The organism is Pseudarthrobacter sp. HLT1-7 (assembly GCF_059383435.1).
On record NZ_JBWZCH010000001.1, the window covers coordinates 282,349 to 338,378 of the forward strand.

The 56,030-nt window shown below is 67.3% G+C and carries 53 protein-coding genes, 1 tRNA gene and 1 other RNA gene (2 of these 55 only partly in view); 22 read left to right on the forward strand and 33 right to left on the reverse strand.

Annotated elements, in window-relative coordinates:
• A protein-coding gene (locus AC50X6_RS01360) for an aspartate kinase (protein WP_494964527.1) crosses the window boundary here: on the reverse strand, positions 1-955 show its 5' portion. The gene continues 404 nt to the left of window position 1, outside the view; 955 of the gene's 1,359 nt are visible here — the first part of the coding sequence; the start codon lies at positions 953-955; the stop codon falls past the left edge of the window.
• 215 nt (positions 956-1,170) lie between these two features.
• Between AC50X6_RS01360 and AC50X6_RS01365 the strand changes: the two genes are divergently transcribed.
• On the forward strand, positions 1,171-2,307 hold the full coding sequence (locus tag AC50X6_RS01365; protein ID WP_494964528.1) for a hypothetical protein: 1,137 nt from the start codon (positions 1,171-1,173) through the stop codon (positions 2,305-2,307).
• Positions 2,308-2,519: 212 nt separating this feature from the next.
• Here the strand turns inward: AC50X6_RS01365 and recR are convergent, their stop codons facing one another.
• The 3 genes from recR to ffs all read right to left on the reverse strand — a co-directional run bounded on the left by recR (position 2,520) and on the right by ffs (position 6,274).
• On the reverse strand, positions 2,520-3,119 hold the full coding sequence (gene recR, locus AC50X6_RS01370) for a recombination mediator RecR (protein WP_494964529.1): 600 nt from the start codon (positions 3,117-3,119) through the stop codon (positions 2,520-2,522).
• Positions 3,120-3,170: 51 nt separating this feature from the next.
• Positions 3,171-6,179, reverse strand: coding sequence for a DNA polymerase III subunit gamma and tau (locus AC50X6_RS01375; protein ID WP_494964530.1), 3,009 nt, complete (start codon positions 6,177-6,179; stop codon positions 3,171-3,173).
• Positions 6,178-6,274: signal recognition particle sRNA small type (gene ffs / locus AC50X6_RS01380), an RNA gene on the reverse strand. The genes AC50X6_RS01375 and ffs overlap by 2 nt, the downstream gene beginning before the upstream one ends.
• Before the next feature lie 223 nt (positions 6,275-6,497).
• On the opposite strand from ffs, the gene AC50X6_RS01385 reads away from it, so the two are divergent.
• Positions 6,498-6,582: transfer RNA gene (locus AC50X6_RS01385), tRNA-Ser, on the forward strand.
• A 79-nt stretch (positions 6,583-6,661) separates the two neighbouring features.
• On the opposite strand, the gene AC50X6_RS01390 is transcribed toward AC50X6_RS01385, so the two are convergent.
• A complete protein-coding gene (locus tag AC50X6_RS01390) occupies positions 6,662-7,573 on the reverse strand; it encodes an oxygenase MpaB family protein (RefSeq protein ID WP_494964531.1) in 912 nt (303 codons plus the stop codon).
• Positions 7,574-7,849: 276 nt separating this feature from the next.
• On the opposite strand from AC50X6_RS01390, the gene AC50X6_RS01395 reads away from it, so the two are divergent.
• The 4 genes from AC50X6_RS01395 to AC50X6_RS01410 all read left to right on the forward strand — a co-directional run bounded on the left by AC50X6_RS01395 (position 7,850) and on the right by AC50X6_RS01410 (position 12,427).
• Positions 7,850-9,205, forward strand: coding sequence for a M23 family metallopeptidase (locus AC50X6_RS01395; RefSeq protein ID WP_494964532.1), 1,356 nt, complete (start codon positions 7,850-7,852; stop codon positions 9,203-9,205).
• A gap of 161 nt (positions 9,206-9,366) precedes the next feature.
• Positions 9,367-9,852 (forward strand): glutathione peroxidase, encoded by a 486-nt coding sequence (locus tag AC50X6_RS01400; protein ID WP_494964533.1) that lies wholly within the window; start codon positions 9,367-9,369, stop codon positions 9,850-9,852.
• Positions 9,853-10,077: 225 nt separating this feature from the next.
• The gene (gene fdhA, locus AC50X6_RS01405; protein WP_494964534.1) at positions 10,078-11,289 is read left to right on the forward strand and encodes a formaldehyde dehydrogenase, glutathione-independent; all 1,212 of its coding nucleotides are present in this window, start codon (positions 10,078-10,080) and stop codon (positions 11,287-11,289) included.
• A 196-nt stretch (positions 11,290-11,485) separates the two neighbouring features.
• Positions 11,486-12,427: a phosphodiesterase gene (locus AC50X6_RS01410; protein WP_494964535.1), complete on the forward strand. Its 942-nt coding sequence runs from the start codon at positions 11,486-11,488 to the stop codon at positions 12,425-12,427.
• Positions 12,428-12,477: 50 nt separating this feature from the next.
• Here AC50X6_RS01410 and AC50X6_RS01415 read toward each other — a convergent pair whose 3' ends face one another.
• Both AC50X6_RS01415 and AC50X6_RS01420 read right to left on the reverse strand, forming a co-directional pair.
• Positions 12,478-14,112, reverse strand: coding sequence for a stealth family protein (locus tag AC50X6_RS01415; RefSeq protein ID WP_494964536.1), 1,635 nt, complete (start codon positions 14,110-14,112; stop codon positions 12,478-12,480).
• Between the two features lie 73 nt (positions 14,113-14,185).
• Positions 14,186-15,100 (reverse strand): hypothetical protein, encoded by a 915-nt coding sequence (locus AC50X6_RS01420; RefSeq protein WP_494964537.1) that lies wholly within the window; start codon positions 15,098-15,100, stop codon positions 14,186-14,188.
• Between the two features lie 179 nt (positions 15,101-15,279).
• Between AC50X6_RS01420 and AC50X6_RS01425 the strand changes: the two genes are divergently transcribed.
• Both AC50X6_RS01425 and AC50X6_RS01430 read left to right on the forward strand, forming a co-directional pair.
• Positions 15,280-15,579 (forward strand): type II toxin-antitoxin system VapB family antitoxin, encoded by a 300-nt coding sequence (locus AC50X6_RS01425; RefSeq protein ID WP_494964538.1) that lies wholly within the window; start codon positions 15,280-15,282, stop codon positions 15,577-15,579.
• Positions 15,572-16,258, forward strand: coding sequence for a LytR C-terminal domain-containing protein (locus AC50X6_RS01430; protein WP_494964539.1), 687 nt, complete (start codon positions 15,572-15,574; stop codon positions 16,256-16,258). The genes AC50X6_RS01425 and AC50X6_RS01430 overlap by 8 nt, the downstream gene beginning before the upstream one ends.
• Here AC50X6_RS01430 and AC50X6_RS01435 read toward each other — a convergent pair.
• The 5 genes from AC50X6_RS01435 to aceA form a co-directional block, all read right to left on the reverse strand.
• A complete protein-coding gene (locus AC50X6_RS01435; RefSeq protein ID WP_494964540.1) occupies positions 16,255-16,917 on the reverse strand; it encodes a TetR/AcrR family transcriptional regulator in 663 nt (220 codons plus the stop codon). The genes AC50X6_RS01430 and AC50X6_RS01435 overlap by 4 nt on opposite strands.
• Positions 16,918-16,996: 79 nt before the next feature.
• Entirely contained in the window at positions 16,997-17,710 is a 714-nt protein-coding gene (locus AC50X6_RS01440; protein WP_494964541.1) for a DsbA family oxidoreductase, read from the reverse strand.
• Positions 17,711-17,779: 69 nt separating this feature from the next.
• On the reverse strand, positions 17,780-18,316 hold the full coding sequence (locus AC50X6_RS01445; protein WP_494964542.1) for a GNAT family N-acetyltransferase: 537 nt from the start codon (positions 18,314-18,316) through the stop codon (positions 17,780-17,782).
• Positions 18,317-18,689: 373 nt separating this feature from the next.
• A complete protein-coding gene (gene aceB / locus AC50X6_RS01450; protein ID WP_494964543.1) occupies positions 18,690-20,354 on the reverse strand; it encodes a malate synthase A in 1,665 nt (554 codons plus the stop codon).
• Positions 20,355-20,459: 105 nt separating this feature from the next.
• The gene (gene aceA, locus AC50X6_RS01455; RefSeq protein ID WP_494964544.1) at positions 20,460-21,791 is read right to left on the reverse strand and encodes an isocitrate lyase; all 1,332 of its coding nucleotides are present in this window, start codon (positions 21,789-21,791) and stop codon (positions 20,460-20,462) included.
• Between the two features lie 134 nt (positions 21,792-21,925).
• Here aceA and AC50X6_RS01460 point away from each other — a divergent pair, with 134 nt between their 5' ends.
• The 3 genes from AC50X6_RS01460 (at position 21,926) to AC50X6_RS01470 (ending at position 25,797) form a co-directional block, all read left to right on the forward strand.
• The gene (locus tag AC50X6_RS01460; RefSeq protein ID WP_494964545.1) at positions 21,926-23,437 is read left to right on the forward strand and encodes a helix-turn-helix domain-containing protein; all 1,512 of its coding nucleotides are present in this window, start codon (positions 21,926-21,928) and stop codon (positions 23,435-23,437) included.
• 87 nt (positions 23,438-23,524) lie between these two features.
• Entirely contained in the window at positions 23,525-25,273 is a 1,749-nt protein-coding gene (locus AC50X6_RS01465) for a pyruvate dehydrogenase (RefSeq protein WP_494964546.1), read from the forward strand.
• 281 nt (positions 25,274-25,554) lie between these two features.
• Complete coding sequence (locus AC50X6_RS01470) at positions 25,555-25,797, forward strand: serpin family protein (protein WP_494964547.1); 243 nt, start codon at positions 25,555-25,557, stop codon at positions 25,795-25,797.
• Positions 25,798-25,900: 103 nt separating this feature from the next.
• Here the strand turns inward: AC50X6_RS01470 and AC50X6_RS01475 are convergent, their stop codons facing one another.
• Entirely contained in the window at positions 25,901-26,779 is an 879-nt protein-coding gene (locus AC50X6_RS01475; RefSeq protein WP_494964548.1) for a hydroxymethylpyrimidine/phosphomethylpyrimidine kinase, read from the reverse strand.
• Positions 26,780-26,921: 142 nt separating this feature from the next.
• On the opposite strand from AC50X6_RS01475, the gene AC50X6_RS01480 reads away from it, so the two are divergent.
• On the forward strand, positions 26,922-28,367 hold the full coding sequence (locus AC50X6_RS01480) for an MFS transporter (protein WP_494964549.1): 1,446 nt from the start codon (positions 26,922-26,924) through the stop codon (positions 28,365-28,367).
• A 655-nt stretch (positions 28,368-29,022) separates the two neighbouring features.
• Positions 29,023-29,718 (forward strand): queuosine precursor transporter, encoded by a 696-nt coding sequence (locus tag AC50X6_RS01485; protein WP_494964550.1) that lies wholly within the window; start codon positions 29,023-29,025, stop codon positions 29,716-29,718.
• Positions 29,719-29,776: 58 nt separating this feature from the next.
• Here AC50X6_RS01485 and AC50X6_RS01490 read toward each other — a convergent pair whose 3' ends face one another.
• The 7 genes from AC50X6_RS01490 to AC50X6_RS01520 form a co-directional block, all read right to left on the reverse strand.
• The gene (locus AC50X6_RS01490) at positions 29,777-30,739 is read right to left on the reverse strand and encodes a type IV toxin-antitoxin system AbiEi family antitoxin domain-containing protein (protein WP_494964551.1); all 963 of its coding nucleotides are present in this window, start codon (positions 30,737-30,739) and stop codon (positions 29,777-29,779) included.
• 155 nt (positions 30,740-30,894) lie between these two features.
• Positions 30,895-32,193 (reverse strand): tRNA guanosine(34) transglycosylase Tgt, encoded by a 1,299-nt coding sequence (gene tgt / locus AC50X6_RS01495; protein ID WP_494964552.1) that lies wholly within the window; start codon positions 32,191-32,193, stop codon positions 30,895-30,897.
• Between the two features lie 33 nt (positions 32,194-32,226).
• On the reverse strand, positions 32,227-32,952 hold the full coding sequence (locus AC50X6_RS01500) for an SRPBCC family protein (protein ID WP_494964553.1): 726 nt from the start codon (positions 32,950-32,952) through the stop codon (positions 32,227-32,229).
• Between the two features lie 49 nt (positions 32,953-33,001).
• The gene (locus AC50X6_RS01505) at positions 33,002-34,069 is read right to left on the reverse strand and encodes a DUF6707 family protein (RefSeq protein WP_494964554.1); all 1,068 of its coding nucleotides are present in this window, start codon (positions 34,067-34,069) and stop codon (positions 33,002-33,004) included.
• A gap of 120 nt (positions 34,070-34,189) precedes the next feature.
• The gene (locus AC50X6_RS01510; protein ID WP_326968618.1) at positions 34,190-34,729 is read right to left on the reverse strand and encodes an NUDIX hydrolase family protein; all 540 of its coding nucleotides are present in this window, start codon (positions 34,727-34,729) and stop codon (positions 34,190-34,192) included.
• A 92-nt stretch (positions 34,730-34,821) separates the two neighbouring features.
• On the reverse strand, positions 34,822-35,064 hold the full coding sequence (locus AC50X6_RS01515; RefSeq protein ID WP_494964555.1) for a hypothetical protein: 243 nt from the start codon (positions 35,062-35,064) through the stop codon (positions 34,822-34,824).
• A 31-nt stretch (positions 35,065-35,095) separates the two neighbouring features.
• Positions 35,096-35,500, reverse strand: a complete 405-nt coding sequence (locus tag AC50X6_RS01520; RefSeq protein WP_494964556.1) for a hypothetical protein — start codon at positions 35,498-35,500, stop codon at positions 35,096-35,098.
• 89 nt (positions 35,501-35,589) lie between these two features.
• On the opposite strand from AC50X6_RS01520, the gene AC50X6_RS01525 reads away from it, so the two are divergent.
• Positions 35,590-36,189 carry a YdeI/OmpD-associated family protein gene (locus AC50X6_RS01525; protein WP_494964557.1) on the forward strand — a complete coding sequence of 200 codons (600 nt, stop codon included), beginning with the start codon at positions 35,590-35,592 and terminating at the stop codon, positions 36,187-36,189.
• A gap of 11 nt (positions 36,190-36,200) precedes the next feature.
• Here the strand turns inward: AC50X6_RS01525 and AC50X6_RS01530 are convergent, their stop codons facing one another.
• The 4 genes from AC50X6_RS01530 to AC50X6_RS01545 form a co-directional block, all read right to left on the reverse strand.
• On the reverse strand, positions 36,201-37,376 hold the full coding sequence (locus AC50X6_RS01530; RefSeq protein WP_494964558.1) for an ABC transporter ATP-binding protein: 1,176 nt from the start codon (positions 37,374-37,376) through the stop codon (positions 36,201-36,203).
• Entirely contained in the window at positions 37,373-38,962 is a 1,590-nt protein-coding gene (locus AC50X6_RS01535; RefSeq protein WP_494964559.1) for an ABC transporter permease, read from the reverse strand. Before AC50X6_RS01535 ends, AC50X6_RS01530 begins: the two co-directional genes overlap by 4 nt.
• A gap of 5 nt (positions 38,963-38,967) precedes the next feature.
• Entirely contained in the window at positions 38,968-40,023 is a 1,056-nt protein-coding gene (locus tag AC50X6_RS01540) for an iron ABC transporter substrate-binding protein (protein ID WP_494964560.1), read from the reverse strand.
• 165 nt (positions 40,024-40,188) lie between these two features.
• On the reverse strand, positions 40,189-41,427 hold the full coding sequence (locus AC50X6_RS01545; RefSeq protein ID WP_494964561.1) for a glycoside hydrolase family 76 protein: 1,239 nt from the start codon (positions 41,425-41,427) through the stop codon (positions 40,189-40,191).
• Between the two features lie 232 nt (positions 41,428-41,659).
• On the opposite strand from AC50X6_RS01545, the gene AC50X6_RS01550 reads away from it, so the two are divergent.
• Together AC50X6_RS01550 and AC50X6_RS01555 are read left to right on the forward strand one after the other, a co-directional pair.
• The gene (locus tag AC50X6_RS01550; protein WP_494964562.1) at positions 41,660-42,502 is read left to right on the forward strand and encodes an SDR family NAD(P)-dependent oxidoreductase; all 843 of its coding nucleotides are present in this window, start codon (positions 41,660-41,662) and stop codon (positions 42,500-42,502) included.
• 89 nt (positions 42,503-42,591) lie between these two features.
• Entirely contained in the window at positions 42,592-43,731 is a 1,140-nt protein-coding gene (locus tag AC50X6_RS01555; RefSeq protein ID WP_494964674.1) for an acyl-CoA dehydrogenase family protein, read from the forward strand.
• 72 nt (positions 43,732-43,803) lie between these two features.
• Here AC50X6_RS01555 and AC50X6_RS01560 read toward each other — a convergent pair whose 3' ends face one another.
• From AC50X6_RS01560 to AC50X6_RS01585, 6 genes are all read right to left on the reverse strand, one after another.
• Positions 43,804-44,664, reverse strand: coding sequence for a DUF1684 domain-containing protein (locus AC50X6_RS01560; protein ID WP_494964563.1), 861 nt, complete (start codon positions 44,662-44,664; stop codon positions 43,804-43,806).
• An 87-nt stretch (positions 44,665-44,751) separates the two neighbouring features.
• Positions 44,752-45,978, reverse strand: coding sequence for an endonuclease (locus AC50X6_RS01565; RefSeq protein ID WP_494964564.1), 1,227 nt, complete (start codon positions 45,976-45,978; stop codon positions 44,752-44,754).
• 244 nt (positions 45,979-46,222) lie between these two features.
• A complete protein-coding gene (locus tag AC50X6_RS01570; RefSeq protein WP_494964565.1) occupies positions 46,223-46,846 on the reverse strand; it encodes a TetR/AcrR family transcriptional regulator in 624 nt (207 codons plus the stop codon).
• A 27-nt stretch (positions 46,847-46,873) separates the two neighbouring features.
• Positions 46,874-47,038: a hypothetical protein gene (locus AC50X6_RS01575; protein WP_494964566.1), complete on the reverse strand. Its 165-nt coding sequence runs from the start codon at positions 47,036-47,038 to the stop codon at positions 46,874-46,876.
• Positions 47,035-47,322, reverse strand: a complete 288-nt coding sequence (locus AC50X6_RS01580; protein WP_494964675.1) for an aldo/keto reductase — start codon at positions 47,320-47,322, stop codon at positions 47,035-47,037. Before AC50X6_RS01580 ends, AC50X6_RS01575 begins: the two co-directional genes overlap by 4 nt.
• Positions 47,283-47,681, reverse strand: coding sequence for an aldo/keto reductase (locus AC50X6_RS01585; RefSeq protein WP_494964567.1), 399 nt, complete (start codon positions 47,679-47,681; stop codon positions 47,283-47,285). The genes AC50X6_RS01580 and AC50X6_RS01585 overlap by 40 nt, the downstream gene beginning before the upstream one ends.
• Positions 47,682-47,928: 247 nt before the next feature.
• Between AC50X6_RS01585 and AC50X6_RS01590 the strand changes: the two genes are divergently transcribed.
• The 4 genes from AC50X6_RS01590 (at position 47,929) to AC50X6_RS01605 (ending at position 52,359) form a co-directional block, all read left to right on the forward strand.
• Positions 47,929-48,609 (forward strand): NADPH-dependent F420 reductase, encoded by a 681-nt coding sequence (locus tag AC50X6_RS01590; RefSeq protein ID WP_494964568.1) that lies wholly within the window; start codon positions 47,929-47,931, stop codon positions 48,607-48,609.
• Positions 48,610-48,649: 40 nt separating this feature from the next.
• Positions 48,650-49,024 (forward strand): hypothetical protein, encoded by a 375-nt coding sequence (locus tag AC50X6_RS01595; RefSeq protein ID WP_494964569.1) that lies wholly within the window; start codon positions 48,650-48,652, stop codon positions 49,022-49,024.
• A 114-nt stretch (positions 49,025-49,138) separates the two neighbouring features.
• Positions 49,139-51,952, forward strand: a complete 2,814-nt coding sequence (gene ppc, locus AC50X6_RS01600) for a phosphoenolpyruvate carboxylase (protein WP_494964570.1) — start codon at positions 49,139-49,141, stop codon at positions 51,950-51,952.
• Positions 51,953-52,053: 101 nt separating this feature from the next.
• A complete protein-coding gene (locus AC50X6_RS01605) occupies positions 52,054-52,359 on the forward strand; it encodes a hypothetical protein (RefSeq protein ID WP_326967848.1) in 306 nt (101 codons plus the stop codon).
• A 22-nt stretch (positions 52,360-52,381) separates the two neighbouring features.
• Here AC50X6_RS01605 and AC50X6_RS01610 read toward each other — a convergent pair whose 3' ends face one another.
• Entirely contained in the window at positions 52,382-53,005 is a 624-nt protein-coding gene (locus tag AC50X6_RS01610) for a DedA family protein (protein ID WP_494964571.1), read from the reverse strand.
• Positions 53,006-53,093: 88 nt separating this feature from the next.
• Positions 53,094-54,086, reverse strand: a complete 993-nt coding sequence (locus AC50X6_RS01615) for an RluA family pseudouridine synthase (RefSeq protein ID WP_494964676.1) — start codon at positions 54,084-54,086, stop codon at positions 53,094-53,096.
• Between the two features lie 197 nt (positions 54,087-54,283).
• Between AC50X6_RS01615 and AC50X6_RS01620 the strand changes: the two genes are divergently transcribed.
• Both AC50X6_RS01620 and AC50X6_RS01625 read left to right on the forward strand, forming a co-directional pair.
• Positions 54,284-54,973 carry an ArsR/SmtB family transcription factor gene (locus AC50X6_RS01620; RefSeq protein WP_494964572.1) on the forward strand — a complete coding sequence of 230 codons (690 nt, stop codon included), beginning with the start codon at positions 54,284-54,286 and terminating at the stop codon, positions 54,971-54,973.
• Positions 54,966-55,658 carry an SRPBCC family protein gene (locus AC50X6_RS01625; protein WP_494964573.1) on the forward strand — a complete coding sequence of 231 codons (693 nt, stop codon included), beginning with the start codon at positions 54,966-54,968 and terminating at the stop codon, positions 55,656-55,658. Before AC50X6_RS01620 ends, AC50X6_RS01625 begins: the two co-directional genes overlap by 8 nt.
• Before the next feature lie 231 nt (positions 55,659-55,889).
• Here AC50X6_RS01625 and yczR read toward each other — a convergent pair whose 3' ends face one another.
• Positions 55,890-56,030: the end of a MocR-like transcription factor YczR gene (yczR, locus tag AC50X6_RS01630; RefSeq protein WP_494964574.1), read on the reverse strand. The gene runs 1,365 nt beyond the window's last position; the window shows 141 of its 1,506 coding nt (coding positions 1,366-1,506); its start codon lies off the right edge, out of view; its stop codon occupies positions 55,890-55,892.

A 56,030-nucleotide genomic window follows, 5' to 3' on the forward strand; every position in this document is an offset into this window, starting at 1 on the left:
CCGCTATGACCTGGAAGATCGCTGCAGCCTTGCCGGGGATATCCGGAACTCCGACGACCGTGACCTTGGCCTCGGAACGGTCGTGTGCAACGCCGGAGATGATTGGCTGCTCCAAGGCAACTCCCTCTTGGGTGGTGATCTTGTCGTCGGCGCCGGGCAGGACCCAGGTGCCTTCGTTGTGGCTGAATGAGGAACGGACGTGCAGCGGCATCCCAAAGCGGCGCGCGTACTCGACGCAGCGCAGGTGCAGGATCTTGGCTCCGGACGCCGCGAGTTCCAGCATCTCCTCGCTGGAGATGCGATCGATTTTGCGGGCAGACGGGACGACGCGCGGATCGGCGGTGTAGATGCCGTCCACGTCGGTGAAAATCTCGCAGACGTCGGCGTCGAGGGCGGCGGCCAGCGCCACCGCCGTCGTGTCCGAGCCGCCGCGGCCCAGCGTGGTGACCTCGTGGGTGTTGCGGCTCATGCCCTGGAACCCGGCGACGATTGCGATGTGGCCTTTGTCGAGGGCGGTGCGGATGCGGTGCGGGTCGACGTCGATGATCCGGGCCTTGCCGTGGATCCCGTCGGTGATCATGCCGGCCTGGGAGCCGGTGAAGGACTGGGCCGAGGCGCCGAACTTGTTGATGGCCATGGCCAGCAGCGCCATCGAGATCCGCTCGCCGGCGGAAAGGAGCATGTCCATTTCCCGGGCCGGCGCCGAGTCGGTCACCTGCGCGGCGAGGTCGAGGAGTTCGTCGGTGGTGTCACCCATGGCCGAGACGACCACCACCACTTCGTCGCCGGCGTTCTGGGCATCCACGACGCGCCTGGCGACGCGCTTGATGCCCTCCGCGTCCGCGACCGAGGAACCGCCGAACTTCTTCACCACCAGGTGCTTGGTGGCGGTCGAGGCGACGGGCAGCTCCTGCGGCTGCGGTCCGGGCTGGACTTCGGTAGTGGGCAGACTCATGCGCGCACCCTCACTGGATCATCGGGGTTCTGGGCCAAGCAACCAAACGGCGCGACGGCGTAACTTCTCAGCCCAGTTTATCGCCGGGACCGCCCCGCCGCTGAATTGTGACCGAATGGCAGACAGCCCGCCCATCACCCCTGGACATGCCCGCCCCCGCGGATCAGGATTGGTCATATGGCCGGTACGTCCATCCGCGGGCGCCGGTGCTGGGCATGTCCACGGGGTTGGAGGCTCAAACGGTGGACGAGGACGAGGACGAGCTTGGATATGAGCTGATCGGCGCCGGGACCGCCCGTGACGGTTTGCACGGTGCAGGCGAATGGCAGAGCGGCGACGACCAGGACGGCGGGCCACGCCTGGCCGCCGGTCGCGCGTCCCTCGCGTTCCGGGCGGCCGTTCTGGACTGCCTGCGGGCCGTGCTCACGCTGAGGTTCTGGCTGATGATGGTAGCGGTATTGCTGTTGTCTTGGGGTGCGGGCATGCTGCTGGTCTTCGGGCAGGTCACAGGCGGCGATTTGCAGGGCGACTTTCACCGGTGGGCGTACATTCTGACCGCGGCAACGTTGACCTTGGTGGCCGCCTTGGTGGGGGTGCGGTGGGGTCTCGGTTTGCGCGGCGGGGCTACTGGCCTCCCGGATTCGGAGCCGGGGTCCGAGCCGGTCAGGGGCGGTGGCCCTTTACGCAACTGGTTCGCGGCTGCGTCACGGGGCGTCGTGTTCTCCGTGGCGGCCTTCGTATTTCTGCTGGTCCTGGCCCTCGCATCCGGTGGGCCGGTGGAAGTAGCGGCTGTTGCCGGGGCCGTCATGGTGATGGGGTTCGCGGTATTCGGCGGCATCGGTGCCGGCGCCGCTGCCTGGTTCCGGCCCGGCGTCGCGCGAACTGCCGCCTGTGCCGTTGTGGCGTTCCTTTTGCTGGGAAACGTGGTGGCGGTGGTCGCGCTGCTCCCGGCGGTGCGGGCGTACGAGCCGGCCCTGGTGGTCATCAATATCGAGCGCAATGACTTGGGGCGGGTGGTGTACTTTGAATGTTCGCCCGAGTTCTCGGGGATGACCGAGGTGTTCCACACCGAGCGGATAGTCTGGCTGGCGGGTTCGAACCCGGCGATTATCTTTGCGCTGCTGGCCGGCGAGGCATCTTCTCAGCCGGACTTCCTCGGCTGGTTGCCAGGTGAACTCCAGGCCGCTGCCGAAGGCCGGCATGTCCTATGTCTTGAAGCGAAGCCGTTGGGAGAATCCGGTCTGCAGGTCCCGTTGGCCCTGAGCGGCCTGGTGGTTCAGGGAATGCTGGCGGGGATCTTCCTGATCGGAGGGGACGCGTCAGCCCGACGGCGCGAGGCTGCTCCGAGCTGAGGGCCGGTGGGCCGGGTGGACGCCGGCAAGACCGGTCGATCGCCGTCTTCGGAGAACAGCCAGACGGCTAGTGGTTCGTGGGAGATACCGCGTGGCGTCGGGCGGCCTCGGAAGCGAAGGAACGCGTCGGCGTCGTCGGCCTACAGCTGGCACAACAGCAGCCGGCCGGTGCGGATCGCGGCGCAAGTTTCCATCACCACAGTCCGTGCGGCTCAGCTCAGGGCGTTGCGGCGGCCTTCGAAGGCGCGGCCGAGAGTCACCTCGTCGGCGTATTCGAGGTCTCCGCCCACGGGCAGGCCGGACGCCAGCCGGGTGACGGCGATCCCGATCGACTTGAGCATCCGTGCGAGGTAGGTGGCCGTGGCCTCGCCCTCGAGGTTGGGGTCGGTGGCGAGGATGATTTCCTGGATGGCGCCGTCGTTGAGCCGGGTGAGCAGTTCGCGGATCCGCAGCTGTTCGGGGCCGATGCCGGCGATCGGGTTAATCGCGCCGCCGAGCACGTGGTACCGGCCGCGGAACGAGCGGGTGCGCTCCACCGCGAGGACGTCCTTGGATTCCTCGACGACGCAGATGATCGACGGGTCCCGGCGGGGGTCGCGGCAGATGTTGCACAGTTCCTGCTCGGTGACGTTGCCGCAGGCCGTGCAGAACTTGACCTTTTCCTTCACCGTGGTGATGGCATCTGCGAGCCGTTTCATGTCCTGCGGATCCGCCTCGAGGATGTGGAAAGCCAGCCGCTGGGCGGACTTGGGCCCGACTCCGGGAAGGCGTCCGAGCTCGTCGATCAGCTCTTGAACTGCACCTTCGTACACAATGTCCTCGTTCGGTTGGGATGGTTGCGGGCGTGGTGCCCTGCGGGCTGGCTAGAGGCGAGGCTGCAGCGGGCTTCCGTCCAGGGAGCGCTCTTCCACCAGTTTTCCGCCCAGAATACGCTCGACGGCGGCACGTCCGAAAACTCCCGATTCCTCGATCGTTTGGTCATCCGCGCTGGGGATGTCCTGGACATAGGTGGTGCTTGCGGCACGGGCCGGAGCCTTGGCGCGCCCGGCCTCGGCCTCCGGGCTGTTGGACAGCCGCTGGTACAGGCTTTGACGGTCCGCCGCGATTGACTCAGGGGCAGAAGCGGGCGCCGCAGTTGCCGGCGCGGCGGGCGCGGCCATCGGTGGCGCGCCGGCGGACGCCACAGAGGCGGCGGCGCTGGCGGCACCAACCTGCACCAGTTGCGCGGAGTCTTCCCAACCGTTCGACGGGGAGACTGCAGGCTCATAGACGGCGGAAGCCGACACTGCTGCGGCATATTGCGGGATCTGGGCTGCCGCGGGCTCGTAGTGCGGCGGCTCCGGCTCACGCGAGAGTTCCGGGGCCGCGGTTTCTTTCGGCGGGTGGTGCCCGACGTTCGACTCCGTGCCGATGGTCCAGATTCCGGGAGCCTGTTCGACGGCGCGGGCCCACGGATCGTCGGCGGTGTCGGGCGCCTGCGGGTGGGGAGCCGTGGCCGAGGATGCGGCGGCAGGGGCGGGGGCGGCAGCCTTCTTCCGGGCTGGAGCAGCCGCAGGTTGGGCGGGCCGCGGCGCGACGGGGGCCGAGGGATCCCAGTCCAGGGGCGGTTCCTCGTCCAGCGGCGGGGCGTCCTCATCCCGCGGCGGACCCCAGTCGTCGTCGGGGTAGGCGTGGGCCCCCGCAGGCTCGACGGGCTGAGTTGGCTGCTGCAGGGCTGTGGCGGCCGGAGTCTGTTCGTGGGAAACCGGTTGCCCGGTATCCGGTGCGGGCGGGGCGGGCGCCGGGGAAACCGGCACCGGTGACGGCACTGGCACCTGCGCCGGCGCTGGCATCGGGCTCGAGCCGACCGGTGCGAAGGGTGCCGCCGGTGAAGCCGCGGGTTCCGGGACGGTGCCCGCCTCGGTAGGGTCCTGCCCGGCGGCGGGGCTCAGGCCCCAGTCAGCATCGGTGGACGTAACCGGGACGTCCCGGCTAACGGGTGCTTTTGGGTTTGGTTCAGAGCTCGCTGCGCTGTTGGTGCCGCCGGCGACGGCGTTGATCTGGCACTCGATGCCGATGGCCTGGTGGATGGCCTGACGCAGGTTCTCGGCGTGATCGGCCCGGCCGAACGCGCCGGCCAGACCAGAAGTGGTGAACGCGAGCGTCAGGACATGGTCTTCGAAGTGGCCAACCTGCGCGTTGGGCTCAACGAGCGCCCAGGTGCTCCGCTTGATCTTGGTCAGCGCCTGCAGGATCTCAGGCCAGGCCCGGCGGAGGACCTCGACGTCGGCCCCGGCACCGGCCGAGGGTTGGGCAGGGGCGGACGGCGGGGGACCGGCCGGCGCTGACTGGGCCGGCGTGTAATCCGGAGTTGCCGGAGCGTGGGTTGCCGGCGCCCGGGCTGCTGGAGGTTGGGCTGCCGGCGCATGTCCGGCGGTACCGCGATTGGCTGCAACGGGTTCGTCGACGGGCCAGTCGCCGGTGCTGACACGTGGGGCCGTCAGCGGTTCGCGGGCCTCTTCGACGCGCTCCGTTGACGCCGGCGCCGCCGTGGCCACGGGTGCGGGCTCCGGAGCCGGCGTGGCTGCCGCCGGAGCCGGTCGTGTTGGTGCGGGAACAGCGGGTGCGGAAGGCGCCAAAGCGACAGGTGCCGGTGCGGGGGCAGCGGCGGCGGGATGTCCGACGTCGTTCCCGGCGTAGTTCAGGCGGCGTTCCACCCGGTCGATCCGGGCAGCAATGCCGCGCTCGGTCTGCTCGGAGGAGGGAAGCAGGATGCGGGCACACAGCAGCTCGAGGTGCAGCCTCGGGGAGGTGGCCCCGGTCATCTCGGTGAGGGCGGTGTTCGTGACGTCCGCCGCGCGGGACAGCTCGGCGGCGCCCAGATTATGGGCCTGGTTCTGCAGCCGCGCGATCTGGTCTGCCGGCATGCCGCGGAGGATCGACTGCGCGCTCTCCGGCATGGCCTGGACGATGATCAGGTCGCGGAAACGCTCGAGCAGGTCCTCCACGAAGCGGCGGGGGTCATGGCCGGTCTGGACGACACGGTCCACCGCGCGGAATACAGTCGCGGCGTCGGAGGCCGCGACGGCGTCCACCACGTCGTCAAGCAGCGAGGCGTGGGTGTAGCCCAGAAGAGCGACGGCAAGCTCGTAGTCGAGGCCCGCCGGGCCGGCGCCGGCCATGAGCTGGTCAAGGACGGACAGCGAATCGCGGACGGATCCACCGCCGGCGCGGATGACCAGCGACAGCACGCCGGGCGCCACAGGGACGTTCTCCTGGCTGCTGAGCAGCTCAAGGTAGGCCATGAGCGGTTCCGGCGGGACCAGCCGGAAGGGGTAGTGGTGGGTGCGGGAACGGATGGTGCCGATGACCTTGTCCGGCTCCGTGGTGGCAAAGATGAATTTGATGTGTTCCGGCGGCTCTTCGACGATCTTGAGCAGGGCGTTGAAGCCGGCCGAGGTGACCATGTGCGCTTCGTCAATGATGAAGATCTTGTAGCGGTCGCGGACCGGGGCATAGGTGGCCCGCTCGCGCAGGTCGCGGGCGTCGTCCACACCGCCGTGGCTGGCGGCGTCGATCTCGATGACATCGAGCGAGCCGGATCCGCCGCGGGCGAGTTCGATACAGCTGGGGCACTTGCCGCAGGGGGTGTCTGTCGGGCCTTCGGCGCAGTTCAGGCAGCGGGCCAGTATGCGGGCGGAGGTGGTTTTTCCGCAGCCGCGCGGGCCGGAAAAGAGATAGGCATGATTGACCCGGTTCTTGCGCAGGGCCGTCATCAGCGGCTCGGTGACGTGTTCCTGCCCGATAACGTCCGCGAACGAATCGGGGCGGTATCTTCGGTAGAGAGCGGTAGTAACAGTCACAGATTTAACCCTACCAATCGGCACAGACATAAAAGACCCCCCATGCACCCGCCAGAGCCCATTTACCCTTGCTACCTTCCGGTCCTGGGGGAGTTCAACAGGATGACGCCACATGAGGGGCCGTCAGTAAGTTTACCCGACGTTTGAGCGTGCCCCGAATCGGGCGCCGCGGCCCCGGGGTACCCCATGGGACATGCCCATTCTTCGCGGCGGGGAGTGGGCATGTGGGGCTGTGTCCATCGCCTGGGCTGAGGGCGGGGCATGTCCCATGGCTGCGGAGGTGGGCTCAATTGGGCGATGCCGGTAAGTTCAGATACTCTAGTATCTGCTTTTGATTCAGAAGCTACTGGAGAATTCGCCTAGCGGCCTATGGCGCACGCCTGGAACGCGTGTTGGGTTCACGCCCTCGGGGGTTCAAATCCCCCATTCTCCGCGGTTGGCCCCGATCCCTAGGATCGGGGCCTTTTTGCGTTCCCCGACAGGCGGCACCCGGGTCTCCGGCTTAAGTGGGCTCAGGCCCGATGCCCCAGCCGCCGCAGCCGGTCCCGGGCGGCCTGCTCGCTCGGGCCCACCCGTCCCAGGCCAAGATGGACAATGCCGAGGGCCACCTTGGCGGCCAGCCTCACCGGCAGAGGGAAAGGACCCAGTCGGGGGGTCCGGAGGCCCAGAAGTTCGCGGTACTTGGGCTCGAGGCTGGTCACGGCCGCGGCAAACAGCACCCGGTAGCCCGGCCTGAGCACGGGATGCAACGGCGGGTTCCGGATGAACGCGACCGTCTCGGCGACCCTTTCATCGGAGCGCAGCTCGCCGTTGTTGTACCAGCGATCCAGCTCCCGCCGCATCTCGGCTTCGCTGAGAGGTGCTGCGTCTAAGCCCATCAGCTTCCCGGCCTGGGCCCACTCGCGGACGTAGGCGTCCGGTCCTCCCGGGATGGGCCGTCCCCAGAGTTTGTGGGCGGAGACGAAAGCATCGGTAAAGGCGATGTGGACCCAGCGGAGCAGCTCGGGGTCGTTGGCCGTATAGCTACGGGCGGTGCCGTGGCCGTCCACGTAGCTTCCGCGTACTGATTCGTGCAGCCGCAGCACCCAGTCGGAGGCTGCCTGGGCCGCGGCCGTCGACCCGTACGACACCGTGAAGATCCAGCGGATCGTCCCGGCCAGACGCCCCAAAGGGTCTTCACGGAAGCGGGAGTGGTCATGCACGCCGGCCAGTGCGGCCGGGTGGAGCGCCTGCATCAGCAGTGCCCGGATGCCCGCGACGATGGTGGGCATGTCCCCGTGCACGGCCCAGACGGCAGAACCGGGTAGGTGGTAGCCGGCGTCGTCACCCTCGGCGAGCAGGGGCACCCACTCCGGAACTGCATCCCTGGTCCCGCTGAAGGTTTGTTTGAGTTCGGCCTGCCATTCCCTGAGGACATTGTGCATACTCCATTGTTACCCAGCTCTGCCCCGCCCAACACCTACTTCGGCGACGGCGACTACTGGCCCCGCCACTGGGGTCGGGACGGAAGCCCGCCCGGAACCGGGATTGGCCCCGCAAAGAGTGTTGTTGACGGTTCACAGACCTGGTCTCCTGTGTTCCCATAGGAAGGTGAGTCCGCGAAGATTGGGGTCTGGCGGACAGAACGCAGGAGTCACATCGTGGGAAAACACTGGGGAAACTCATCGAGTGAGCAAACAGTCAGGGTGCGGACTATCGCCGTGCGCTGCCTATCTGGCGGATTTTGCCTGTCCTTGGCGGTCCTGACGTTCGGGGTCCAGGGGATCGCAGGCACCTCGGCCCAGGTGGCGACCAACGCATCGCTGGCGTCCGGCGTGGTGGGTCCCAGCGTGCTGGCCCCGGGGCTGCCGGCCGCGCCGGTCGCGGCGGCGGTTCCGTCCGCCTTCACCGCGGACGCCCTGGCGCTCGTGGCCTTTAACCGGTCCACTGTCGAGACCAGCACCAAAGAGGGCGTCGGCGGCGAGCTCAATGTGGCGTCCGCCGGCCTGAAGCGCCCGGCACTTGGCACTCTCATGGCGCCGCTGGAGAGCCTGCAGGAATCGTCCCCTTTCGGCCTGCGTACCAGCCCGCTGACAGGATCCTCGGGGGAATTCCATTGGGGCCAGGACTATGCTGCGGCCTGCGGAACGCGCGTCTACTCGGCCGACGCAGGAGTGGTGCGGGCGGTCGGCTGGCACCCCTGGGGTGGCGGCAACCGCGTGGAAATCGACCACGGAAGCGGGCTCATCACCACCTACAACCACCTCGAGGCGATCGCCGTGAAGAAGGGCGACTCGGTGCGCGTGGGCGAGGTGATTGCCCGGATAGGAACCACAGGATCATCCACGGGCTGCCACCTGCATTTCGAGACCATCCTGAACGGCTCGCACAAGGACCCGCACAGCTGGAAGCTGCTCCCCATCAGGCAGGTCGACGAGCTCGGCGCCATCTCGATGACCAGCTACGCCCCGGACGCCGACAAGGCCACCAACGCCACCCTCGGCTGGGCCATTCCGGTCTCCGAGAACCTGTATCACGAAGTGACCGGCGGCGTTCAGGAAAAGCCCATTCCCGCAACGCCCGGCACGCCGACGGCGACGAGGACACCCAGCGCCCCGTCAAGTCCCAGCGCCACCCCCACCTCCACCCCGACGCCCAGCGCCACCCCCACCTCCACCCCGACGCCGAGCGCCACCCCTACCCCGACGCCGAGCGTGACGCCGACGCCGACGCCGAGCGTGACGCCGACGCCGACGCCGAGCGTGACGCCGACGCCCAGCGCCACCCCTACCCCTACCCCGACGCCGAGCGTGAGGCCGACGCCGACGCCCAGCGCCACCCCCACTCCTACGCCGACGCCCAGCGCCACCCCGACCCCCACCCCGGCGCGGACGCCAACCCGGATGGCCGCGACCAATCCGGCCGCGACAGCCCCGGCAGGAACGCTTCCCGCTGACACGGCACCACCCGTGGAGACCGTCACGCCGTCGGGGCCGGCAGGGGAGCGCACACCGGATCCTCTCGAATCGGTCGCAACCGTGGCGACCCTTGCCCCCACCGCGAGGCCGCTACCGTAGCGGGGCAATCCAAATGGCCTGACCAGGTCAATGCTTTGCCGCCCGCCGCCCGGGGCACAAACCCATACCCGCGTGCGTTGGTACTGAATGACAGGCGCGACCATTTCCGGGGCAGCGCTCCGGGCACGCCCTTCATCACCACCATCGCGAGGAACCCTCCCATGACTTCTCTGCATTCCATTCCCCTGACCCTCATCGACGGCACGGAAACTGACTTCGGCCGCTTCGAGGGGGAGGTTGTACTGGTGGTGAACGTGGCATCCCAATGCGGGTTCACGTCCCAGTACGCCGGACTTGAGGCCCTTTACAACAAGTTCAGCGAACAGGGCTTCCAGGTGCTCGGGGTTCCGTGCAACCAGTTCGCCGGGCAGGAACCTGGCTCCGACTCCGAGATCGCCGAATTCTGCGAGCGCAACTTCGGCGTGACGTTCCCGCTCACAGCCAAGGCCAATGTCCGAGGCAAGGGCCAACATCCGCTCTACACCGAGCTGACCAAATTCAAGAACAGCGTCCTTCCGGGGCTGGTGAAATGGAACTTCGAGAAGTTCCTGGTCAACGGCGACGGCGAAGTGGTGGCCCGCTTCGCCCCCACCGTGGAGCCGGACTCGCCGGAGGTCATCGAGGCAATCCAGTCCGCCCTCAGCTGAGAGTTCGCTCCCAGACCATAAGGGACCAACGGCCCTACCCCTAAGCCTGCTTACCGACCTAGAATGACCGAACCCTCTGAACGATCCGGGCATACCCGCTGCGCAGCAACGCCTTCGTGCGTGCCGGCCAGGCAGCCCAGGTAGGCCTGCGGGGGTGCATCAGAACGCTTCGTGAATCACAACTGGGCGCTCAGGTTGGGTGTCCGTGAAACCAGGAGGAAAGTGATGACAGGGAACAAAGCCGTTGCCTACAAGGGACCGGGCAAGGTCGAACTCATCGACATTGACTACCCCAGCTTCGAACTCAAGGACGGCCCGGGGGTCAATCCCGCCAATGTGGGCCGTTCGGTGCGCCATGGCGTAATCCTCAAAACCGTTGCCACCAACATCTGCGGCTCTGACCAGCACATGGTCCGCGGACGCACTACGGCCCCCGCCGACCTCGTCCTCGGCCACGAAATCACTGGCGAGGTGGTCGAAGTGGGACCCGACGTCGAATTCATCAAGGTGGGGGATATCTGCTCGGTGCCCTTCAATATCGCCTGCGGCCGCTGCCGGAACTGCAAAGAACGCAAGACCGGCATCTGCCTCAACGTCAATCCCGACCGGCCCGGCAGCGCCTACGGCTACGTCGACATGGGCGGCTGGGTCGGCGGTCAGGCAAACTATGTCCTGGTGCCCTACGCGGACTGGAACCTGTTGAAGTTCCCGGACAAAGACCAGGCCCTGGAAAAGATGTTGGACCTGACAATGCTGTCTGACATCTTCCCTACGGGCTTCCACGGCGCCGTCACGGCAGGGGTGGGGGTCGGCTCCACCGTCTACGTAGCCGGTGCCGGCCCTGTGGGGCTGGCCGCGGCCACGAGCGCCCAGTTGCTTGGTGCCGCCGTCGTCATTGTCGGTGATATGAACGCGGACCGCCTGGCTCAGGCCCGGAGCTTCGGCTGCGAAACGGTGGACCTGACCAAGGGCGGACCGGCCGAGCAGATCGAACAGTTACTCGGCGTCCCGGAAGTGGATTGCGGTGTGGACGCTGTCGGCTTCGAGGCCAAGGGCCACGGCGAGGGAGCCCACGAGGCTCCGGCCACCGTGCTGAACTCACTTATGGAGGTTGCCGCGGCCGGCGGCGCCCTCGGCATTCCCGGACTCTATGTCACGGGGGACCCGGGCGGCGTGGATGAGGCCGCAAAGAAAGGCTCGCTCTCAATCAGTCTCGGCACCGGCTGGGCCAAGTCGCTGAGCTTCACGACCGGACAGTGTCCGGTGATGAAATACAACCGCGGACTGATGATGGCAATCCTGCACGACAGGGTGAACATCGCCAAGAACGTGAACGCCAAGGCGATCACCCTGGAGGACGCTCCCAGGGGCTACGCCGAATTTGATGCCGGCGCTGCCACGAAGTATGTCCTAAACCCGAACGGCTACCTGGGCTAGCCGCCCGGTACTCGAGTATGCACGTTCCGGCGGACCCATACCGGGGCAAGTATGTGTCCGCCGGACTACTCGTTGGCGCCATTTTTTCAAACATGCCTACTGGAGTTTGCGCATTGTTGGCCGAATGTCTGGTTGGATAGACATTACTGAGAGGGACACTGGAGGCAACCGCTTCCACCCAACCAAGAAGGTAGCAATGGAGCTCATCGAGGCCGAACACCCCCGGCCACGTCATTTCCTACTCCACCTGAGTGACCCCCACCTGCTGGGTGGTCCGCAACCCCTGCATGGCGTGGTAGACAGCGACTCCCTTCTCCAGCAGCTCTTCGACGAAGTCCGGGCTTCCGGCGCGCGCCCCGAAGCCGTGATTTTTACCGGTGACCTCGCGGACCGGGGCGAACCGGAGGCGTACGCGAAGCTGCGTGCCATCGTCGATCCCGCGTGCAAGGCCATGGGTGCCAAGGTCATCTGGGCGATGGGAAACCACGACGACCGGGCGAACTTCCGCGCCGGGCTCCTGGATCAGCCGGCTGACGATGCTCCGGTGGACCACAGCTACTTCATCAACGGGCTGCGGATCATCACGCTGGACACCTCCGTACCGGGATTCCACCACGGCGAACTGAGCGATATGCAGCTCGAGTGGCTCTCGGCGGAACTGGCCACCCCGGCACCGGACGGGACCATCCTCGCCCTGCACCATCCGCCGGTGCCGTCGGTGCTGGACCTCGCCGTGCTCGTTGAGCTCCGGGGCCAGGCGGCTTTGGCCGGCGTCCTGCGGAACTCCGACGTCCGCGCCATCCTGGGCGGGCACCTGCACTACTCGACCACCGCGAGCTTCGCGGGCATCCCGGTGTCCGTGGCGTCAGCAACCTGTTACACCCAGGATCTGAACGTGTCGGTAGGCGGGACCCGCGGACGCGACGGCGGCCAGGCGTTCAACCTCGTCCATGTCTACGAGCACACGATCGTGCACTCCGTGGTCCTGCTGGGCGACACCCCTCCGGTGGGAGAGCTTGTTTCCGCCGAGGAAGTCCAGCGTCGCATCTCGGCCGCCGGGATCAGTATCCCGGGCAAGGCCAGAACCGAGGACCCGTCCAGGTCACCCGGCCACCGCAGGATGACCCCCAGCACCTAGGAGCGCGCACCCTCCGGGCTGCTCCGCCCCGGGCTACTGTCGGTCCGCGCCTACTTTTCCCACGGCGCTTTGATGGGGTAGTACTTCTCCAGGAAGTCGGTAACCAGACCGGCGCGTTCCTCAGCCGGCACCTCCGGGAAGCTGCCGTCATTGAGGCAAAAGAAGTCCATGTTTCGCTTGGAGAGCAGCTTGGGCAGGTAATTCAGGCCCGCCCGGGCCGTGGTGTCCACGTAACGCACCTTAGCCGCCGTCTGGGTCACGGCCCGGCCGGTGAGCAACGCGTAGTAGTGGTAGAACGAGTTGGTCACCGAGATGTTGTCCGCCGCACGGAAGGTACTGGCGGCCGTCTTGGCGAACTCGGCCGGGAATTCCTGTTCCATCCTCGCCACAACGCTGCGTCGCAGCGGGGCGGCCGAGTGCTCCAGATGCCGTGTGGTGATCCGGCCGAAGCGGTCCCAGAGCAGCTTGCGGTTCACCCTGGCGGCGTTCTCAAAACCGCTGCGTTCGGCGTCGTTGTCGCCAAGTCCAATCCGAGTTTTCGCCTCGATGAACTTGGTGATGCCTCCCGGGGTGAAGAACATGTCCGGTCCGACGGCCCGCCCGAAGAACATGTCGTCGTTGGAATACAAGAAATGCTCGGAGAGGCCCTCGATGTGGTGGAGCTGGCACTCGACAGCCTGGGAGTTATGCGTGGGCAGCACGGAGGGGTCCGCGAAGAACTCCTTGCTGCGGACAATCGTGACGCCCGGGTGTTCCGCGAGCCAGGAGGGGGTGGGGGAGTCCGTGGCGATGAAGATCCGGCGGATCCACGGCGCGAACATGTACACCGAGCGCAGCGCGTACTTGAGCTCGTCGATCTGGCGGAAGCGGGCCTCGTGGTCGTCGCCCTCGCCCACCACCACGCCGGCCATGCGGGCGCGGCGCGCAGCGATGTACTCCGGGGAGCTGCCGTCCACCCAGGAGAAGACCAGATCGACGTCGAAGCTGATGTCACTGGCGTGGTCCGCGAACATGTTCTCGATGGTCGGCCAGGTGTGGCCGTACCGCTCCACCGTGCCGCGGACGGCATCCTGGGCGAGCATGGTCCGGCGGGTCAGCGAGTTTTCGATCGGGAGAATCAGCTGGTCGTCCTCGAAGCTCCAGAGCTCCAGCTGGACGCCGGCGGAGGCGCCGAACTCAAAACCGCCCTCCGGTTCGACCCGCGGGCGGTACAGCCGGAAGATGCGGGCCTGGCGGTTAGGGGAGAGCTCCCCATCGGCCACCAGCACGGCGGACTTCTTCTTCGCATCGACGCTCATGGAGTAGAAAGGCTCATCGCGCCAGGCCTCCACCAGCGCGTCGCGGAGTTCCTTCCGGTCCTTCCAGTCGACGGCGATGACCGGCCGGTGGTTGTTGCCGCGGACCAGGAGGTAATCCAGCGACGCGCCGTCGAGCACGGAACGGATGACCATCAGGTCCTCGACCATGGCCTGATACGGTGTGCGGTTTTCGTTGATCAGCGCATACCGGCCCCGCCGGCGGACGACGTCCGGGCGGGCCCGGAACCTGGCGACGGCAGCCGCGGACGTGACCTCCTCATGGGCATCCTCGGATGCCTGGCTGCCGTAGTAGATCTCATCCTGGACCAGTGCGTCTGAAATGTCGTTTCTCCGTGCTTCTGTGCGTGCGTGTGTGCCTACTTGCATGATAACGTCCAGCCTAAAATCGCCGCGAAAAACGCCGAAGAAACGCCGCCGGTGCCGGCGGAACCAGCCCCGTTCAGCCGGTGAGGGCGGCCCGCCAGCTGCGCAGGAACGCCGCGCCGGCGTCGTCGTGGATGACGTCCCCGCCCAGCCCCAGATCCTCCGCGGTGAGAACGTCGTACGGTTTTACCGGAATCCCGTCGGCCGGGCGGACATCGATATGCTTCACGGCGTGATCGTGGTGGTGCAGCCAGTCGGCCATGGCGTAGTCGGTGCGGGAGTCGCCCACGGTGCGCCACGCCTGCGGGGTGATGCCGCGGGCCGCCAGCAGTTCCACGGCGCGGCTCGCGCCGAGGTCCTTGCCGAGCCGGACGGATTCGATGTCCGTAGAGATGATCGTCGGGTCCACCCGGTAGTCCACCCTGTCGTCGGAGTCCGGGGCGTGGTGGTCCAGCCGCACCACCCCCAGGCCGTGCCGGGCCATCAGTTCCATGGCATCGGCGTCGAAAAGCTCCTGTTCGGCCCGGTAGTCGGAGTTTACGACGGTGATGTGCTGCTCCACGGAGACCATGGCCAGCTTGGTTTCGTCGAAGAACATGTGGGCGGAATAGTCCTCGGCCACGAGCCGGCGGACGTCGTCGCCGAAGGCGCGCGGCATGGCGAGGTCCCGGTCCACGTGGACGGGGCCGGGGCCTTGCGAGGTGAAGCTGAACCAGACGGCGCCCTTTTCGCAGATGGCATCAATCACAGTTCCGGCCGGAATGCCCGCGGCGATCATCGGCTCCATCACCTGCTCGCGGATGAAGGCGTCCGAGCGTCCGGTGTTGAAGATGACGGGGATACCGGCCGCGGCCAGTGCTAGCAGGTCCGCAATGATCGCCGGCTGCACTTCACGGGTCACCGGGCTCGCGATGGGCCCGTCGACGTCGAGCAGCAGCGCCAGCCGGGGAGCCGAGGGCGGGTGGGCGGCTGGGGTCGCGGAAGCAGTCATTCCCCTATCCTCTCAGCCGGCACGTCCCGTTGCATGTGCCGTGGACCGGGGCGGCCAACGGGTGTTGTCCGTGACGCGGGACGGTGATTCGTATGACAAACGGTTACCGTTTGGCTACAACCTCGCGCCGCCGGCGGTCTTTGATTCCTTTGACCGCCCAAGTTCCTTAAGCTTGCAGGGTGATATTCAAAGCCGTGGGCGAGGGACGCCCTTACCCCGACCATGGTTTCAAGACGCCCAAGGACTGGGCGGCGCTGCCGCCGCGACCGGTCCGGCTGGACGAGCTGGTGACTACCAAGCGCACCCTGGACCTCGAAGCACTGCTGGCCGAGGATTCCACGTTCTTCGGCGACCTGTTCCCGCATGTAGTGGAATTCCGCGGCGTCCTGTACCTCGAGGACGGACTGCACCGTGCCCTCCGCACCGCGCTGCACCAGCGCACGGCGATCCACGCGCGCGTCCTGGTGATAAATGGCTAGATCGCCGAAGGACATCACCGTCCTGCACGGGCACCACGTCATCACGGGCTCTGAGTTGCGGGACACCTTTGTGGAGGACGAGGGGCTGGAGAATCCCGTCCGTATGCGCCGTCGCATCCTGCACGGGGCGGTCCTGGTGCTGCTCGTCGGGCTCATCGCCGCCGCCATCGTGGTAGCCCTGGCGATCATGAACGGCCAGATCCAGATTCCGACGGCGGAGCGGAGCAATTCGGCCTCGTCCGTTTGCCCGGAGGCCGCCTACGACTACACGCCACCGGAAAAAATCAACATCAACGTCTTCAACTCCACCTCCCGCCCGGGCCTGGCCCGGACCGTGGCGGACGCGTTTGCGGCGCGTAAGTTCGTCGTGGGGGCCGTCGCCAACACGACGTCGAGCTACCGCGGCGTAGCGCTGGTCGTCTCCGGCGCCGCGGGCCAGTCGGCGGCGTTCAGCGTCCAGCGCAACCTGCCCGGCTCGGACTATTTCCAGGACGGCCGCACCGACCCGAGCGTGGACGTCATCCTCACCGGGGACTACAAGGAGCTGGCGAAGCCGGAACTGGTGGACCAGACACCGGGCAAGCTCAGCTGCCCCCGCGAGGACCGGCGGATAGTCGACGACTCGAAGTGGCCCGTCATCCCGACGGCGCTTCCGTCCGGGCTGCCGGCCGGCGGCTAGGCGCCGATCCGCACCGGCCGGCCGGCGTCGTCGAACCAGGCACCGGCGCCGAGTTGGATGAACCGCACGGTGCGCGCAATCCTCGCCTCGATCCCGGCCTCAGCCCCAGGCTCAGCCCCAGTGCCTTGCCCTGCGCCGTCGCCCCGGGCGGCACTCGAGGCGAGTGTGCCGTGGATGAGCTGCGCGAGCTGGCCGACGTCCGCCGCCGGCAGGTAGCCCTGGGCAATGCCGTCGCGGAGGATGCCCTGCAGGAGCACATTGAGGTCCCCCACATGATCGGCCAGCTTCGCGAAGGAGGCCGGCGAGAGAACGGCGCCCATGGCAGGGCCGGGCGGCAGGTGCCGGCGGCTGAGGTCCTCCACTTGGGTGCGGACGTAATGGGCCAGCCGTTCCACCGGGTTTTCCAGTGAGTCCAGGGATTCGCGCAGGTCCAGGAGGAACCGCCCGGTCTCGTCGAGGGCGTAACCGATCAGGAGCTCTTCGATGTCCGCGTAGTAGTTGTAGACGGCCGTGCGGCCGATCCTGGCGTGCCGGGCGACGTCGGTCATGGTCAGTCCGGGCAGACCATGGGTGAAGAGGAGCTCCCCGAACGCGGTCAGGATGCGGTGCTGGGTCTCGGCACGTTGGGCGGCGTTGCTCGCGGCCGAAATCCTGGGCATACAGACACTTTAGCGCGATCTGTCAGTAAAAACGCTTCTTTTCCGGGCCGCTGATGGCAAACGTCCACGCAGCGTGGCGCTAGACGGCGCAGCCGTCCGGGCCGCAGGTCTCGCCTGCGTCCGCGCCTTCGCTGGCCTCGGGAACCATTACGAGCGGCCGGCTGGCCTCCCACGCCTGGTCGAGGGCTGCGGTGAAGGTTTCGGCGGGCTGGGCCCCGGAGAGGCCGAATTTCCGGTCGATCACGAAGAACGGCACGCCGTTGATGCCCAGCGCGCGGCCCTCTTCAAAATCGTGCCGGACGTCGTCGGCGTATTTGTCGGTGGTGAACAGCTCGGCCAGTTTGGCGGCGTCGATCCCGAGATCGCGTCCCAACGAGGAGAGATAGTCCTGGTTTCCGATGTCCCTGCCGTGCTCGAAGTGGTCGCTGAGCAGGCGTTCCTTGGCGGCGTCCTGTCTCCCGTGCGCGGCCGCGAGGTGGATCAGACGATGGGCGGTGAAGCTGTTGGCCACCACGACGTCGTCGAAGCGGTAGTTCAGGCCCTCTGCCCTGGCCTGGGCGGCCACATGCTCGAACATCTGCGATACCTGCGCCGGAGCCATGCCCTTGCGAATGCTCAGGTAGTCCAGTTCGGTGCCGGCGAAGTGATCGGGGAGGCCGGGATCCAGCTGGTAGCTGCGCCACTGCACCTTCACGGAGTCGCGGTGCGGGAAGGCCGCAAGTGCGGTTTCAAAGCGGCGTTTGCCGATGTAGCACCAGGGGCACGCGACGTCCGACCAGATCTCAATCTTCATGCTGGCCACAACCCTGTGGCTGGCGGCTCCATTCCCCGGCGGACTGTCGCCTTGGTCACGGGGGTCCAGCTACGGTGTGGCCGGGCGCTCCATCACGAAGTCGTGTTCCACCGTGGCGCCGAGTGGGAAGGATTTGGTGCCGACCTTCCGGAAACCCGACTTCTCGTAGAAGCGGATGGCGCGGGCGTTCTGGTCATTGACACCCAGCCAGAGCCCACGGGCACCGGCCGCCGCGGCGGAGACGATGCTGGCACGCATCAGTTCGGCCGCCGCGCCAAGGCCGTGGTGGTCCGGGTGGACATAGCATTTGCTGAGCTCGGTACTGGGCAGCCCGGTCAGGACCGCTGCCACATCAGGGTCCTGCGTGGGCCGCGCCACCAGCAGGCTGTAGCCCCGCAGTTCGCCGCCGGCGTCGAACACCAGCACCGTGATGTCAGGGTCGGCAAGGTAGGTGCGGAAGTTCGCCTCGCTGAGCGTGGCCGCGACGTGCGCCGCGATGTCTTCCGGGGCCGATTCCGGCGGGCAGGCCAGCGGGAAGGTGATGGCGGCGAGACCCGCCAGCCGGCCGGCGTCGTCCGCGGTTGCCGTCCGGATTACATGGGTCATGCGAAAAATCCTAGTACCGGAAGCCGGCGTCCGCGCTTTCCGCCCCGCAACAGGCCCTGTGACGCGGAAAAGGCCCTGCGCTGCGGGAATTCCCGCAGCGCCGGGCCTTCCGCGCGTCGCCCGCGGCAGAGGACTCGCCCCTCCATGCGCCGGACCCAAGGCGCACCGACAGACGCCCAGGTGAGAGTTAAGGCCCATGTGCCTGACTGACATGGGCCTTAACTCTCACCCCGACGCCGTTGTCGGGGTGTTTGCAAGGGGTTTTCCGTAGCCGGGCTGCCGCCCCGGATCTCGGGGGTGCCTGTTGCGAAGGCGTGACAGCCCGGCTGACGGAAATCTGTGCGGACCTGCAGAACTGCGGCCGGGCCCCGCCCTAGGCGTGGCTCAGCGTGGGGTCCTCGCTGGCGACGTCGCCGCCGTCGCGCGCTTCATGCAGGAACCGGTCGTAGGCCGGTAGCGTCAGGAAGGCCGGGAACGAGGTGCTGAGCGTGACCTCCTCGAAGATGTCCCGCGAGTCGGCGAAGCGGTCCCCTTCGAAGCGTTCCAGCCTGGCGAACTCCTCGTCCAGCATGTCCTCCACCCACTCCCGGGTGATGACGTCGCCCTTGTCCGTGATGGCGCGGGAGAAGATCCACTGCCAGAGCTGCGAGCGGGAGATCTCCGCGGTGGCGGCGTCCTCCATCAGGTTGTGGATGGCCACGGCGCCGTTCCCGCGCAGCCAGGACTCGATGTAGCGGATGCCCACCTCGATGTTGTTCCGGATGCCCTGTTCAGTGATGGTGCCGGTGGTGGAGGCAATGTCGAGCAGGGCCCGGTCGTCCGGGGTGACGTCCTCGCGGAGACGGTCCAGCTGGTTCGGGCGGTCGCCGAGGACGCCGTCGAACACCTCGCGGCACACCGGAACCAGGTCCGGGTGCGCCACCCAGGAGCCGTCGAAACCGTCGCCGGCCTCACGGGTCTTGTCCGCACGGACCTTCTCGAAAGCCACCGCGTTGGCGTCGGCATCCTTGCGGTTGGGGACGGCTGCGGCCATGCCGCCGATCGCCATGGCGCCGCGCTTGTGGCAGGCACGGACCAGCTGTTCGGTGTAGGCGCGCATAAACGGCTGGGTCATGGTGACCTGGGCCCGGTCCGGCAGGACGAAGCGGGGTCCGCGCGTGCGGAAGTTCTTGATCAGCGAGAAAATGTAGTCCCAGCGGCCGGCGTTCAGGCCGGCGGCGTGGTCCTTGAGCTCGAAGAGGATCTCTTCCATCTCGAACGCGGCGGTGATGGTCTCGATCAGCACGGTGGCGCGGATGGTGCCCTGCGGGATGCCCAGCAGGTCCTGCGCGAGGACGAAAATGTCGTTCCAGAGCCGCGCTTCGAGGTGATTCTCGATCTTCGGCAGGTAAAAGTACGGGCCCTTGCCCTGGGCGATCAGCCGGCGGGCATTGTGGAAGAAGTACAGGCCGAAGTCGACGATTCCGCCGGCAATGGGCGTGCCGTCGATGAGCATGTGCTTTTCCGGCAGGTGCCAGCCGCGGGGACGGACCACGATGGTGGGCAGGTCCTCGGCGGCGCGCAGCTTGTACTCCTTGCCCTCCGGGGAGGTGAAGTCGATCCGCCGTTCCAGCGCATCGGTGAGGTTGAGCTGGCCCTGGATGACGTTGCGCCACGACGGTGTGGACGAGTCTTCCATGTCGGCGAGCCACACCTTGGCGCCGGAGTTCAGTGCGTTGATGGTCATCTTTTTGTCCACCGGGCCGGTGATCTCCACCCGGCGGTCCGTCAGGCCCGGGGCCGGGGGAGCGACGCGCCAGTCCGGATCGTTGCGGACGGACTCGGTCTCGCTGAGGAAGCGCGGGTCTTGGCCCTTGCCGATCTGCTGCCGGCGGTCCCTGCGGGCCTGCAGCAGTTCCAGCCGCCGCCCCGCGGTCGCCTTGTGCAGCGCGGCAACAAAGGCCAGCGCGTCCGGCGTGAGAACCTCGCCCTGACGGCAAATGGGCTGCGCCGTCAACGTGATCCCGTTGATAGTGAAGTTGTCAGTGAAGCTGTTCATGGGAGTTGCTCCTTGAAAGTCCGCTGTTGCCCTATCACTTTTGGTCCCCAAGGGAGGTCAATGAGGACCAAAAGTGATAGGGCAACGGGCGGGAAAAGCTGGGGACTAGTGGAACTGGCCCTCTTCGGTGGATCCCGCGAGGGCCAGGGTGGATGCGTTCGGGTTGAGCGCGGTTGCGATGGCGTCGAAGTAGCCGGTGCCGACTTCGCGCTGGTGCTTGGTTGCGGTGTAGCCGCGGGATTCGGAGGCGAATTCCTTCTCCTGCAGCTCGACGTAGGCGCTCATGCCTTCACGGGCGTAACCGTGGGCGAGGTCGAACATCGAGTAGTTCAGGGCGTGGAAGCCGGCCAGGGTGATGAACTGGAAGGTGAAGCCCATGGCACCGAGTTCGCGCTGGAACTTGGCGATCGTGGCGTCGTCGAGGTGCTTCTTCCAGTTGAACGACGGCGAGCAGTTGTAGGAGAGCATCTGGTCCGGGAAGTCGGCCTTGACGGCTTCGGCGAACTTGCGGGCCAGTTCCAGGTCCGGAGTGCCCGTCTCCATCCAGATGAGGTCGGAGTACGGGGCGTAGGCCTTGGCGCGGGCGATGCAGGGTTCGATCCCGTTGCGGACCTTGTAGAAGCCTTCCGCGGTGCGGACCGGCTGTCCGCCTTCGCGGAGGATGAATTCCTGGTCACGCTCGTCGACGTCGGAGGTAATCAGGGTGGCTGCCTCGGCGTCGGTGCGGGCGATGATGACCGACGGCGTGCCGGCGACGTCGGCTGCCAGGCGAGCGGCGTTCAGTGTGCGGACGTGCTGCTGGCTGGGGATCAGGACCTTGCCGCCGAGGTGGCCGCACTTCTTCTCCGAGGCGAGCTGGTCTTCCCAGTGCACGCCCGAGGCGCCGGCCTGGATCATGGACTTCATCAGCTCGTAGGCGTTGAGCGGGCCGCCGAAGCCGGCCTCGGCGTCGGCGACGATCGGGACCATCCAGTCCTCGACCGTCTGGATGCCTTCGGAGAACTCGATCTGGTCGGCGCGGAGCAGGGCGTTGTTGATGCGGCGGACCACAGTGGGCACCGAGTTGGCCGGGTAAAGGGACTGGTCCGGGTAGGTGTGGCCGGAGTTGTTGGCGTCGGCGGCCACCTGCCAGCCGGAGAGGTAGATGGCGCGGAGTCCGGCCTTGACCTGCTGCACGGCCTGGTTGCCGGTCAGGGCACCGAGGGCGTTGGTGTACTTGCCCTCCGTGTGTTCCGCGGTGAGCTGCTTCCACAGCTTTTCGGCACCGCGGCGGGCCAGGGTGTGCTCTTCGGGGACGCGGCCGCGGAGGCGGACGACGTCGGCGGCCTTGTAGTCCCGGGTGACACCTTCCCAGCGCGGGTTGGCGGCCCACTCGAGCTCCAGGGCGGTGGCCTGCTCTTCGGGCGTCTGCTGGGTGGGCTCAAATGCTGCAGTCATCTTTGTCTCCTTGGTGGGGTCCGGGGCTGGCCCTCTTGCTTACTCGCAGAGGGGGCTGGCTGATTCGGGGCTTTCCGTAAGACCTACTTTTCTTTACTTTCAAGAGTCTTTCTAGACCAAAACAGTGGAAAGAAATGCACTTCTTCGCGTATCCTCAAGAAATGCACCCCACCAGCTGGAACCGACCCGCATCGTCAGCCGCCTCGCCCGCCGTCCCGGAGGTGGACGTCATCAGCATGGGCCGCCGGGTCCGACACCTCCGCAAGGCCGCCGGGCTCACCCTGGATGACCTGAGCGCGACGGTGGGAACGGCACCCAGCCAGCTGAGCTTGATCGAAAACGGCAAACGCGAGTCCAAACTGGGCCTGCTCCAGCAGCTGGCCGCAGCCCTCGGAGTCAGCATCGACGAACTGCTCGGCGCGGAGCCGCCCAACCGCCGCGCGGCTCTGGAGATCGAGCTGGAACGCTACCAGCGCAGCCCGATCTACGAGTCACTCAAACTGCCCACAATCCGCATCAGCTCGCGGCTGCCAATGGACGTTCTCGAGTCCATGGTGGGCCTGCAGCACGAGCTGGAGCGCCGGCTCAACGAGCAGATCGCGACGCCGGAAGAGGCCCGCCGCGCGAACGGCGAACTTCGTGCCATGATGCGCGAGCGGAACAACTACTTCCCGGAGTACGAGGCCGAGGCCCAGAAGGTCCTGGCCTCGGTGGGGCACACGAGCGGCCCGCTGTCGCATCACGTCATCGCGGACATCGCCGGGCACCTCGGTTTCAGCCTGCACCACGTGGGCGACCTGCCGCATTCCACCCGGTCTGTGACCGACCTGAAGAACCGCCGGATTTATCTGACGCAGAATGCCCGGAGCGACCACGACCCGCGTTCGGTGCTGCTGCAGGCGCTTGGCCACTACGTCCTGGGCCACCAGACCCCCCACAACTACGGTGACTTCCTGATGCAGCGCGTGGCCACCAACTATTTTGCGGCCGCGCTCCTGCTGCCGGAGCAGGCCACCGTGGAGTTCCTGCAAAAGGCCAAGCAGGCCCGTGAAATCGCGGTCGAGGACATCCGGGACGCCTTCGCCGTGTCCTATGAGACGGCGGCGCACCGCTTCACCAACCTCGCCACCCAGCACCTGGACCTCCGCACGCATTTCCAGAAGACGCACAAAAGCGGCATCATCTACAAGGCCTACGAGAACGACGGCGTGACGTTCCCGCAGGACCATACCGGCGCCATCGAGGGCCAGCCGTCCTGCAAGAACTGGACGTCCCGTGTGGTCTTCGACGTGCCGGACAAATTCAGCGCCTACAACCAGTACACCGACACCCCGGCGGGGACCTACTGGTGCACGGCCCGGACGGAGCGCTCCGCCAATGGCGAGTTCTCGCTCTCAGTGGGTGTCCCGTATGCGCAGGTCAAGTGGTTCCGTGGCCGCGACACCACGGAGCGGTCAAAATCGACCTGCCCGGACGAAAGCTGCTGCCGGCGCCCGCCGGCGGCCCTGACCTCGGAGTGGGCCGGCAACGCCTGGCCCTCGGCCCGGGCGCATTCGCACCTGCTCGCCGCCATGCCGCCCGGTGCCTTCCCCGGCGTGGACGAGACCGAGGTCTACTCGTTCCTGCAGGCGCATTCGGGTAGCTGACGCTCCCCTTCCCCCGGGCTGGCTGACAGTTGGGGGACTATATTGGCCCTGTCAGCTCATCGATCAACCTCGCGGGAGCGTGAACCCATGGCCAAGGAACTAGCCACCCAGCTTGTCGAACAACTTCAGGCTGCCGGCGTGCAGCGGATTTACGGGATTGTGGGCGACAGCCTCAACCCGATCGTTGACGCCGTCCGGAAGACCAGCGGCGCCGCGAAGGGCGGCATCGACTGGATCCACGTCCGGCACGAGGAGGCCGCGGCCTTCGCTGCCGCGGCGGAAGCCCAGTTGACCGGCAAGCTCGCGGTCTGCGCCGGTTCCTGCGGACCCGGGAACTTGCACCTGATCAACGGCCTGTACGATGCCAACCGCTCCGGCGCCCCGGTGCTGGCCATCGCCTCGCACATCCCGAGCAAGCAGATCGGCAGCAGCTTCTTCCAGGAAACCCACCCCGATCGGCTGTTCAACGAATGCTCGGTGTATTCCGAACTCGTCAGCACGGCCGAACAAGCGCCCCGCGTCATGCACAGCGCCATCCAGCACGCCGTCGCGCTTCGGGGCGTCGCCGTCGTCACCCTGCCCGGTGACATTGCCGGGCTGGAGGCGACCGCCGAAACGCCGGCTCCGGCAGCTTTCCGTCCGGCCTCGCTGGTGCCGGACCCCGCCAGCGTGAGGGAGCTGGCGGACGCCATCAACGACGCCGGAAAGGTAGCCATCTTCGCCGGTGCCGGCGTCGACGGCGCGCACGACGAGGTGATCGCCCTGGCCGAGCTGCTCGCCGCGCCGATCGGGCACTCGCTCCGCGGCAAGGACTTCATGCAGTACGACAACCCCTACGACATCGGCATGACCGGGCTGCTTGGCTACGGCGCCGCGGCCGAGGGGATCGAGGACGCGGACCTGCTGATCCTGCTGGGCACGGACTTCCCCTACGACCAGTTTCTCCCAGATACCCGCACGGCGCAGGTGGACCGGGCGGCGCACAAGCTGGGCCGGCGGACGAATGTGGACATCGCCGTCCATGGCGACGTACTGCCGACGCTCGCCGCCGTCATGCCCCAGCTGAAGCCGAAGAAGAGCCGCCGCTTCCTCGATGCGATGCTCAAGAAGCACGACAGGCTCATGAACAAGGCTGTCGGGGCGTACACCAGCAAGGTCGAGAAGACCGTGCCGATCCACCCCGAGTACGCGGCATCCCTGCTGGACCAGGTGGCGGCGGAGGACGCGGTCTTCACCGCGGACACGGGCATGTGCAACGTCTGGACCGCGCGGTACATCAACCCGCTGGGCACCCGGCGGCTGATCGGTTCGTACCTGCACGGCTCCATGGCCAACGCGCTGCCGCACGCCATCGGCGCCCAGCTCGCCTACCCGGGGCGTCAGGTGGTCTCGGTCTCCGGCGATGGCGGCCTGTCGATGCTGCTGGGGGAGCTGATCACGGTTGCCGCGCACCGGCTTCCGGTGAACGTGGTGGTGTTCAACAACTCCACCCTGGGCATGGTCAAGCTGGAAATGCTGGTGGACGGGCTCCCTGATTTCGGCGTGGACGTTCCGGACGCCAACTATGCCGCCGTGGCCCGGGCCCTGGGCTTCCACGCGGTCCGGGTCACGGACCCGTCCCGCATCGAGGCCGCCTACCGGGAAGCCTTCGCGCACCCGGGCCCCTCGCTGGTGGAGCTGATCACGGATCCTCAGGCACTCTCTTTGCCGCCGAAAATCAAGGGCGCGCAGGTGCTGGGCTTCGCCACGGCAATGTCCAAAGTCGTCCTCAACCGGGGAGCCGGCGAGGCCGTCAGCATGGCACGGAGCAATCTACGCAACATCCCCCGGCGCTGACGGCCGGGCGGCGCTGCCCTCCGTCCGGCCCGCCCCGTTTCGACGGTTCCCTGCAGGTTCGACGGCGGGATACGTCGAGTGGGCAGGGAACCGTCGAATCGGCCGGGGTGCTGGCATTGACGGCCTGCTCGGCGTCGAACTCGTTTCGGCGGACAGGTCTGCCTACGCGGCTGAGCTGGCTCAGCTCCGGTCGTCGGCGGGAAGCTGGGCGCCGCGCTCCTGCCAGACGGCGGGGACGCCGGAAACGGAAACGTGGTTGCGTCCCAGGGGCAGCCTGCTGATTGCCCTGGCCCTCAATTCAGCGCCGCCTCACAATCCGACAGGCCGGACAGTCCGTCAACGTCACCGTGGCCGAAAAGGGCACGGTTGCCGCAGCGGTGACCCAGATTAACGCGGAGGCCGTGAGCGGTGAGGCCCCGAGCAACGTGATCCGCTTCGACCGGCCGTTCCAGTACGAGATCATCCACATCGAGACCGGGCTGCCTCTTTTCATGGGCAGGGTGTCCGACCCCCGTCCGTCCTGACCTGAGCCGGCCCGCGGCCCGGTCTGCCCCCGTTTCGACGGTTCCGTGCGGGTTCGACGACGGGATGCGTCGTGTGCGCAGGGAACCGTCGAAACGGCCGGGGTTAGCGCGGTCCGCCCTGCCAAAGCGCGTCGAAGGGTGCTCCCGAGGCCACCCGGTTGCGGATTCCCGCCGTGACAAACACCTTCGCCGTCCGGGCCGCCTCCAGCGGCGTCGCGCCCTTGGCCAGCTCCGCCGTCACCGCGGCGGCTAGCGAGCAGCCCGCGCCGGAGACCGAAACCTCGCCCACCTTCGGGGCGGACAGAACTTCCAGCGTCTCGCCGTCGTAGTAGACGTCGACGGCGTCGGGCCCGGCCAGGCGCACGCCGCCCTTGGCCAGCACCGCCGCGCCGCTGAGCTCGTGGATGCGGATGGCGGCGGCCTTGAGAGACTCCAGATCGGTGATCGGGAGGCCGGAGAGTGACTCGGCCTCGAAATGGTTCGGGGTGACGAAGGTCGCCAGCGGCAGGATCTGCGCCTTGAGCGCCTGGTCAGTGTCCAGGGCGTGGCCCGGCTCCTGGCCCTTGCAGATCAGCACCGGATCCAGCACAACGTTGGCAAACCCGGAGCTGGCCAGTGCCGATGCCACGGTGGAGATCGTCGCCGGGCTGCCCAGCATGCCGATCTTCACGGTCTCCAGCACGGACGGTGCGCCGGACGCGGAACCGTAGGCCGCCGTCGTCGCCTCCAGCTGGTCCGCGATGACCTGCTGATCGATAGGGACAAAGCGGTGGTTCCAGTTGTTCTTGGGGTCGAAGGAGACGATGCACGTCAGGTTCGCGATGCCGAAGACGCCCAGTTCCTGGAAAGTTTTCAGATCTGCCTGTGCGCCGGCGCCGCCGGTCGCCTCGGAACCCGCGATGGTCAGGGCGACGGCGGGAGTGGTGCCGGCAGGCGAGTCGGTACCAGCCAGGGCAGCGGAGCCAGACGCGATGGAAGTCATGACTCCATCCTGCCACCTTCCGGAAACCGTCCGCATTGTGCTTATGACCAATATGACCAAAACCGGACTGTGCCGGATCGCCGCGAATAGGGTGGCGGACGGTGTTGCTTTCTTGCGGCGCCGGATCCAGGAAGGTTCATTGATGAGCACCCAACTGTCCGAATCGGCGCAGACGCGCAGGGCTGTGAAAAATATCCTCAAAGGCTCCGCCGGCAACCTTGTGGAGTGGTATGACCTCTACGTTTATACGGTCTTCGCGGCATATTTCCAGTCACACTTCTTCAACTCCAAGGATGAGCTCCAGGCCGGCCTCGAGGCGATGGCCGTCTTCTCGACGTCGTTCCTGATGCGCCCGGTGGGCGCCTGGTTCTTCGGCCGCTACGCCGACCGCAAGGGACGCAAAGCCGCGCTGACCCTGAGCGTGACGATGATGTCCGCCGGTTCCTTTGCCATCGCCATTCTGCCAACGACGCAGCAGATCGGCGTCTGGGCGCTTATCCTGCTGATCGTTGTGCGGCTGATCCAAGGCTTCTCCGTGGGCGGCGAATACGGCACCAGCGCCACCTACATGTCCGAGGCTGCCACCTCCCGGCGCCGCGGTTTCTTCTCCAGCTTCCAGTACGTCACGCTGATCGGCGGCCAGATGCTGGCCCTGCTGGTCCTCGTCATCCTGCAGAACACCATGGACAAGTCGGCCCTCACCGAATGGGGCTGGCGCATCCCGTTCGCGATCGGCGGCGTGGCCGCGCTTGTGGTCCTGTGGCTGCGGCGTTCGATGGAAGAGACCGTCTCGGCCGAGCAGGTCGAGGCCGCCACGGTCCCCGCTGCTGCAGGGGTTGCCCAGCCGGGCACCATGAAGCTGCTGTTCACCAGGCACTTCAAGGCCCTGATGATCTGCATCGGCGTGACCCTTGGCGGCACGGTTGCTTTCTACACGTACACCAACTTCATCCTGAAGTTCATGAACGATACGTCCGGCATCGCCAAGACCGAGACCTCCGTAATCAACTTCTGGGCTCTCTTCATCTTCATGCTGCTCCAGCCGGTCTACGGCATCATCTCGGACAAGGTGGGCCGTAAGCCGCTGCTGCTCTGGTTCGGCATCACCGGCGTTCTATTCACCTGGCCGCTGCTCTCCACCCTGTCCAATACCCAGGACCCGTTCACCGCATTCCTCCTCATGATGGGCGGACTGCTGATCGTGGGCGGCTACACCTCGATCAACGCCCTCGTGAAAGCCGAACTCTTCCCAGCCTCCATCCGTGCGCTCGGCGTTGGGCTGGGCTACGCGATCGCCAACTCGCTTTTCGGCGGCACGGTTCCGCTGATCGGCGCCGCGCTCCAGAAGGCCGGTCAGGTGGATCTGTTCTTCACCTATGTCACCGTGGCCATCGGCCTCTCGCTGCTGGTCTACATCTTCGCCCTGAAGAACAAGTTGCCCACGCACCTGGACCACGAACAGGGCCATGCCTGGGCGCCTCCAACTGTGGACGGGGACATGACCGCGGACGGCACCGGTGCCACCATCGGCGCAGGCGGCGGACGCAGGGACGACGACAAGGACCTCGTCGACGCCTCGCGCCACTAGCGTTCCAGCGCGGTAGGCCCGCCATTTCGACGGTTCCCTGCAGGGTAGGCCCGCCATTTCGACGGTTCCCTGCAGGGTAGGCCCGCCATTTCGACGGTTCCCTGCGGGGTAGACGCTGCGCAGCGTCGAATCAGCACGGAACCGTCGAAATGGCGGTAAGCGGCCGAGGGCACCGAAATCGGCGACGTGCAGCCATTGGTTGCGGACCGGCCGCAGCAGCAGGCCGAGCGGCATGCCCAGTCCCCAACCGATAAACATGGCCGGAGCCAGGCCTAAGGAGAGGGCAACGGCGGTAAAAAAAGACTCTGTCTATTCCAGCACCCAGGAACAAGGCAATGCCGCCGAACAGCAGGCTGAACGTCAGGTGGGCCACCAGGATGCCGATCCACACAGCGCTGGTACCCATCACCACGCGGTTGGGCCGGTAACCGGTCTTCTCCACGCTCTTGGTGTGCAACAATTTTTCCCCCCGAGCCGGTGGTGTGCTCCGCCTGTGCCCGGCCGGCGGCGCCGGGCTTCCGCCCGCCGGGTGAGAGAATGGAAGGCGGTCCCAACATCCAACTCTCCGGGGCCGTCCAGTGCTAATACAGCCAGCTTCCTGCGTCGTCCTGCACGAGGACCGGGCATCAGGCGAACCACTACGAATGGAATACCCATGACTTCCGCCAAAACTTTCCCGGCCGGGGCGCCGCCGAAGTTTGCCTCGATCGGTTCCCCTTACTTCGGCATCATGCTGTCCTTCATGGCAGTGGTGCTGATCCTATCCAACATCGGGGCGTCCAAGGGCGTCGCGATCGGCCCGATCATCACCGACGGCGGCTTCTTCCTCTTCCCGCTGGCCTACATCGTGGGCGACGTTATCAGCGAGGTTTACGGGTTCAAGATGGCGCGCAAAGCCATTGTCACGGCGTTCGCGCTGTCCGTCTTTGCTTCCCTCTGCTACTGGATCATCATCGCCCTGCCCGGTTTTGGCGACGAGTTCGGGGCCTCCAAGCAGGCCTCCCTGGAGGGTGCGCTGGGGCCGGTTCCGCAGATCGTCCTGGCCTCGCTGCTGGCGTTCCTGGCCGGCCAGACCATCAACGCCTGGATTCTGGTGAAGATGAAAGCGCGCACGGGAGAGAAGTCGCTTTGGGCGCGCATCATGGGATCCTCCGTGGCCGGCGAGTTCGTTGACACTTTGATCTTTTGCAGCATCGCCGCGCCCGTGATCGGCATTGCCGACGCCGGCACGTTTGTGAACTACGTGCTCGTGGGCTTCGTCTATAAGACCCTGGTGGAGTTCCTCTTCGTCCCCGTGACCGCAGCCTCGATCGGCTGGATCAAGAAGCGCGAACCGAGTTACGGCGCGTAGACCTGCTTGGTCCGCAGCCGTTTAGACGGTCCGGTGCCCACTCGACGCTACGAATCGTCTAGCCGGCACGGGACCGTCGAAGTGGCGCGTTGTCAGCCGCCGCGCCGCGGTGCAAGGCCCGCAGCACCCGGTACTTGAACTCCACCTCGTTGAACAGGTCCTTCCACTCGATCCGGAGGAACGTCCAGCCCTGTTCCATTAGGGCCTTCTCACGGCGCCGCTCGCCGAACAAGACCTCGCCCGTGGGCTGGTAGTCGAAGTACTTGGTCTTGCCGTCGAACTCCAGTCCCACCTTTCGCTTCGGCCAGGCGAAGTCCAACCGGTGCTCCCCGAGGGGAGTCCGGACCACGTATTGCAGTTTGGGCGATTCGATCTTGAGCCTGTGCAGCAGTTCCCGTGTCAGGCTCTCCCCGGCCGATTCGGAACGGGGGTCGGCCAGTTCGAGGGCGCTGCGCAGCGCGATCACTCCGTTGCGGCCCGCGAGGTCGGAGCAGTGGTCCCGGATGAGGCCCAGATCCGCGCCCATCCGGGCGGCGTGATCCATGAGGATGACGGACTGGGGCACGGTAAACATCAGGCAGCAATCCACGACTGTGCGTTCCAGTGAGGTGCACGGAAGCCCGTCCACGAAGCACACCTCGCGGCTGCTCAAAGACCGGGTGTGGGCCACAACGTCACGCCCGTGCGAGATCCCGGAAGGGCAGCCTTCCTGGGTCAGGTGCACCCGGTCATCGACTTTCCAGAGCTGGAGGCCATGCAGGGTGGCACCCGAGACATGGCTGTAGGCAAAGCCTCCCGCCGACGTCGTGAGCGTTCCGAGCGAATGGGCGGAGATCAGCTGCCGACGGCGGGCGGCAGCGTTCAAGCCCCGCCACCACTCGCCGCGGCCGTAGCAGCCGCGGCGCAGCCTGACCAGCGCTGCGCCGTGCACCAATCCTGCAATAGCCCGGGAGTTGAGCCCGGACGCCAGGAGCTGATCCGTGCGCCAGAGATCCGCGGACACGGGGAGTTCAGGAGTCATAGCACCAGCTTCAACCGCTCAGCCGTCGCCGCCCAGAGTCCCAGGCGGGTATGTGGACAACGCCGATTAGACGGTTCCGTGCCGGCTAGACGCTACAAGACGTCGAGTGCGCAGGGAACCGTCGAAACGGCGGGGCGGGCAGCGACGGCGGGCGCCTAGGAGTAGTACTGCGCCAGGGTCTCGGCCTTGAACTCGAAGAAGTTGCCGGCCTCAATGGCCAGCCGGGCGTCGTCGACCATCTTCACGACGAAGCGTTCGTTGTGGATCGAGATCAGCGTGGCCGAGACCATCTCCTTGGCCTTGAACAGGTGGTGGATGTAGGCCCGGGAGTAGTTCAGGCAGGCGTAGCAGTCGCAGCCGTCCTGCAGCGGGCCGAAGTCGCGCTTGTACCTGGCGCCGGAGAGGTTGTACCGGCCGGTGGGGTGGTAGAACGCGGAGTTGCGGGCCACCCGGGTGGGGGAGACGCAGTCGAAGGTGTCCGCGCCGTTCTCGATCGCGGTGAAGATATCGTCCGGTTCGGAGATGCCCAGGAGATGCCGCGGCTTGTCCTCCGGCAGTTCCTCGTTGCACCAGCGCACGATCGTGCCCAGGTTCTCCTTCTCCAGCGCCCCGCCGATACCGAAGCCGTCGAAGTTCAGGGCGCCAAGATCCCGGCAGGCCTTGCGGCGCAGGTCCTCGTACTGGGCGCCCTGGATGACGCCGAACAGCGCCTGGTACGGTTTGCCCGCACGTTCGCCGGTGAGCCGGATGTGCTCGGTGACGCAGCGTTCGGCCCAGCGCCGCGTGCGTTCCAGCGACTCCTCCTGGTAGCCGCGGGAGTTCTGCAGCGTGGTCAGCTCGTCGAAGGCGAACATGATGTCCGCGCCGATCCGGTGCTGGACGTTCATGGAGATCTCGGGGCTGAAGCGGTGCCGGTCGCCGTTGAGGTGGCTCTTGAACCACACGCCGTCCTCGTCCACATGGGCCAGCCGCTCCTTGCCCGGGGCCACCGCGTCATCGGGCCCCGAACGGTCCACCGACTTCATGTCGATGACCTTCTTGAATCCCGAGCCCAGGCTCATCACCTGGAACCCGCCGGAGTCCGTGAAAGTGGGCCCCGGCCAGTTCATGAAGGCGCCCAGCCCGCCGGCCTCGTCCAGGATGTCCGCGCCCGGCTGCAGGTACAGGTGGTAGGCGTTGGCCAGTACGGCCTGCGCGCCCAGCTCGGCAACGGATTCCGGCAGTACGGACTTGACTGTGGCCTTGGTGCCGACGGCGATGAACGCGGGCGTCCGGATCTCGCCGTGCGGGGTGGTGATGGTGCCGGTGCGGCCCAGGAACTCCCCGCCGTTTTCAGCCAGCTGAGCGGCCGACGGCGGGCACGTTTCGCTCAGGCGTTTGCCCACGCGGAAGGAGAATTCGGACTGCCGGGCCGGCTGGAGCGGCGGCACGGGTGACTCAAGATTCGCTGGCACCGTTCAAGTGTGCCAGCTAACGGACCGCTTCCCTTAGTGCAGCGGATCCGATGTGGGGTAGTTCTCAGTCCGCCACTTGTCCCAGTAACTGCGGACGGCCTCCAGCCGGTGAGCCCCGAGATCGAACGTCGAGACGATGACGAGGGAGCCGCCGTCGGGCCGGACATCCGGGATGGCCGGCTGATCCGCCACGATGACGAGGCCCTCGCCGTGCTCCGCGTAGTGGTGGACAGTGAGCCCCACCTGGTGGTTGCTGCGGAACCACACCTTGCCGGCGGCCTCCTCGCCGGTGGCCAGGGTAAGCGCGTAGGGCTCGCCGGGGGCAGGGACATCGCCGAGCCCCAGCTTCTCGATGGCGGATCCGCCGGTCCCGGGCACGGCGAAGAAGAACGTCCGGCGGTTGCCGTGCGGATGCCGTTCAAGGGCGAAGCGGAGCTGCTGGAGGAAGGTCAGCCAGCCCTGGGTGATGTCCTCGTCCCAGGCGGCCCACTCGGAATTGTGGTCCACCGCGGCCCGGGTGACGCTGACTTCAGTGCCGGTGGGCACCGGTTTCAGGGTGAAGACGTCACCGCCGTCGACCACGAGGGACGTATGGTCCGCGCCTTCGACGACGTTGGGGCTGAAATAGATCTCATTGATCTCCGCGGCCTGGTCGTCGGCTTCCCAGCCGTGCCACTGTGCCACTTTGGCGGGTTCGCGCAGCATGGTCCAAACCTGCTGCGCGTCGGAGTTGATCACAACGCTCAGATTGTTCGTCATGGGGTGAATCTACAACGCCCGGCCGCGACGGGGTAGGGCCAAACGCCTGTCAGGAACGGACGGACTCGAGTTCGTTGCCGATCCGGCGTTCCAGCTCGGACGCTCCGATGGTTTCCGAGCCGCCATGGGCGCGCAGGAACAGCAGCGATTCGAGCCGCAGCAGCCGCCATTCGCGTTCCGCATCCGGATTCGAGTTGTCGATCGAGCGGAAGATTTCCTTGTCATACAGGTTCGGTTCGTTGAGCGAACGCTGGCGGATTTTGGCATTGATCCGGGCCTTGAACGGGTCGGCTTCCATCGCGTCGGGCGCGCGGAGGAATCTTTCGTAGGCTGCGGCCCGCTGCTCCTGACCCAGCCGGCGGCAGATATAGCTGGACAGGGCCAGGGACGCCTCAACCGATGCCCAGCGCCCGCGGTTCCCGTCAAAGGGCAGGACGTTAAGCAGGTCCGCGACGGCGAGGGCGCTCTCGGCGTCCTTGAGGATAATGAACAACTCGTGGGCGAGGTCGCTGAGATCCTTGAGGCAGCTGCCGGACTTGGTGTTGATGCCCTTGGCCAGCCGCTCGCTCAGCAGCTGCACGCCAATCGATTCCGGGTGCGCCTCGGCCACGGCTTCCACCACGGATTCGGGGGTGCCCTCAAGGGCAGGGATGAGTGCCAGATCCTCCTCGCTGGGGCCGCTCACCACCGGCGGCGCGGGCGGAAGCGGAGGGACGACGACGGCGGCAGGCGCCGTGGCGCCGCCGGCCTCGCTGCCATCCCGTTGGCTGCCGTCTCCCTGGGGGAGGTGCTCGCCGGCCGGCGGCGGCGAGCCGACACCGGCGAAGGTGTCAGGAGCGGTGTCCGGAGCAGCGCCCGGGGCCGTTTCCACGGCGCGGGGGTCCGGGTCCGTCTCAGCCGCGGCGATCCGCACCATGGAGCCGGCCGCGATGCGCAGCACGCCGCCGCCGGTGAGGGTCGCCAGCACCATGGCCGGGGTGCCGAAATCGTCGGCTTCGACGTCGATGCGCTGGATCTCAGCCGAGCGGTCGCCGTCGGGCAGGAGTAATCGGTCGCCGCCCTGCAGAGCTCCAGCCTGCTGCTCGCTGTAGTTCCGGGAGGCTGGGGGGTGGGGCATCTGGAGTCCTTCGGTTCTCTTGCGGTCCGCACACCAGTCTACAAAGGCGGGCGCGTGAAGTCGGGGACGCAGGGGAAGCATGGAGCGTTCCGGTTCCCGATCCGGCTGGTTGGGCGGCGCTCAGTTCCCGACGCCGGCGAAGGCCAGTGCCTGGCGGATGAGGGCCCCGCGGCCGCCGCTGAATTCCAGCTGGACGTCCGAGCTCATGACTTCCTGCGGGGTCATCCAGGTCAGTTCCAGGGCGTCCTGCCGGGGCGAGCATTCGCCGGTGACCGGGATGACGTAGGCAAGCGCCACGGCGTGCTGGCGGTCATCGGTGAAACCGGTGTGGGACGGGGACGGGAAATACTCGGCCACCGTGAACGGCACCGGACTGATGGGCAGCTGCGGGAACGCCAGCGGGCCGAGGTCTTTCTCCAGATGGCGCAGCAGGGCAGCGCGGATGGTCTCGCGGTAGAGCACCCGGCCGGAGACCAGGGACCGGACCATGGCGCCGTCCTCATCGGCCTGCAGCAGGGTGCCGACCTCGTTCACAAACCCGAGCGGATCCAGCCGGACCGGCACGGCCTCGACATAGACCATGGGCAGCCGGCCGCGTGCCTCGAACAAGTCGTCGTCGGAGAGCCAGCCGGGATTCGGGTCAGGAGTGCGAACGTTCATGGTTAAGTTCTACCCCATCCCCGACCGAACCCGGCGCCCTCCGTGGGATGTCAGCTCAAAGCGGATGCCATAGTGCCGAGACCCCAGGCGTGTCAGGAACCGAGCGGAGCCGGCTGCGAAATCCAGAGGGTGGGCGGCACGTGTGAACCCGGAGCGGCGCTGCCGGCGGCAGCGTCCGGGTTGGCCACATGCAGCGAATGTCCGTACGCCGCTTCCGTCATGCTGACCTGGTGCCCCGCGGAGGTGAGCCGGTCCCGCAAGGCGCCCAGGTCGCCGTCGTACTCGAAACCCAGGCCGGCCCGCGCCGGGCCGGAACCGGTGCGCACCATCAGCACGCCGCCATTCTTGGCGGTGAAGTCAGCCGTCTCATCGTTGTCCTTCGACGACGGCGAGCGCCGGATCGGCGTCCCCGCCCCTGGCGCCGTGGGCTGCACGATCGGCCAGGAAGCTGAAGCCGTCCCTGCCGGTGACGCGGCACGAATCGCCGTGATCCGCGTCGATGAGCTCGGCCGGGGCGTTCCCCGATTCCGCCCCCGAGAGATTGGTGCGGCGGGCGAATTCCTCCAGATCGCCCACCTCCACCCCGAAGTACGTGGTGCCGTCGTCCGCGGCACCGGCCGGGGCATGGTGGAGCGCCAGCCGGCCCGAGCCGGCGTCGAACTCCAGCCAGCCGCCGTCATCGTCGAGGGTCTTTATCAGGCCCAGGGCGGCGAGGAGCCGCTCCCACTGGTCCAGACGGGAGGTGTAGTGGATCGGGCGGACACGCAGCATCGCAACTCCCTGGCTGAAACGGGTTGGGGTTCTTAAAGATATGGTGCCATCACGGCGCCGAATCCGGTCACGGCGGGAGAAGATGAAGCATGGCTGCTGACCTCGAGGAACTGCTGGTGAAGGACGCTGCCGAGTGGCGCGCATGGCTTGAGGCGCACCACGCGGACAGCCCCGGTGTCTGGCTCGTGCTGCACAAGAAGGGTGGCGCGGTGACCGAACTGGACTACGAGACCGCCGTGCAGGAGGCGCTCTGCTTCGGCTGGATTGATGGCCAGGCCCGGCGCCGGGACGAGGGAAGCTCCTTCCAGCGCGTGACCCGCCGGGGCCCCAGGAGCGTATGGTCGGTGCGGAACGTGGACCGGATCGGACGCCTCGCAGCCGCGGGCAAGATGGCGCCGGCGGGCAGTTCCGCCGTCGACGCAGCCAAGGCCGACGGGCGGTGGGAAGCTGCCTATGCCGGGCCGGCGACGGCGGTGGTCCCGGCGGATCTCGCCGCTGCGATCGCGGCCGAACCGCGGGCCCGGGCGATGTTCGAGGTCCTGACTTCGGTGAACCGGTACGCCCTGATCTACCGGACCAACGGGGTCAAGCAGGCCTCCACCAGGGAGAAGAAAATCGCCGGATTTGTGGCCATGCTGGCCCGCTACGAAACCCCGTACCCGCAGACCAGGCGGCCGCCGTCCCCCTGAGCCCTGACCTTTCAGTCCTGCGGCAGGTCCTCCATCGGGAAGGCGACAGCCTCGCCCACCACGCGCAGGCACAGCTCGGTGCCGGGGCGGGCGATGGAGGCATTCCAATGCCGGATCGTGATGATTTCGCCGCCGCCGGGGTAGCGATGGTCGGTCACGGCTCCCCCGGCAAGGACCGGCGGCACGGCGAGTTTGAGCCGGACGGTGGTTTCCGGTCCGAAGTAGTCGGTGTCCACCACCACGCCGCGGATGGGGCCGTCCTCGGCGATGCGGATCTGCTCGGGGCGCAGCATGAGCTGGACCCGGCCCTGCGCCGGAGGCCGGCGCACGGGGATTCCGCCGAGCGAACAGGTGGCGAGGGAGCCTTCCATCCACGCGTCGAGGATGACGGCGTCGCCCAGGAATTCCGCGGTGGCGCGGTCCGCCGGGCGGGTGTAGACAATAAACGGGTTGCCGATCTGCGCCAGCCTGCCGCCGCGCATCACCGCCACCTGGTCCGCGAAGGACAACGCCTCGCCCTGGTCGTGGGTGACCAGGATAGTGGTCACGCCGGCGTCCTTGAGTACCTTGCCGACGGTGCGCCGGGTAGCTACCCGCAGGCCCGCATCCAGGGCCGAGAACGGTTCATCCAGCAGGATGAGCTCCGGCTCACGGGCCAGGGCGCGGGCCAGGGCGACGCGCTGCTGCTGCCCGCCGGAGAGCTGGTGCGGGCGTCGTTTGGCCATGGCCGGGTCCAGCGAGACCATCTCCAGCAGCTCGCCCACCCGGACCTTGACGGCGCGGTGTCCGCCGGCGAGCTTGCCGGAGTCGAGCCCGAAGGAAATGTTTTCCCCGACGCTCAGGTGCGGGAACAGGGCGCCGTCCTGCGCCACATAGCCGACGTGGCGCTTGTGGGCCGGCACCCAGACGCCGTCGCCGGCCACCTTGCTGCCATTGAGTGAGATGCTGCCGGTGCCGGGGTGCTCAAAGCCGGCAATCAGTCGCAGCAGCGTCGTCTTGCCGGATCCGGAAGGGCCCACGATCGCCGTCGTCCCGCCCCTGGCCACCGAAAGGTTGACGCCCTTGAGGACGGCCTGGGGGCCGAAGTCCTTGGTGACCGCGTCGATCTGGAGGTGGTTGTTGGTGCTGGTGGCAACCGAGGCCGCGATCCGCGGTTCCGGAAGCCGGGATGGGCTGTAGTCGGTCACTGTCCCGCCGCTTTCTTGGACTGCTGGAAGAGGAGATAGGTCATCGGCGCCGAGATCAGGATCATCAGCAGCGCATAGGGGGCGGCGCCCGCGTAATCGATTTCGCTGCTCTTGCTCCAGAACTCGGTGGCGAGCGTGCGTGTTCCGTTGGGCGAGAGCAGCAGAGTAGCGGTGAGCTCGTTGACGATCGCGAGGAACACCAGCGCGGCTCCGCCGGCGGCGGCCGGCGCCGTCAGGCGCAGCGTGACGCGGAGGAAGGACAGAAGCGGAGGTTTGCCGAGCGACTGTGCAGCCTCATCGAGTTCCTTGGGCGCCTGGGCCAGGCCGGAACGGATGTTGACCAGGGCGCGCGGCAGGAACAGCAGCACATAGGCGGCAACCAGGACCGCCGACGTCTGATAGAGCCCCGGCGCCACGCGGATGCTGACCGTCACGAAGGCCAGGCCCACCACAATCCCGGGCATGGAGCTCGTGACGTAGTTGGAGAGTTCCAAGGCCTTGCTGAACCAGCTGGGGTGCCGCACGGCCAGATAAGCCATCGGGAACGCCACGACAGTGGTGGCGAGGGCGCCGGAGAGGCCGTAGGCGAGGGTCTGCAGCAGCGCCGGAAGAAACTCGTCCGCGGACCAGATACCCGGGCCGCCGGCGAAGATCCAGCGCAGCACGAACGTCAGCGGCAGGCCGAAAGCCAGGGCCGTCAGGGCGATCAGGGACAGCTGCGCGGGGACCCGGTAGGCGTGCAGCGGCAGTCGCAGGGCGCGGGCCTGGGCGCCGGAGCCCACCCTCGCATAACGGGCACTGCCACGGCCGCGGACTTCCAGCAGCAGCAGGATGAGGCAGAAGAAGACGAGCACACTGGCCAGCATGTTCCCGGCGGTGCCGTTGAAGGTGGACTGGTACTGCACCATGATCGCGGTGGTGAAGGTGTCGAAGCGGATCATCGCGAAGGCGCCATACTCGGCCAGAAGGTGGAGGGCCACCAGCAGCGCGCCTCCCGTCATCGCGATCCGGAGCTGCGGCAACACCACGCGGAAAAAGGCCCGCCAGGCGCCAAGGCCCAGGGACGCGGCAGACTGCTCGATCGCCGGATCCAGCCGGCTGAGCGTCGCGGCGGCGGGGATGTACACGAGCGGGAAGTAGGAGAGCGTGGCGATCAGGACGCCGGACCAGAGCCCGCCGAGCGAGGGCACCGCGGAGACCCAGGCGTAGCTGTTGACGAACGCGGGGATCGCCAGCGGGGCGGCGAGCAGTACGGCCCACCACTTGTGTCCCTTGAGATTGGTGCGTTCCACCAGCCAGGCGCCGCCCACGCCCAGGACCAGGCACAGCGGCACGGTGATCACCATCAGCAGCACCGTGTTCAGCAGGAGCTCGCCCACCCGCTCCCGGAAGATCAGGGCGACGGCGGTATCCCAGCCGGTGGCTGTCGTCATGACGATGACGTAGCCAAGGGGGATCAGCGAGAACAGGGCGATCAGGACCGCAAGGACCGCTACAACAGAAACGCCGAAAGGCGGGCGGGGGCTCTTGCCCCGGCCCGCCGTCGTCGTGTCCCCGGACTTGCCGGGGGCCAGCGTGGTTCGCACTTCGCTTAGAGCAGTCCTGCCTTGGTCATCAGCTCGGTGACCTTTGCGGAGTTGAGCTTGGCCGGATCCACGGTGGGGGCCTGCAGCTCCTTCACCGGAACCAGTTTGTCATTGGCCGGAACGCTGGAGGCCACCGGGTACTCGAAGGAGGTGCCCTTCTGCAGGACTTCCTGGCCCTTCTTGCCGGTGATGTACTTCAGGAAAGCCTGTGCCGCGGCGGCGTTCTTAGCGGACTTCAGCACGCCACCGCCGGAGATGGACACAAACGCGCCCGGATCCTGGTTCTTGAAGTAGTACGGGGCGACGTTCTTGGAGTTCTCGCCGGTCTTGGCCTGATCGCCGTAGTAGTAGTAGTGGTAGATCAGGGCGGCGTCGACCTCTCCGGCGTTGACCGCCTTCATGGCCGTGCTGTTGCCTTTGTAGGCTTTGGAGTTTTCCTTCATGCCCTTGAGCCATTCCTCGGCTGCCGCTTCGCCCTTCAGCTCCAGCAGGGCGGAGACGATCGCCTGGAAGTCGGCGCCGGACGGCGAGGCCGCCCACTTGCCCTTCCACTCGGGCTTGGCCAGATCCAGCATGGACTTGGGCAGCTGGCCCTCGCTCAGCTTGGCCTTGTCGTACATCAGCACGGTGGAGCGGGCCGCAATGCCGGTCCACTTGTTCGTGGAGGGGCGGAACTCGGCGGGGACCTGGTCAACGGTGGCCTTGTCCACATCCGCGAAGAGGCCCGCGTTCTCCACCTGGGCCATGGCGGGGGAGTTTTCGGTGAGGAAGACGTCCGCCGGGGAGGCCTGGCCTTCCTGGACGATCTGGTTGGACATCTCCGTGTCCGAGCCCTGGCGGAGCGTGACTTTGACGCCGGTCTCGGCGGTGAACGCGTCCACCCATTCCTTGGTCAGGGACTCATGCTGGGCGTTGTACACGGTGATCCCGCCGGAGTCTTTTTCGCCTGCGGCGGCGCTGCTGCCGGGGGACGTGGACGTGCCCGAGCCACAGGCTGCAAGGCCGAGCGCGGCGGTGGCGGCGAGTGCGATGCCTGCCAGGGCGTTGTTGCGGATCTTCATGGGGCTACTTTCTGCAAGGAGAAGGTCAGGGAACCCTAGCCCCCGTGAGCGGGGAAGTTAGGGCATGCTCACTAAGCAAAACTGTAGGTTAGCCAAACCTAAGCCACCAAGTTGAAAGCCCATTAAGTGTTCAGGATCACATCAATTACGAAACTATTTCGTACCCTAATTGTCCGTGGACTCTTTTGCGTGCGGGGGCACCCCCGCCGCAGCGGGGCCGGCGTTTGCGGCGATCGACGCGGCCGCCTCCAGGATCATCCAGGCCTGAAGCTGGGTGGACAGTTCGACGCCGGCACCGGCCGGATAACTGCTCCGCGCCGGCACCTCGGGACGGTCGGAAAAGACCAAGCGGGCGCCCCTGCCTGCCAGCGGTTCACGCGCCTGGACGATGCGGCGCCCTTCCCAGAGGGCTTCGGCGGTGTCGTAGACCAACGTGGCGGCCGTGGTGCGGCTCACGGCAGGCAGCCGTTCGTCGATGGCGGCAAGCGCCAGGTAGCGCACCAGGATCCCGGTAAAAAGGCCCCCGTCGCCGGCACCCTCGCAGCGCAATACCGTGGCGGTGCGCCCGGCCAGCGGAGCCGGCAGGGTCAGGTTTCCAGCCACCGACAGGACCAAGGCGGAGGCGCGGTCCAGGTTTGCCGCGCCGCCGAGCTCCAGCAGCGCACCGAGGACCGGGCCCTGGTTGTAGGTGTAGATGGCACCCTCCAGCACCACGCCGCCCCCGGGGGCGATCCGGATTCCGTCCCGGTACAGCCCCTGTTCCGGGTCGAAAAGCCGGGCGTCGAGCCAGTCCAGCAGGGCCTGGGCCCTGGCGGTCTTGCCGGTCCGGGCGTAGTAGAGGGCCACCGGGGCCGTGGCGGGGGTGTTCTTGAAGTCCCGCTTCTTGCTCCAGAAAGTTCCGCCGCCCAGATCATCCGTGGAGGCCGAATCGAACTGCAGTGTCAGGCTTTTCAGGACTCCGGCGTTGCGGCGCCGACCGCCCGCCTTGCGGCTGTCTTCCGCGAGTTTCTCCAGCCGCAGGGTGGACAGGGCCAGCCAGGCCATGTCGTCGTAGTAGTTATTGATGACGGTGCGGAAATTGCGCAGCCGGATCCCGGTGACCAGCCGGGACGCGAGCTTGCCGGCGCTGGGCCGGTTCTCGCCGTCGAACCTGGATCCGGGACTGCCCTCGGTGCCAAGTTCGCGGCGGCCGGTGTCAACGAGGCAATCAACGTAGTGGGCCTGCCACCAGTAGTGCCACGGACGGGCCAGGTTCTTCATCCGGCCGGACGGCCGCACGATCGCCGCGATATGGGTCCCCGGCAGGAAAAACAGCCGTTGCCCGAACAGCCTGGTCACCAAGCGGGCCGCTTCGTCGGCACGGAACGACCAGTTGGGGGCGGCGGAGGTGTCTGCGGGGGTCATGGATCCAGCCTAGTGGCGGCGGTGCGTCCGGGCAGGGATCGTCGCGACGATGCAGGCGGCATTTTGCCGGCGGCATTTCGGGCCGTCGGGGCGCGGCGGGGTTCCGGTGTACCGGGCCGAAGGTGCGGATTGTTCGTATTCCAGTTAACATTCACTAACTGTTGTTCCCTGCAAGTCCGTGACGCTGCACACAGTGTCGCGGCGGGTTCCGGTTCCACATCGAGGAGGATGCATGGACATCAAAGGTACTGTTGCGCTGATTACGGGCGGGGCCTCGGGGCTCGGGGCGGCGACGGCCCGGCGCCTGTTCGACGCCGGCGCCTCGGTGGTGCTGGTGGACCTGCCCGGCTCGGCCGGGGACGCCTTTGCCGCCGGGCTCAACGCCCGGGGCGATGCCCACGCGGACGCCGGTGATGCCGCGGTTGCCGGGAGTCCGACGGAGCCCGTCAACCGCGCGGTCTTTGTTCCCGCGGACGTCACCAGCGAAGACCAGGTGCAAGCCGCCGTCGACGCCGCCGTCGCGCTGGGTCCGCTGCGGATCGTGGTGAACTGCGCCGGGATCGCCACCCCGGGCAAGGTCCTGGGCCGCGAGGGAGTGCTGCCGCTGGCCACCTTCAGCCGCGTCATCCAGATCAACCTCGTGGGCACCTTTAACGTCATCCGGCTGGCCGCTGCAGCAATGGTGGACATCGAGCCGGCCAGCACCGAACTCGGCGGACCGGAACGCGGCGTCATCATCAACACTGCCTCCGTTGCCGCCTTCGACGGCCAGATCGGCCAGCCGGCCTATGCCGCCTCCAAGGGTGCCGTGGCGGCCATGACGCTGCCGATCGCCCGCGAACTGGCCCGCTCGCTGGTCCGCGTGGTCACCATCGCGCCGGGCATCTTCGAGACCCCCATGATGGCCGGACTGCCGCAGGAAGCCCAGGACTCGCTGGGACAGCAGGTGCCACATCCGTCCCGGCTGGGCCGCCCTGCCGAGTACGCGAACCTTGCCGCGCACATCGTGGAAAACGCCATGCTCAACGGCGAGACCATCCGCCTCGACGGCGCCATCCGGATGGGACCGAAGTGACACGGGCCGGGCTCGCCGTGGAATCCGCGTCCGCCCCGGCGTCGTCCGTGGACGGCCTGCCGGGCGCCGACTTCTTCGACTTCGAGTCGATGCTCAGCGCCGCCGAGCGGGTAAAAATGGCCGAGCTGCGGGAATTCCTGGCCCGCGAGGTGGCCCCGTTCGCCACCGATTGGTGGAACAAAGCCGAATTCCCCGCTTATATCCTGCCCAAGCTGGCGGCCCTCGAGCTCAGCGCACCGGCCCAGCGCGGCTACAGCAACTTGTTCGCCGGGCTGGTCATTGCCGAAATTACCCGGGTAGATACCTCGCTCGCGACATTCTTCCTGGTCCACCATGACCTCTTTGTGGAGTCGCTGTACGGCTTCGGCTCGGAGGAACAGAAGGCGCGGTTGCTCGACGACGCCGCCAGCCTCCGGACCACGGGCGCCTTTGCGCTCACCGAACCCGAGCACGGCTCCGACGTTGCCGGCGGCATGGAAACCAGGGCCCGGCGGGTTCGCGGGGGAGCGGCCGACGGCGGGGATACCTGGGTGCTCAACGGCGCCAAACGATGGATCGGCAACGGAACGTTCTGCGACTACATGCTGGTGTGGGCCCGCGACGAGGCCGACGGCGGCATCCGCGGCTTCATCGTGGACGCGACCCTGCCCGGCGTGACCCGGAGCAAAATCGAGAACAAGATCGCGCTGCGTACCGTGCAGAACGCGGACATCGTCTTCGAGGATGTCCTGGTTGCGGAGACGGACCGTTTCGCCGGGATCAGCAGTTTTGAGGACACCAACGAGCTGCTGCGCGGCTCACGGATCATGGTGGCCTGGCAGGCCGTGGGCCAGCAGCTGGCCGCGTTCGACGTCGCCCGGCAGTACGCCGTCGAACGCCAGCAGTTCGGCCGGCCGCTGGCAAAGTTCCAGCTGGTGCAGCAGCAGCTCGTGACCATGCTGGGCAACGCCGTTGCGAGCATGGGCATGATGGTCCGGATCGCGCAGCTGCAGGAGCAGGGCTCCGCGGACATGCCGCAGGTGGCGCTGGCGAAGTCCTATGTGAGCGCCCGGATGCGGGAAACGGTGGCGATGGGCCGGTCCCTGCTGGGCGGCAACGGGATCGTCACCGACTTTGCGATGGCCAAGATCTTCTCCGATGCCGAGGCGATCTACACCTACGAGGGCTCGTTCGAGATCAACACGTTGATCGTGGGCCGAGCGGTCACTGGAGTTTCCGCGATCGTGTAGGCGTGGTGGCCGAGCCACTAGTGGTCGAGCGCACGGAAGTCGAGCGGACGGAGACCCCGGATGTCGGAAGGCTCAATCACCGGGGAAAGGCTCCTTCTCACCGGCCTCAATCCGGTAGTCCAGGCTGTTGTTCTTCACCGGCATGGGGCAGGTGCCGTACGGCGTGAAGGCACTCGGGTAGTTGATGGCCCGGTTGAAGTCCAGGATCACGGTGCTGAGTCCCGAAGAATCGACCCGCGGCCGGGCGGTGGACACCTTGCGCCACTCGGCCGTGGCCTTTCCCGGCGCGGCCGCTGCATTGGTTTCATCGTGGAATGTGACGGTGAGGGCGCCCAACTTTTCCTCTTCGGCCTGCAGATGGAACTCGTGGTCTTTGCCCGGCAGCCGGAACACCAGCTCGCCCACGGAACGGTGGACGCCCTCGACCAAGGGGCTGGCGGTGCCGATGGGTACGTCCACGGGCTCCGGATAGGGATAAAAGCTGGCCTCCACCACGAGGTCCGGGCGGAAATCGAAGGTCGGCACGCCGTCGAACCCGGTAAATACCGGCGACTGCGCATCCCTGGTGCGGATGGCGTACTTATTCGCCCGCATCGCCAGTTCCACCACCACCTGCCGGCCGTCCTTCCCGCCGAACTGCACCCACATCAGCGACTCCTGGTTGGCGAGGGTCGCGCTGAGGGTGCCGTCCACCGCGGCGCCGGTCTCCACGAGCGTGAGCCCGTCGGCCGCCGCGGCGGTGAGGGACGCCGTCGTGCCGTCCGTGGACCACAGCCCGGGGACGGGTTCGACGGCGGTGGGCTCACTGTCCAGCCACTGGAACGAGGTCAGGGTCAGCCAGCCGTGGCCGGCCGCGAGGGCAGTGTCGCGGTTGTTCCGGAAGCGCTGCCAGCGGGCCAGCTGAGGGTCAGAGACGGGATGTGTGGTGTTCACGGGTTCCTTCCAAGCGGTGCACGGCGTTGGCTACAACCCTAGGCCCCGCCCCGACAGACCGCTACGTGGCCGGGGCGGGGAACGCGGTCAGTTCCAGATGGCGTCGGCGTACTCCGGGTGGTCCACGAACGGGTTCCGGTTGCCTTGCCACACCTCATAAATGCGCTGGTTGCGGCGCTGTTCGAAGGAGTCCGGCGGGTCCACCCGGTTCCATTCCAACAGCACACTCAGCTTTCCCATGTACGGCGCTGAGCCGTTGTTGACGAGGTTGTTCATTTCCAGATCGGCGAAGCCGTCGCCTCCCTCGTAGCGGACGGCCATGTACATGATCATCCTGGCCACATCGCCTTTGACAGCGTTGCGGGGCTCCCACGAATCGGCGTCGGTGTAGTTGCCCGGTGCCTCCGCGGACTGGGTGCCGCCGAGGTCAAAGTCCTTGTTGCCGCGCGCGGAGTTGACGGTGACGTCGGTGGGACGCAGGTGGTGGACGTCCGTCCCGGGGCCCGTGGCGGTGCCGAAGTCGCCGTGCGACTTCGCCCAGACGTGTTCCCGGTTCCAGTCATCCACGCCGCCGCCATTGGTGGTCTTCGACTGTGAGCGGCCCGTGTACAGCAGGACCACGTTGCTGCTGTTGGCCGGGTCCTGGTCTGTGTCCTTGAGGGCGTCCCAGACCTGGTCGTAGCTGAGGCGCCGCTGGCCGGAGATGATCTGGTGCAGGCTGGCCTCCAGTGCTGTCCCGGTTTTCCCTGCGGCCGGGCCGTAGTAATCGCCCGGGGTCGGTGCGGGCGTTGCTGTCGTGGTGGCTGTGGGCGCTGGAGACGGCGGCCCGGACAGGGCCATGCTGCCGGGACTTTTTAGCCCGGGGTGCGAGAAATAGGCCGTCAGCTGGCCGGTGACCTCGATCTTCCTGTCCAGGAGTGCAGGATTGCTTTGGAGGCCGAAGTTGGTGCGGTAGGCCGTGGTGACCTGGAGGTAGAGGATTTTTGCCGTGTTGGTCTCGGTGGCCGAGTCGGCAATCGCAATGGCCGTGTCCGCGGTGAAGCCACTGCGGATCACGGTGCCCGCCGCCGTCGGCTGGCCCACTACGAAGCCGGCCACCGCCGCCGTCGAGCCGTTCTGGGTTGCGATGGCTTGGGCAACGGTGAGCGGTGCGGCGGCCTGTGATCCCGGCGCCGACGCGGACTGCGCCACAAGAGAAGCGAAGAGCAGGCTGAGGACCAGCGCGACGGCGAGCAGCGGGTTGCGTCCGGCCGTTCCGGCTCTCGCTCTTCGCAGCCGGACGGGCGGGACTGGGGGAGGCGGGGCAGCGTTCATTGGGGCTCCTTGAGGCAGGCTGATCGCCGAGGGTGACGGCACGAGTGTCATTGACAGTATTTGTCAATGACATCTCAAGATATGTCAACAACATGCTCCACGGAAGCGCCGGCAAGGCGGGGCGCCGGAGATTCCCCGGCAATTCAGCGGGGGTTCGGACGCCGTTCAGCTGGCGGGTCCAGCCTGCCGGCGGCGGCCGCTGCGCGGGCTCTCCGGATGGGGCGCCCCTGAATGGGCTCTCCGCTTAGGGCTGCGATGCCGGGGAGCGGCCGGCAGCCGCCGCCACGAGCAGGGAAGCGGTGGTGCGGGCGGAGGTGGCAGCTTCGGGGTCGGCATCGAGGACGCCGCTGGCCAGGCCGCCGTCGAGCAGCAGGGTGAGGCTGCGGGCGAGCTGATCGGGATCCCGGGCGCCGGCCAGCGCCGCCAGCCCGCGGATCCAGGCCCGGATGTGCTGTTTGTGGGCCACGGTCCGTTCATGCACCCGGGTGCCCGGGGCGGATTCGGCGGCGGCGTTAATAAAGGCGCAGCCGCGGTAGCCGTCGCGCCGGCAGGCGCTTGCCAGGGCATCGAAGAGACCCACGAGCTGATCCGCGGGATCCGGCCCGGCCGCCTCGGCCGCGGCGTGGAGTTGCCCGGTCCAGACGCCGTCCACCGTGTCCAGATAGGCCAGGATTAGCTCGTCCTTGGCCGGAAAGTACTTGTAGAATGTGGCTTTCGCGACTCCCGACTCGGCGATGATCGTATCGACGCCGGCTGCGCGGAGGCCCTGGGCGTAGAAGAGCCGGAAGGCCGTGGCCAGAATCCTTTCCCTGGCCTGTCCGGCAGGCGTCCGGACGGTCTGTGGTGTCCTGCTGGCGGGCGGGGTCATGGCTACATGCTACACAGACAAGTCTGTCTATGCCGCCATCGCCTGTTTGATGCCCGCCAGCCGCTGGAGCCAGCGGAGAAGCCGTTCGGCCGCCGGGCCGGCGGTGTCGCCGGCCGGGCCAAAGCGGCGGAGGACGTCCTCGGCGGCGTCGAGGATGCGCGCTGCCGTCAGGACGACGACGTCAGAACTCACCGGCGCTCGCTGTCGAGTATGGCCATCTGGGCGGCGTCGTAGCGTGTGCCTGCTGCGGCGTCAGCGGGCACCGCCGCCTCGATATCGGCGAGATCCTGGCCGGAAAGGACCAGCGTGGCGGCCCCGAGTGATTCGGACAGCCGGTCGCGGCGGCGGGCGCCCACCAGCGGGACGATATCCTCCCCGCGGGACAGTACCCAGGCGATGGCCACCTGGGCCACGGTGGCGTCCTTGCTCGCGGCAATCAGGCGCAGCCGCTCCGCCAGCTCAAGGTTGCGCTGCAGGTTCTCGCCGGAGAACCGGGGGAGACGGGCGCGGAAGTCCCGCCGGTTGCCCCCGCCCTGGGCAGGCCAGTGGCCCGATATGAGGCCGCGGGACAGGTGTATGCCAGGAAGTTCTTGATGGCCACCGGCCGGGCGTCAACGCCGTTCCAGCCGCCGCGAGCGTCGCGGAGGAGGCCGAACTTAACGCTGATCTGCGCATCCTCGCGGCGGCGGCCCTGGATGGCATCGCGGAGCAGGAGCTCGTTGTGGCCCACGCCGTAAAAGTCGCCCGTGTCGAACAGGGTGACGCCCGCGTCGAGGGCGGCCCGGATAGTGGCGACACTCTCGGCGTCGTCCGCGGGGCCGTAGAGGTCGGACATTCCCATCAGGCCGAGCCCGATCGGAGCGGTGGTGGGACCGGTGGCACCGAGGGCGCGGCTGGGGCCAAGCTGTGAAGGTGTCGTGGCGCGAGCTTATGGCAATCAACTGACAGGCTTCAATAATCGTCAGCCTCCAGGTGTGGATTTATGCCCGGTGCTGGACTCTTGCCGTAGACAGGTCTGTCTGATATCGTCTTGCGCACTAGTAGACGTACCTGTCTACCCCACCCTTGAGAATCGGGATGCCATGAAAATTGCTGTACTGGGAACCGGCACGGTGGGGCGCACCATAGCCGGTGCGCTCGCGGGCCGGGGCCATGACGTAGTCATCGGAACACGCGACCCGCAGGCGACGCTGGCGCGCACCCGGCCGGACGCTATGGGGACCGCACCCTTTGCCGAGTGGCACGAAACCCGCCGCACGGTCGACGTCGCTACGTTCGCGGATGCCGCAGCCGGCGCGGACATTGTCGTCAATGCCACCCACGGCGGTGGATCACTCGAGGCGCTGGCTGCGGCCGGGGCGGCGAACCTGGCCGGCAAGGTGCTCATGGACGTCGCGAACCCGTTGGACTTCTCCCGGGGTATGCCGCCGTCGTTGAACCCGGTCAACACCGACAGCCTGGGCGAGCAGATCCAGCGGGCGTTCCCGGAAGCACGCGTCGTCAAGACCCTGAACACGATGATGGCCGGCGTGATGGTGGCTCCGGAACGGGTGGCCGGGGGCGACCACTCGGTCTTCGTTTCCGGAAATGACGCTGCTGCCAAGTCCGTCGTAGCGGAACTCCTCACGGGGTTCGGGCACCGCGACATCATCGACCTCGGCGACATCACCACCGCCCGCGGCGCTGAAATGATCCTGCCGATCTGGCTGCGGATCTGGGGCGCGCTCGGTACTGCGGAGTTCAACTTCAAGATTGCCCGCTGAACGGGGTGCCGGACGGGGGCGCCCCGCGTAGGCTGATTCCATGGCCGCCGGAATCCTCGAAGTCGTGGGAACCGCACTGGCCTGCGTCGCCATCATAGCCGGGGGCGCGGCTGCGGGCATGTCCGTGCTGAAGCGGGGCGGCACGCCGAAAGGTGCCACCGGAACCCTGGGCAGTGTGCTGAGCATGATGGACCCGGCAACAGGGGCGCCCACTCGCGAGGAGTCCGCCGCCGCGAGGGAAGAACTCAGGCAGCGGCGGCACGAGGCGAGCGAATCAGGCAGGGGACCGGACCATAGCGATCCATACAGCGGCCGGATTGTCCTGCCACCCGCGGCACCGGGGCAAAAGTCCGGCCGCGGGGCGCCGGCCTCAGCACCCCGCGAGATCCCGGTCAAAGAGCCTGACACTATCTGAGACGGATTCCCCTGCTGCCCGGGCTGCGGGTAGCATCCCTTAGGACCACGTAACCCGGCTCACAGTATCCAGCGCAGTGTACGAGCCAAGTCGACCCCTCGAGAGATAGTTTCCATGGCTGACACTGCAATGAATCCCGGCACCGATCTGGCCTCCGAGCTGCGGGCCGACGTCCGCCGGGTGTCCACCCTCCTCGGTGAATCCCTTGTCCGCCAGCATGGCCCCGAGCTCCTGGACCGGGTGGAACAGGTGCGCCTGCTGACCAAGGAATCCAAGGAGGCCGCCCGGGGCGGTGCCGATGCGACCGGGCCGTGGAGTTCGTACGACGTCGTCGCGCAGGTCCGCGAGCTGCTCGGCTCCCTGCCCCTTGAGCAGGCCACCGATCTGGTCCGTGCCTTCGCCTTCTACTTCCACCTGGCCAACGCCGCCGAGCAGGTCCACCGCGTCCGCGGGCTGCGCAACCGCCGGGAAAAGGACGGCTGGCTCGCCAGGGCCGTCGCCGACATCGCGGCCCAGGCCGGAACCGCCGTGCTGCAGGAAGTCGTCAACGAGCTCGACGTCCGGCCGATCTTTACCGCGCACCCCACCGAGGCCTCCCGCCGCTCCGTGCTGGACAAGGTCCGCCGGCTCTCGGACATCCTCGCCGAGTCCACTAAGGACGGCACCTCCGCGCGCCGCCGGCAGGACCGCCACCTCGCCGAAGTGATCGACCAGATGTGGCAGACGGACGAGCTCCGACAGGTCCGCCCCACACCGGTGGACGAGGCACGGAACGCGATCTACTACCTCACCGGTATCCTCACCGATGCGATGCCGGAAATGCTCTCCGACCTCTCCGACCTCCTCGGCGAGCACGGTGTCACGCTGCCGGCGGAGAAGGCACCGATCCGCTTCGGGTCCTGGATCGGCGGTGACCGGGACGGTAACCCCAACGTCACCGCTGCCGTCACCCGCGAGGTCCTGCAGCTCCAGAACCAGCACGCCGTCCGGATCAGCATCGGCCTGATCGACGGGCTCATCTCCATCCTCTCCAACTCGACGGCGCTCGCCGGGGCGGACCGGCAACTGCTGGACTCGATCGACGTCGACCTCAAGAACCTCCCGGGGCTGGACCCCAGGGTTCTGGAGCTCAACGCCCAGGAGCCGTACCGGCTCAAACTCACCTGTATCAAGGCCAAACTGCTCAACACCGCGCGGCGCGTGGCGGCCGGCTCGGCGCATGAGCCGGGCCGCGACTACACAGCCACCGCGGAGCTCCTGGCCGAGCTGGGACTTCTGGAGCACTCGCTACGGAACCACCATGGCGCACTTGCGGCCGACGGCGCCCTGGCCCGGGTCCGCCGCGCCATCGCCTCCTTTGGCCTGCACCTGGCCACCCTGGACATCCGCGAGCACGCCGACTACCACCATGACGCCGTCGGACAGCTGATGGACCGGCTCGGCGGTCCGGGCGTCCGATACGCGGAACTGAGCCGGTCCGAGCGGCTCGAGGTGCTGGGCTCGGAGCTGGCCTCCCGCCGCCCGCTTTCCGGCCACCCGATCAAGCTCGACGGCGTCGCGGACGGCACGTACGATGTCTTCCGTGAGATCCGGCGGGCCCTACGGACCTACGGCCCCGACGTCATCGAGACGTACATCATTTCGATGACCCGCGGCGCGGACGACGTCCTGGCCGCGGCCGTGCTGGCCCGCGAGGCCGGGCTCGTGAGTCTCTTCGGCGAGGCCCCGTACGCCAGGATCGGCTTCGCCCCGCTGCTGGAGACCGTGGAGGAACTGCGGGCCTCGGCCGAGATCGTGGACCGGCTGCTCTCCGATTCCTCCTACCGCGAGCTGGTCCGGCTGCGCGGGGACGTGCAGGAAGTCATGCTCGGCTACTCGGACTCCAACAAGGAATCCGGCGTGATGACCAGTCAGTGGGAGATCCACAAGACCCAGCGCAAACTGCGCGATGTCGCGGCGAAGCACGGCGTCCGGGTGCGTCTCTTCCACGGCCGAGGCGGCTCGGTGGGCCGCGGCGGCGGGCCGACCTATGACGCGATCATGGCCCAGCCCAACGGTGTCTTGGAGGGCGAAATCAAGTTCACCGAGCAGGGCGAAGTCATTTCGGACAAGTACTCCCTGCCCGAGCTGGCCCGTGAGAACCTGGAACTCTCCCTCGCGGCGGTCATGCAGGGATCTGCGCTGCACCGCACTCCGCGCACCTCGGAGGACCAGCGCGAGCGCTACGCCCACGTCATGGAGGCCATCTCCGACGCCGCCTTTGCCCGGTACCGGACGCTGATCGATGATCCGGACCTGCCCGCCTACTTCATGGCGTCTACCCCGGTGGAGCAGCTGGGTTCGCTGAACATCGGCTCGCGGCCGTCCAAGCGGCCCGATTCCGGTGCGGGACTGGAGGGCCTGCGTGCCATCCCGTGGGTGTTCGGCTGGACCCAGTCGCGGCAGATCGTGCCGGGCTGGTTCGGCGTCGGCTCCGGTCTGCGGGCAGCCCGCGAGGCCGGAAATTCGGCCCAGCTGGTGGAGATGATGGAGCGCTGGCCGTTCTTCCGCTCCGTGCTCTCCAACGTGGAAATGACGCTGGCAAAGACGGACATGGACATCGCAGGCTACTACGTCTCCACCCTGGTCCCGGCGGAGCTGCACCACCTGTTCCGCGCCATCCGGGCCGAGTACGAGCTGACCGTGGCCGAGATCCAGAAGCTCACCGGCGAGGACCTGCTCCTGGACGCCCAGCCCACGCTGAAACGCTCACTGGAGATCCGGGACCAGTACCTGGACCCGATCAGCTACCTGCAGGTGGAACTGCTGCGCCGCGTGCGGGCCGAGGCGGCGGGCAGCACATCCGGGGCCGGGATCGACGAGCGCCTCCAGCGCGCCATGCTGATCACCGTCAACGGAGTCGCCGCGGGCCTGCGCAACACGGGGTAACCGTCACCCGATTTCGACGCTCCCGCACGTTTTGCCGTGCTTTCCGTGGCACGCCCTCACCTCGGGTGAAGAGGCGTCGGCGGGGCGGATAGGGTGGTTCCATGCCGTCGTTCCAGAGCAGACTCAAGATCACCGGGCTCAAGCCGGGCAACCCGCCGGAGGCCGTGATGGCGGCAGCCGTGGAGGCGCTGGAGACGCGGCACCATGTCGAGGCGAACCAGCTGGAGCTGGCCGGCGGCGTGCCGCAATTGAGTCTGCGATTCCTGGTGGAAGCCACCTCGTACAGCGGCGAGAACAACCAGGCGCGGGAGTCGGCGGCAATGATGCGCGACGCCGTCGAACGCGTTGCGGTGACCGGAAACCTGACGGTGCTCCGCCGCAACCGGGGCCGCTGGGCGCCGGTCTAGCCCGCGAAGGGTGGAGCCGGCGTCAGAAATCCAGTTCCTGCTCCGGGCCCTCCACGGGGGAGCGGTCGCCCCGGCGCCGGGTGACGACAATGCCGATGACGACGCCGATCACGATCCCGAGGCCGACGCCGATCAGCGAGCTCGCCCAGAACGGCAGGCCGGTGGCCGCTCCCGTCACGTAGCCGAGGCCCACCGACCAGACCGCCCAGAGGATCCCGCCGAGGGCGGCGCAGAGGCTGAAGCCGCGGGTGGAGACGTTGGCAATGCCGGCAGCTGCCGTCGTCGCAAGCCTCCCGCCGGGGATGAACCGGACGCCGATGATCGCACCGTAGGTGGAGGACCGGCCGGCCTTTCCGATGGCTCTGTGCACAGCCTGATGAAACGTGCGGCCCCAGCGCCAGCGGTCCAGCACGTGGCTCAGCCGACGTTTGAAGAGCTGGAAAACCAGGATGTCGCCGAGCCAGGACGCGAGGGCAGCGAGGATCACGAGGAGGAACGCGTTGACCCGGCCGTCCGCCGCCAGGGCGCCGCCGGTGATCACCACCATTTCGGATGGAACGGGCGGGAAGATGGCGTCGCTCATGACGATGGGGATCACCCAGAAATAGATCGCGGCGCCCCAAGCGTCCACGTTGCCTAAGTCCATGGGCACAAGGTATCGCACTTCCGGGGTTCGCCGTGTCCTGACGGGCCGCAGCCTTCCCTAACCGCGGGAGGGGGCCCCAGCAGCGGAACTACCCTGCCTCGCTGAGTTCCAGGCCGCTGCGGAATTCCGCGGCCGTGCCGGTTATGGGGTCAACGAAGCTGATGCCGCGGGCCAGGAGCTGCAGCGGCTTGGTGTAGTCGTCCGGGGCCTTGTCCAGCAGCTCCGGATAGAAGGCGTCGTTGACGATTCCCAGTCCCAGCGACGCCATATGCACACGAAGCTGGTGGGTCTTTCCCGAGTGCGGCTCCAGCCGGTACAGCGTGCGGCGCTGGCTGGCGTGTCCCTGGCTGGCGTGTCGTTGGCTTGTGTCGTCGGAAGCGGCGTTGGGCCCGGCGTCCGGCCCGGCGTCGAACGTCCGCAGCTGCTCGATGCGGGTCTCCGCGTTGGGCTGGCCGCCGATCACCTCGGCAAGCAGATAGCTGCGGGACTTAGTCATCCGGTTGCGGACCACCACCGGGAAGTCGACGGCAGGGTGCCCGGCGGCAGGCTCGGCCGCGGCGACGCACTCGTACTCCTTCCGGATCTGGCGCTTTTCGAAGAGCACCTGGTACTTGCCCCGGGTCTCGGGGTTGGTGGAGAGCAGCAGGATTCCGGCCGTCATGCGGTCCAGACGGTGCATCGGGATGAGATCCGGCAGCCCGAGCTGGTTCCGGAGCCGGACCAGGGCCGACTCCTGGATGTAGGTGCCGCCGGGTGTCGTGGGCAGGAAGTGCGGCTTGTCCACCACAAGGAGGTGATCGTCCTGGTGCAGGATGTTCAGTTCCACGGGAATCCTCGTCTCCGGCGGCAGCGTGCGGTAGTACCAGATGAAGGTGTGGTTGCGCAGCGGCGTGGTGCGGTCCAGTGCGGTGCCGGCCTCGCCGACGATCTCCCCGGCGTCGAACCGGTCCTCGATGCCCTGCGGGTCGATGTGGCCCCAGCGGTGCATCATGTAGTCCATCGCGGTGTCCCAGGGCCCCTCGTCCGGGAGGCGGAGACGGGTGGCGTTGACGCCGTCGCGCACGGGAAGGGGGGAGTGCATCACCGGCCCATTCTACTTCGCCCGGCACGGGTCCCGCCCTTACCCCCGCCCTCACCCGTGCCCTTACCTCGCCGTTTCGACGATTCCCCGCCGGCTAGACGCTTCCGGGCATCGAACCGGAAGGAAACCGTCGAAACGGCGAGCCGACGGCAAAAAAGGTCTTGACAAATATAACTGTCGGAGATCAGACTCGAGCCATGTTGGACATCGAGGTGATTGAGGACCCGGCCGCGGCGGAGGCCTCGCTGGACCCCATCCGCACCCTAATCCTGCTGGAGCTCGCCGACCCAGGTTCGGCCACGCAGCTCGCGGCCAAGGTGGGGCTTTCGCGGCAGAAGGTGAACTACCACCTGAAGGCCCTGGAGCGGCACGGTCTGGTCGAACTCGTCGAGGAGCGACGGAAGGGCAACGTCACGGAGCGCATCATGCGGGCGACGGCGGCCTCGTACCTGATTTCCCCGGCGGCGCTGGCTTCGGTGGCCCCGGATCCGCGCCGGTTCTCCGACCGGTTTTCCGCCTTCTGGCTGCTGGCGCTCGCCGGCAGGCTGGTCCAGGAAGTCGGCCAGTTGATCGCCGGCGCTGCGGCGGCCAGGCAGAAGCTCCCCACTTTCGCGATCGACGGCGAGATTACCTTCCGGACGGCCGAGGACCGGGCTGCCTTCGCCGAGGAGTTCAGCGCCGCCGTCACCAGGCTCGTGAGCAAATACGACGACGGCGGTCGCGGCGCCCCTGCGGGTGGCGGGCCAGCAGGGGGCGCCCCGGCCGGTGGCGGGCGCAGTTACCGCATCGTCGTCGCGCTTCACCCGGCACTCAAGCCATCAGCGAAAACATCACCCCCGCAAGAATTGATGACAACCCCAACAGCAAAGGAGCAGGACAATGACTGAGAAACGGAAATTCGAGATCGTCTACGACGCCGAGCTCCCCGGCACCCCGGAGCGGGTCTGGAACGCGGTCACCAAGGACACTCCGGCCTGGATGTTCCCCACGGACGAATGGCCGGCCGTGCGGTCCGTCGAGGAGTACCCCACCCACCTGGTCTCCCGGATGGACGGCGCGGATGGATGGTTCAACCAGCTGGAGCATGTGCTGGCGCCCCTCGGCGGCGGCCGGACCAAGCTGCACTACGTCCATAGCGGCATCTTCGCGGACAACTGGGACGGGCAGTACGACGGCGCCACCAAGCACACCGAGTTCTACCTGCACACTCTGGGCCAGTACCTTAAGTATTTCGACGGCAAGCCGGTGGTCTTCACCGACGTCCAGGCGCCCGCGGCTTCGCAGGCCGCTGACGGCTTTGACCGGCTCAGGAAAGCGATGGGGGTGGAGGGTGCGGCGCCGGGCGGAACCGTGGAGTTGGAGCTCGACGGCGTCGGGCGGCTCACCGGCGACGTGGACTTCGCCAACGGGAACTTCCTGGGCCTGCGGACGGCGGACGCGTTGTACCGCTTCTTCGGCCGCAACGCTTTTGGCGCACCGGTGGGCATGACGGTGCACGATTTTAGCGTCGGCGGGGACTCCGAAACCACGGCAACGGCCTGGCGCGGTTTCCTGGCGAAGGTCTATGCCTAGCACTGGTGACACCCGAACGCCCTGGCGACGCGCAAACGCCCTGGCGACACCCGAATGCCCTGGCGACACCCGAATTCGGGTGTCGCCGGGCATCTTGCGCAGCGCAGGGTAGTATGGGCGTCGCCAGACAGGGCCGCAACCGGATCAGGCCGACCAGCGCCCAGCCTGTGCCCAGCCTGCGCCCAGCCTGTGCCCAGCCAGCGCCCGGCCTGCGCCCGGCCCGCGCCCGGATCAGGCGATGGCAGCGGCCGGCGCGGCCGCGAGGTTCCGCCGTAGCTGGGGCGACGCCTCCAGTCGATCCTGCGCCGCACGCAATGCCCGTACCGCGGTCTCAAGATGCTCCGGCGGCAGAGTGAACGGCACGCGGAGGTA

Bases quoted from the DNA above. Each gene is read 5' to 3' on its own strand.
- AC50X6_RS01365 (WP_494964528.1), top strand. From the start codon at position 1,171: ATGTCCACGGGGTTGGAGGCTCAAACGGTGGACGAGGACGAGGACGAG.
- AC50X6_RS01375 (WP_494964530.1), bottom strand. From the start codon at position 6,179: ATGTCTGTGCCGATTGGTAGGGTTAAATCTGTGACTGTTACTACCGCT.
- AC50X6_RS01390 (WP_494964531.1), bottom strand. From the start codon at position 7,573: ATGCACAATGTCCTCAGGGAATGGCAGGCCGAACTCAAACAAACCTTC.
- AC50X6_RS01400 (WP_494964533.1), top strand. From the start codon at position 9,367: ATGACTTCTCTGCATTCCATTCCCCTGACCCTCATCGACGGCACGGAA.
- fdhA (WP_494964534.1), top strand. From the start codon at position 10,078: ATGACAGGGAACAAAGCCGTTGCCTACAAGGGACCGGGCAAGGTCGAA.
- AC50X6_RS01410 (WP_494964535.1), top strand. From the start codon at position 11,486: ATGGAGCTCATCGAGGCCGAACACCCCCGGCCACGTCATTTCCTACTC.
- AC50X6_RS01415 (WP_494964536.1), bottom strand. From the start codon at position 14,112: ATGCAAGTAGGCACACACGCACGCACAGAAGCACGGAGAAACGACATT.
- AC50X6_RS01420 (WP_494964537.1), bottom strand. From the start codon at position 15,100: ATGACTGCTTCCGCGACCCCAGCCGCCCACCCGCCCTCGGCTCCCCGG.
- AC50X6_RS01430 (WP_494964539.1), top strand. From the start codon at position 15,572: ATGGCTAGATCGCCGAAGGACATCACCGTCCTGCACGGGCACCACGTC.
- AC50X6_RS01435 (WP_494964540.1), bottom strand. From the start codon at position 16,917: ATGCCCAGGATTTCGGCCGCGAGCAACGCCGCCCAACGTGCCGAGACC.
- AC50X6_RS01440 (WP_494964541.1), bottom strand. From the start codon at position 17,710: ATGAAGATTGAGATCTGGTCGGACGTCGCGTGCCCCTGGTGCTACATC.
- AC50X6_RS01445 (WP_494964542.1), bottom strand. From the start codon at position 18,316: ATGACCCATGTAATCCGGACGGCAACCGCGGACGACGCCGGCCGGCTG.
- aceB (WP_494964543.1), bottom strand. From the start codon at position 20,354: ATGAACAGCTTCACTGACAACTTCACTATCAACGGGATCACGTTGACG.
- aceA (WP_494964544.1), bottom strand. From the start codon at position 21,791: ATGACTGCAGCATTTGAGCCCACCCAGCAGACGCCCGAAGAGCAGGCC.
- AC50X6_RS01460 (WP_494964545.1), top strand. From the start codon at position 21,926: ATGCACTTCTTCGCGTATCCTCAAGAAATGCACCCCACCAGCTGGAAC.
- AC50X6_RS01465 (WP_494964546.1), top strand. From the start codon at position 23,525: ATGGCCAAGGAACTAGCCACCCAGCTTGTCGAACAACTTCAGGCTGCC.
- AC50X6_RS01475 (WP_494964548.1), bottom strand. From the start codon at position 26,779: ATGACTTCCATCGCGTCTGGCTCCGCTGCCCTGGCTGGTACCGACTCG.
- AC50X6_RS01480 (WP_494964549.1), top strand. From the start codon at position 26,922: ATGAGCACCCAACTGTCCGAATCGGCGCAGACGCGCAGGGCTGTGAAA.
- AC50X6_RS01485 (WP_494964550.1), top strand. From the start codon at position 29,023: ATGACTTCCGCCAAAACTTTCCCGGCCGGGGCGCCGCCGAAGTTTGCC.
- AC50X6_RS01490 (WP_494964551.1), bottom strand. From the start codon at position 30,739: ATGACTCCTGAACTCCCCGTGTCCGCGGATCTCTGGCGCACGGATCAG.
- AC50X6_RS01500 (WP_494964553.1), bottom strand. From the start codon at position 32,952: ATGACGAACAATCTGAGCGTTGTGATCAACTCCGACGCGCAGCAGGTT.
- AC50X6_RS01505 (WP_494964554.1), bottom strand. From the start codon at position 34,069: ATGCCCCACCCCCCAGCCTCCCGGAACTACAGCGAGCAGCAGGCTGGA.
- AC50X6_RS01510 (WP_326968618.1), bottom strand. From the start codon at position 34,729: ATGAACGTTCGCACTCCTGACCCGAATCCCGGCTGGCTCTCCGACGAC.
- AC50X6_RS01520 (WP_494964556.1), bottom strand. From the start codon at position 35,500: ATGCTGCGTGTCCGCCCGATCCACTACACCTCCCGTCTGGACCAGTGG.
- AC50X6_RS01525 (WP_494964557.1), top strand. From the start codon at position 35,590: ATGGCTGCTGACCTCGAGGAACTGCTGGTGAAGGACGCTGCCGAGTGG.
- AC50X6_RS01540 (WP_494964560.1), bottom strand. From the start codon at position 40,023: ATGAAGATCCGCAACAACGCCCTGGCAGGCATCGCACTCGCCGCCACC.
- AC50X6_RS01545 (WP_494964561.1), bottom strand. From the start codon at position 41,427: ATGACCCCCGCAGACACCTCCGCCGCCCCCAACTGGTCGTTCCGTGCC.
- AC50X6_RS01550 (WP_494964562.1), top strand. From the start codon at position 41,660: ATGGACATCAAAGGTACTGTTGCGCTGATTACGGGCGGGGCCTCGGGG.
- AC50X6_RS01555 (WP_494964674.1), top strand. From the start codon at position 42,592: ATGCTCAGCGCCGCCGAGCGGGTAAAAATGGCCGAGCTGCGGGAATTC.
- AC50X6_RS01565 (WP_494964564.1), bottom strand. From the start codon at position 45,978: ATGAACGCTGCCCCGCCTCCCCCAGTCCCGCCCGTCCGGCTGCGAAGA.
- AC50X6_RS01570 (WP_494964565.1), bottom strand. From the start codon at position 46,846: ATGACCCCGCCCGCCAGCAGGACACCACAGACCGTCCGGACGCCTGCC.
- AC50X6_RS01585 (WP_494964567.1), bottom strand. From the start codon at position 47,681: ATGTCCGACCTCTACGGCCCCGCGGACGACGCCGAGAGTGTCGCCACT.
- AC50X6_RS01590 (WP_494964568.1), top strand. From the start codon at position 47,929: ATGAAAATTGCTGTACTGGGAACCGGCACGGTGGGGCGCACCATAGCC.
- AC50X6_RS01595 (WP_494964569.1), top strand. From the start codon at position 48,650: ATGGCCGCCGGAATCCTCGAAGTCGTGGGAACCGCACTGGCCTGCGTC.
- ppc (WP_494964570.1), top strand. From the start codon at position 49,139: ATGGCTGACACTGCAATGAATCCCGGCACCGATCTGGCCTCCGAGCTG.
- AC50X6_RS01605 (WP_326967848.1), top strand. From the start codon at position 52,054: ATGCCGTCGTTCCAGAGCAGACTCAAGATCACCGGGCTCAAGCCGGGC.
- AC50X6_RS01610 (WP_494964571.1), bottom strand. From the start codon at position 53,005: ATGGACTTAGGCAACGTGGACGCTTGGGGCGCCGCGATCTATTTCTGG.
- AC50X6_RS01615 (WP_494964676.1), bottom strand. From the start codon at position 54,086: ATGCACTCCCCCCTTCCCGTGCGCGACGGCGTCAACGCCACCCGTCTC.
- AC50X6_RS01620 (WP_494964572.1), top strand. From the start codon at position 54,284: ATGTTGGACATCGAGGTGATTGAGGACCCGGCCGCGGCGGAGGCCTCG.
- AC50X6_RS01625 (WP_494964573.1), top strand. From the start codon at position 54,966: ATGACTGAGAAACGGAAATTCGAGATCGTCTACGACGCCGAGCTCCCC.